Annotated in this window: 64 protein-coding genes, 5 tRNA genes and 2 pseudogenes (2 of these 71 running past the window's edge); 1 reads left to right on the top strand and 70 read right to left on the bottom strand. The window is 56.3% G+C overall.

Annotation, left to right across the window (positions count from 1 at the left end; translation table 11 throughout):
* Positions 1-687: the 3' portion of a DUF362 domain-containing protein gene (locus GF1_RS11335; RefSeq protein ID WP_267926666.1), read on the top strand. It extends 171 nt beyond the left edge of the window; 687 of the gene's 858 nt are visible here — the last part of the coding sequence; the start codon falls outside the window, past its left edge; its stop codon occupies positions 685-687.
* A gap of 85 nt (positions 688-772) precedes the next feature.
* Here the strand turns inward: GF1_RS11335 and GF1_RS11340 are convergent, their stop codons facing one another.
* From GF1_RS11340 to aprA, 70 genes and pseudogenes are all read right to left on the bottom strand, one after another.
* Entirely contained in the window at positions 773-928 is a 156-nt protein-coding gene (locus GF1_RS11340; protein ID WP_267926667.1) for a hypothetical protein, read from the bottom strand.
* A 17-nt stretch (positions 929-945) separates the two neighbouring features.
* A complete protein-coding gene (gene bamJ, locus GF1_RS11345) occupies positions 946-1,659 on the bottom strand; it encodes a BamJ family beta-barrel-assembly machinery protein (RefSeq protein ID WP_267926668.1) in 714 nt (237 codons plus the stop codon).
* A gap of 143 nt (positions 1,660-1,802) precedes the next feature.
* A complete protein-coding gene (locus GF1_RS11350; RefSeq protein ID WP_267926669.1) occupies positions 1,803-2,255 on the bottom strand; it encodes a Smr/MutS family protein in 453 nt (150 codons plus the stop codon).
* Positions 2,256-2,342: 87 nt separating this feature from the next.
* Entirely contained in the window at positions 2,343-3,524 is a 1,182-nt protein-coding gene (locus tag GF1_RS11355) for a TGS domain-containing protein (protein WP_267926670.1), read from the bottom strand.
* Between the two features lie 3 nt (positions 3,525-3,527).
* A pseudogene (locus GF1_RS11360) lies at positions 3,528-4,504 on the bottom strand (HD domain-containing protein); the annotation flags it as partial.
* 93 nt (positions 4,505-4,597) lie between these two features.
* A complete protein-coding gene (locus GF1_RS11365) occupies positions 4,598-6,319 on the bottom strand; it encodes a proline--tRNA ligase (protein ID WP_267926671.1) in 1,722 nt (573 codons plus the stop codon).
* A 67-nt stretch (positions 6,320-6,386) separates the two neighbouring features.
* Positions 6,387-7,475, bottom strand: a complete 1,089-nt coding sequence (ispG, locus tag GF1_RS11370) for a flavodoxin-dependent (E)-4-hydroxy-3-methylbut-2-enyl-diphosphate synthase (protein WP_267926672.1) — start codon at positions 7,473-7,475, stop codon at positions 6,387-6,389.
* A 65-nt stretch (positions 7,476-7,540) separates the two neighbouring features.
* On the bottom strand, positions 7,541-8,293 hold the full coding sequence (gene tsaB, locus GF1_RS11375; protein ID WP_267926673.1) for a tRNA (adenosine(37)-N6)-threonylcarbamoyltransferase complex dimerization subunit type 1 TsaB: 753 nt from the start codon (positions 8,291-8,293) through the stop codon (positions 7,541-7,543).
* The gene (gene rseP / locus GF1_RS11380) at positions 8,278-9,363 is read right to left on the bottom strand and encodes an RIP metalloprotease RseP (RefSeq protein ID WP_267926674.1); all 1,086 of its coding nucleotides are present in this window, start codon (positions 9,361-9,363) and stop codon (positions 8,278-8,280) included. The genes tsaB and rseP overlap by 16 nt, the downstream gene beginning before the upstream one ends.
* An 81-nt stretch (positions 9,364-9,444) precedes the next feature.
* On the bottom strand, positions 9,445-10,617 hold the full coding sequence (locus tag GF1_RS11385; RefSeq protein ID WP_267926675.1) for a 1-deoxy-D-xylulose-5-phosphate reductoisomerase: 1,173 nt from the start codon (positions 10,615-10,617) through the stop codon (positions 9,445-9,447).
* Entirely contained in the window at positions 10,614-11,411 is a 798-nt protein-coding gene (locus tag GF1_RS11390; RefSeq protein ID WP_267926676.1) for a phosphatidate cytidylyltransferase, read from the bottom strand. The genes GF1_RS11385 and GF1_RS11390 overlap by 4 nt, the downstream gene beginning before the upstream one ends.
* 4 nt (positions 11,412-11,415) lie before the next feature.
* Positions 11,416-12,162 carry an undecaprenyl pyrophosphate synthase gene (uppS, locus tag GF1_RS11395; protein WP_267926677.1) on the bottom strand — a complete coding sequence of 249 codons (747 nt, stop codon included), beginning with the start codon at positions 12,160-12,162 and terminating at the stop codon, positions 11,416-11,418.
* A 14-nt stretch (positions 12,163-12,176) separates the two neighbouring features.
* Positions 12,177-12,698, bottom strand: coding sequence for a ribosome recycling factor (gene frr / locus GF1_RS11400; protein ID WP_435051711.1), 522 nt, complete (start codon positions 12,696-12,698; stop codon positions 12,177-12,179).
* Between the two features lie 151 nt (positions 12,699-12,849).
* Positions 12,850-13,560: a UMP kinase gene (gene pyrH, locus GF1_RS11405; RefSeq protein ID WP_267926679.1), complete on the bottom strand. Its 711-nt coding sequence runs from the start codon at positions 13,558-13,560 to the stop codon at positions 12,850-12,852.
* Between the two features lie 82 nt (positions 13,561-13,642).
* On the bottom strand, positions 13,643-14,236 hold the full coding sequence (gene tsf / locus GF1_RS11410; protein ID WP_267926680.1) for a translation elongation factor Ts: 594 nt from the start codon (positions 14,234-14,236) through the stop codon (positions 13,643-13,645).
* A gap of 131 nt (positions 14,237-14,367) precedes the next feature.
* Positions 14,368-15,168, bottom strand: a complete 801-nt coding sequence (rpsB, locus tag GF1_RS11415; RefSeq protein WP_267926681.1) for a 30S ribosomal protein S2 — start codon at positions 15,166-15,168, stop codon at positions 14,368-14,370.
* A gap of 658 nt (positions 15,169-15,826) precedes the next feature.
* Positions 15,827-16,603 (bottom strand): YkgJ family cysteine cluster protein, encoded by a 777-nt coding sequence (locus GF1_RS11420; RefSeq protein ID WP_267926682.1) that lies wholly within the window; start codon positions 16,601-16,603, stop codon positions 15,827-15,829.
* A gap of 86 nt (positions 16,604-16,689) precedes the next feature.
* A pseudogene (gene rplQ, locus GF1_RS11425) lies at positions 16,690-17,082 on the bottom strand (50S ribosomal protein L17); the annotation flags it as partial.
* 48 nt (positions 17,083-17,130) lie between these two features.
* Entirely contained in the window at positions 17,131-18,174 is a 1,044-nt protein-coding gene (locus tag GF1_RS11430; RefSeq protein ID WP_267926684.1) for a DNA-directed RNA polymerase subunit alpha, read from the bottom strand.
* A gap of 21 nt (positions 18,175-18,195) precedes the next feature.
* Positions 18,196-18,825, bottom strand: a complete 630-nt coding sequence (gene rpsD, locus GF1_RS11435) for a 30S ribosomal protein S4 (RefSeq protein ID WP_267926685.1) — start codon at positions 18,823-18,825, stop codon at positions 18,196-18,198.
* A 92-nt stretch (positions 18,826-18,917) separates the two neighbouring features.
* Positions 18,918-19,316 carry a 30S ribosomal protein S11 gene (gene rpsK, locus GF1_RS11440; RefSeq protein WP_267926686.1) on the bottom strand — a complete coding sequence of 133 codons (399 nt, stop codon included), beginning with the start codon at positions 19,314-19,316 and terminating at the stop codon, positions 18,918-18,920.
* 49 nt (positions 19,317-19,365) lie between these two features.
* The gene (rpsM, locus tag GF1_RS11445) at positions 19,366-19,734 is read right to left on the bottom strand and encodes a 30S ribosomal protein S13 (RefSeq protein ID WP_267926688.1); all 369 of its coding nucleotides are present in this window, start codon (positions 19,732-19,734) and stop codon (positions 19,366-19,368) included.
* Positions 19,735-19,773: 39 nt separating this feature from the next.
* The gene (gene rpmJ, locus GF1_RS11450; protein WP_267926689.1) at positions 19,774-19,887 is read right to left on the bottom strand and encodes a 50S ribosomal protein L36; all 114 of its coding nucleotides are present in this window, start codon (positions 19,885-19,887) and stop codon (positions 19,774-19,776) included.
* 27 nt (positions 19,888-19,914) lie between these two features.
* Complete coding sequence (infA, locus tag GF1_RS11455) at positions 19,915-20,151, bottom strand: translation initiation factor IF-1 (protein WP_267926690.1); 237 nt, start codon at positions 20,149-20,151, stop codon at positions 19,915-19,917.
* 111 nt (positions 20,152-20,262) lie between these two features.
* Complete coding sequence (gene map, locus GF1_RS11460) at positions 20,263-21,051, bottom strand: type I methionyl aminopeptidase (RefSeq protein ID WP_267926691.1); 789 nt, start codon at positions 21,049-21,051, stop codon at positions 20,263-20,265.
* Between the two features lie 6 nt (positions 21,052-21,057).
* Positions 21,058-22,362, bottom strand: a complete 1,305-nt coding sequence (secY, locus tag GF1_RS11465; protein WP_267926693.1) for a preprotein translocase subunit SecY — start codon at positions 22,360-22,362, stop codon at positions 21,058-21,060.
* A complete protein-coding gene (gene rplO / locus GF1_RS11470) occupies positions 22,363-22,806 on the bottom strand; it encodes a 50S ribosomal protein L15 (RefSeq protein WP_267926695.1) in 444 nt (147 codons plus the stop codon).
* Positions 22,807-22,809: 3 nt separating this feature from the next.
* The gene (gene rpmD, locus GF1_RS11475) at positions 22,810-22,989 is read right to left on the bottom strand and encodes a 50S ribosomal protein L30 (protein WP_267926696.1); all 180 of its coding nucleotides are present in this window, start codon (positions 22,987-22,989) and stop codon (positions 22,810-22,812) included.
* A gap of 107 nt (positions 22,990-23,096) precedes the next feature.
* Positions 23,097-23,609 (bottom strand): 30S ribosomal protein S5, encoded by a 513-nt coding sequence (rpsE, locus tag GF1_RS11480; RefSeq protein WP_267926697.1) that lies wholly within the window; start codon positions 23,607-23,609, stop codon positions 23,097-23,099.
* A 54-nt stretch (positions 23,610-23,663) separates the two neighbouring features.
* Complete coding sequence (rplR, locus tag GF1_RS11485; RefSeq protein WP_267926698.1) at positions 23,664-24,029, bottom strand: 50S ribosomal protein L18; 366 nt, start codon at positions 24,027-24,029, stop codon at positions 23,664-23,666.
* 17 nt (positions 24,030-24,046) lie between these two features.
* Positions 24,047-24,589, bottom strand: coding sequence for a 50S ribosomal protein L6 (gene rplF / locus GF1_RS11490; RefSeq protein ID WP_267926699.1), 543 nt, complete (start codon positions 24,587-24,589; stop codon positions 24,047-24,049).
* 30 nt (positions 24,590-24,619) lie between these two features.
* Positions 24,620-25,018 (bottom strand): 30S ribosomal protein S8, encoded by a 399-nt coding sequence (gene rpsH, locus GF1_RS11495; protein WP_267926700.1) that lies wholly within the window; start codon positions 25,016-25,018, stop codon positions 24,620-24,622.
* Between the two features lie 157 nt (positions 25,019-25,175).
* Positions 25,176-25,361, bottom strand: a complete 186-nt coding sequence (locus GF1_RS11500; RefSeq protein WP_267926701.1) for a type Z 30S ribosomal protein S14 — start codon at positions 25,359-25,361, stop codon at positions 25,176-25,178.
* Between the two features lie 53 nt (positions 25,362-25,414).
* Positions 25,415-25,957, bottom strand: a complete 543-nt coding sequence (gene rplE / locus GF1_RS11505; protein WP_267926702.1) for a 50S ribosomal protein L5 — start codon at positions 25,955-25,957, stop codon at positions 25,415-25,417.
* A gap of 26 nt (positions 25,958-25,983) precedes the next feature.
* On the bottom strand, positions 25,984-26,322 hold the full coding sequence (gene rplX / locus GF1_RS11510; protein WP_267926703.1) for a 50S ribosomal protein L24: 339 nt from the start codon (positions 26,320-26,322) through the stop codon (positions 25,984-25,986).
* Between the two features lie 55 nt (positions 26,323-26,377).
* The gene (gene rplN / locus GF1_RS11515; protein ID WP_267926704.1) at positions 26,378-26,746 is read right to left on the bottom strand and encodes a 50S ribosomal protein L14; all 369 of its coding nucleotides are present in this window, start codon (positions 26,744-26,746) and stop codon (positions 26,378-26,380) included.
* Between the two features lie 57 nt (positions 26,747-26,803).
* On the bottom strand, positions 26,804-27,064 hold the full coding sequence (gene rpsQ / locus GF1_RS11520) for a 30S ribosomal protein S17 (protein WP_267926705.1): 261 nt from the start codon (positions 27,062-27,064) through the stop codon (positions 26,804-26,806).
* Positions 27,065-27,104: 40 nt separating this feature from the next.
* A complete protein-coding gene (gene rpmC / locus GF1_RS11525; protein ID WP_267926706.1) occupies positions 27,105-27,296 on the bottom strand; it encodes a 50S ribosomal protein L29 in 192 nt (63 codons plus the stop codon).
* Positions 27,293-27,709, bottom strand: a complete 417-nt coding sequence (gene rplP / locus GF1_RS11530) for a 50S ribosomal protein L16 (RefSeq protein WP_267926707.1) — start codon at positions 27,707-27,709, stop codon at positions 27,293-27,295. Before rplP ends, rpmC begins: the two co-directional genes overlap by 4 nt.
* A gap of 64 nt (positions 27,710-27,773) precedes the next feature.
* On the bottom strand, positions 27,774-28,427 hold the full coding sequence (rpsC, locus tag GF1_RS11535; protein ID WP_267926708.1) for a 30S ribosomal protein S3: 654 nt from the start codon (positions 28,425-28,427) through the stop codon (positions 27,774-27,776).
* A gap of 57 nt (positions 28,428-28,484) precedes the next feature.
* Positions 28,485-28,817 carry a 50S ribosomal protein L22 gene (gene rplV / locus GF1_RS11540; RefSeq protein WP_267926709.1) on the bottom strand — a complete coding sequence of 111 codons (333 nt, stop codon included), beginning with the start codon at positions 28,815-28,817 and terminating at the stop codon, positions 28,485-28,487.
* Between the two features lie 116 nt (positions 28,818-28,933).
* Complete coding sequence (gene rpsS / locus GF1_RS11545; protein WP_267926710.1) at positions 28,934-29,212, bottom strand: 30S ribosomal protein S19; 279 nt, start codon at positions 29,210-29,212, stop codon at positions 28,934-28,936.
* A 99-nt stretch (positions 29,213-29,311) separates the two neighbouring features.
* A complete protein-coding gene (rplB, locus tag GF1_RS11550; protein ID WP_267926711.1) occupies positions 29,312-30,133 on the bottom strand; it encodes a 50S ribosomal protein L2 in 822 nt (273 codons plus the stop codon).
* Positions 30,134-30,206: 73 nt separating this feature from the next.
* A complete protein-coding gene (locus GF1_RS11555; RefSeq protein WP_267926712.1) occupies positions 30,207-30,497 on the bottom strand; it encodes a 50S ribosomal protein L23 in 291 nt (96 codons plus the stop codon).
* Positions 30,494-31,117 (bottom strand): 50S ribosomal protein L4, encoded by a 624-nt coding sequence (gene rplD / locus GF1_RS11560; RefSeq protein WP_267926713.1) that lies wholly within the window; start codon positions 31,115-31,117, stop codon positions 30,494-30,496. The genes GF1_RS11555 and rplD overlap by 4 nt, the downstream gene beginning before the upstream one ends.
* A 29-nt stretch (positions 31,118-31,146) precedes the next feature.
* Positions 31,147-31,779 (bottom strand): 50S ribosomal protein L3, encoded by a 633-nt coding sequence (rplC, locus tag GF1_RS11565; RefSeq protein WP_267926714.1) that lies wholly within the window; start codon positions 31,777-31,779, stop codon positions 31,147-31,149.
* 67 nt (positions 31,780-31,846) lie between these two features.
* The gene (rpsJ, locus tag GF1_RS11570; protein ID WP_326491630.1) at positions 31,847-32,158 is read right to left on the bottom strand and encodes a 30S ribosomal protein S10; all 312 of its coding nucleotides are present in this window, start codon (positions 32,156-32,158) and stop codon (positions 31,847-31,849) included.
* A gap of 13 nt (positions 32,159-32,171) precedes the next feature.
* Positions 32,172-33,362, bottom strand: a complete 1,191-nt coding sequence (tuf, locus tag GF1_RS11575) for an elongation factor Tu (RefSeq protein WP_267926716.1) — start codon at positions 33,360-33,362, stop codon at positions 32,172-32,174.
* A 103-nt stretch (positions 33,363-33,465) separates the two neighbouring features.
* The gene (fusA, locus tag GF1_RS11580) at positions 33,466-35,544 is read right to left on the bottom strand and encodes an elongation factor G (protein WP_267926717.1); all 2,079 of its coding nucleotides are present in this window, start codon (positions 35,542-35,544) and stop codon (positions 33,466-33,468) included.
* Positions 35,545-35,680: 136 nt separating this feature from the next.
* Positions 35,681-36,154 (bottom strand): 30S ribosomal protein S7, encoded by a 474-nt coding sequence (rpsG, locus tag GF1_RS11585; protein ID WP_267926718.1) that lies wholly within the window; start codon positions 36,152-36,154, stop codon positions 35,681-35,683.
* Positions 36,155-36,196: 42 nt separating this feature from the next.
* A complete protein-coding gene (rpsL, locus tag GF1_RS11590; protein WP_267926719.1) occupies positions 36,197-36,568 on the bottom strand; it encodes a 30S ribosomal protein S12 in 372 nt (123 codons plus the stop codon).
* Positions 36,569-36,757: 189 nt separating this feature from the next.
* Positions 36,758-40,828 carry a DNA-directed RNA polymerase subunit beta' gene (rpoC, locus tag GF1_RS11595; RefSeq protein WP_267926720.1) on the bottom strand — a complete coding sequence of 1,357 codons (4,071 nt, stop codon included), beginning with the start codon at positions 40,826-40,828 and terminating at the stop codon, positions 36,758-36,760.
* A gap of 132 nt (positions 40,829-40,960) precedes the next feature.
* On the bottom strand, positions 40,961-45,034 hold the full coding sequence (gene rpoB / locus GF1_RS11600) for a DNA-directed RNA polymerase subunit beta (protein WP_267926721.1): 4,074 nt from the start codon (positions 45,032-45,034) through the stop codon (positions 40,961-40,963).
* Between the two features lie 209 nt (positions 45,035-45,243).
* Entirely contained in the window at positions 45,244-45,633 is a 390-nt protein-coding gene (rplL, locus tag GF1_RS11605; RefSeq protein ID WP_267926722.1) for a 50S ribosomal protein L7/L12, read from the bottom strand.
* 34 nt (positions 45,634-45,667) lie between these two features.
* Positions 45,668-46,186, bottom strand: coding sequence for a 50S ribosomal protein L10 (rplJ, locus tag GF1_RS11610; RefSeq protein WP_267926723.1), 519 nt, complete (start codon positions 46,184-46,186; stop codon positions 45,668-45,670).
* Positions 46,187-46,430: 244 nt separating this feature from the next.
* Positions 46,431-47,141, bottom strand: coding sequence for a 50S ribosomal protein L1 (gene rplA, locus GF1_RS11615; RefSeq protein WP_267926724.1), 711 nt, complete (start codon positions 47,139-47,141; stop codon positions 46,431-46,433).
* Between the two features lie 73 nt (positions 47,142-47,214).
* Positions 47,215-47,640 carry a 50S ribosomal protein L11 gene (rplK, locus tag GF1_RS11620; RefSeq protein WP_267926725.1) on the bottom strand — a complete coding sequence of 142 codons (426 nt, stop codon included), beginning with the start codon at positions 47,638-47,640 and terminating at the stop codon, positions 47,215-47,217.
* Positions 47,641-47,672: 32 nt separating this feature from the next.
* Positions 47,673-48,203: a transcription termination/antitermination protein NusG gene (nusG, locus tag GF1_RS11625; protein WP_267926726.1), complete on the bottom strand. Its 531-nt coding sequence runs from the start codon at positions 48,201-48,203 to the stop codon at positions 47,673-47,675.
* Positions 48,204-48,229: 26 nt separating this feature from the next.
* On the bottom strand, positions 48,230-48,433 hold the full coding sequence (secE, locus tag GF1_RS11630) for a preprotein translocase subunit SecE (protein WP_267926727.1): 204 nt from the start codon (positions 48,431-48,433) through the stop codon (positions 48,230-48,232).
* 114 nt (positions 48,434-48,547) lie between these two features.
* Positions 48,548-48,624, bottom strand: a tRNA-Trp gene (locus tag GF1_RS11635).
* Between the two features lie 109 nt (positions 48,625-48,733).
* Entirely contained in the window at positions 48,734-48,883 is a 150-nt protein-coding gene (rpmG, locus tag GF1_RS11640; protein ID WP_267926728.1) for a 50S ribosomal protein L33, read from the bottom strand.
* Between the two features lie 100 nt (positions 48,884-48,983).
* Positions 48,984-50,174, bottom strand: coding sequence for an elongation factor Tu (gene tuf / locus GF1_RS11645; RefSeq protein WP_267926716.1), 1,191 nt, complete (start codon positions 50,172-50,174; stop codon positions 48,984-48,986).
* A 67-nt stretch (positions 50,175-50,241) separates the two neighbouring features.
* Positions 50,242-50,316 (bottom strand) — tRNA-Thr (locus tag GF1_RS11650).
* A 53-nt stretch (positions 50,317-50,369) separates the two neighbouring features.
* Positions 50,370-50,445 (bottom strand) — tRNA-Gly (locus tag GF1_RS11655).
* 64 nt (positions 50,446-50,509) lie between these two features.
* Positions 50,510-50,593 (bottom strand) — tRNA-Tyr (locus tag GF1_RS11660).
* Between the two features lie 20 nt (positions 50,594-50,613).
* Positions 50,614-50,689 (bottom strand) — tRNA-Thr (locus GF1_RS11665).
* Positions 50,690-50,932: 243 nt separating this feature from the next.
* The gene (gene qmoC, locus GF1_RS11670) at positions 50,933-52,138 is read right to left on the bottom strand and encodes a quinone-interacting membrane-bound oxidoreductase complex subunit QmoC (RefSeq protein WP_267926729.1); all 1,206 of its coding nucleotides are present in this window, start codon (positions 52,136-52,138) and stop codon (positions 50,933-50,935) included.
* 135 nt (positions 52,139-52,273) lie between these two features.
* Positions 52,274-54,535 carry a hydrogenase iron-sulfur subunit gene (locus GF1_RS11675; RefSeq protein WP_267926730.1) on the bottom strand — a complete coding sequence of 754 codons (2,262 nt, stop codon included), beginning with the start codon at positions 54,533-54,535 and terminating at the stop codon, positions 52,274-52,276.
* An 11-nt stretch (positions 54,536-54,546) separates the two neighbouring features.
* Entirely contained in the window at positions 54,547-55,800 is a 1,254-nt protein-coding gene (locus tag GF1_RS11680) for a CoB--CoM heterodisulfide reductase iron-sulfur subunit A family protein (RefSeq protein WP_267926731.1), read from the bottom strand.
* Positions 55,801-55,969: 169 nt separating this feature from the next.
* Positions 55,970-56,942: the 3' end of an adenylyl-sulfate reductase subunit alpha gene (gene aprA, locus GF1_RS11685; protein WP_267926732.1), read on the bottom strand. 1,043 nt of this gene lie beyond the right edge of the window; only the last 973 of its 2,016 coding nucleotides appear in the window; its start codon lies beyond the right edge, outside the window — the gene reads right to left on this strand; it ends in the stop codon at positions 55,970-55,972.

Consider the following 56,942-nt stretch of genomic DNA (forward strand, 5'->3'; position numbering starts at 1 on the left):
GTCACCACCCCGGTTGGTCTGGTAGCCGCCCTGATCGATTTCCTGCGCCAGGTAACAGACAGGGATATCATCATCGCTGAAGGGACCGGCTCGCTCCACTACGATACCTTCCACTGTTTCAGTGAACTTGGCTACACCCGGCTGGCCAGGGAGAAAAACATCCCCCTGCTCGACCTCAACAGGGAAGAGCCGGTCCGTCTCGCCAATCCCCGCTGCCGCCGCTGGCCGGAGATGTACCTGCCGGCCATTGCCCTTGAAAGTTACCTGATCTCGGTTCCGGTACTCAAGGCCCATAGCCTGGCCGGTGTCACCCTGACCATGAAGAACATGATGGGCCTGGCTCCGCCCGACCGCTACTGCCAAGGCGGTTCCTGGAAGAAATCCGCCTTCCATGAGGGTATCCAGGAGGCTATTGCCGACCTGAACCGATACCGGACCCCGGATTTCACCATCCTCGACGCCACCGTCGGCATGTGCGAGGCCCATCTCTGGGGCCGGCACTGCGAACCACCACCCAACCTGCTGGCCGGTGGATATGATCCGGTGGCCCTGGACAGTTTCGGTGCCGGCCTGCTTGAGCGCCACTGGCAGGACATAGGTCATATCCGGGCAGTGGACCGCGAACTCGGTCTGGCCGCCCCCCTGGAGTGTGTGGAGGTGGTGCCCAGGCAGCAGGAGACGGGCTGACACCAAAAAAAAAAGGCGCTCCCCGAAGGGAACGCCTTTTCTCATCCACTTTCCCGGCCGTCATACCGGCCCGGCGGAAAGCTGATTATTTTTTCTTCTTTTTCTTCGTATCCTTGTTTTTCTTTTTCTTGTTCTTCTTTTTCTTCTTTTTCAGAAAAACAGGGCAGTGCTTGCAGTGCTTACCTTTCTTGATAAACTTGCCGCAGCATTTCTTTTTGCTCTTTTTGCCTTTGGTACCCACGCTACAGTCCTTAGCCGTTATTTGTTGTCGGGAGCCGGATTTTCGATGCCCAGGAGCTCAACCTGGAAGATCAGCAGCGAACCAGGCTCAATCACCGGAGGCGCGCCCTGGTCACCATAGGCCAGGTCAGGCGGCAGATAGACCTCATAGGTGGATCCCACATTCATCAGCCCCAGGGCTTCCTGCCAGCCGGGGATAACCTGGTTGAGCTGAAAGACCATGGGCTCGTTGCGCTTGTAGGAACTGTCGAACTCGGAGCCGTTGAGCAGACTGCCACGGTAATGGACCTTGACGGTATCGGTGGATTTGGGCCGAGGACCGGTACCTTTTTTGATCACCTTGTACTGCAGGCCGGAGCTGGTGGTTTGAATGCCTTCTTTCTTTTTGTTTTCCGCCAGAAATTTTTCCGCTGCCGCCCGATTTTTCTTAGCCATTTCCATAACAAGCTTCACCTGCTTTTCCCGCTGCCTGGCCGCAAACTGATCCTGAATGGCGGCGATTTCCTCGGCGGTGAGCAGGGGTTTGTTGCCATTGAAGGCATCCTCAAGTCCCTTTTTCACAAACTCCAGCCGCAGGTCCTCACCCAGGCTCTTGAAATAGGAGCCCAACTCCAGCCCCATGGAATAACTCAACTTCTCACTGTCGCTCTTGAGTTCAACCTTTTTCTCTCCAGCCACAGCCACTCCGGCTGTCAGCAGGAGGGCAACAAGGCCATACACTATGTATTTCATCTGTACTGCTCCTCTGGCAATGCAAAAATAAAAAAAATGACCCCTGTTGTTCCATCGGGGCCATCACCTGTGAGCCAATACTGTATCCTATTTTCAAAAAAAGAAAAGCGGAAAGCGGCCCGGGCACATTGTTGGACCGGGAATCAGAGAACCACCAGGGTAATCCCGGGATTGGACCGCCCGAGATCACGGTGGCGAGCGAGGGAGGGAAACCGGCGAAGGAGCTGGCTGCCCGGCCCGGTCCGCCGGCTGAACTCCTCCCCTTCCAGAAGATCGTTGATGGCTCCCCGGATCTTGAGATACCGCAGCCGCTGACGGACCTCCTCGCGGATGACACCTCCCTGACCGCTGGAACCATATCCATGGATCAGGGTCAGAACCCGGATCCCCTGCAACCTTGCTGCCTCGAGTTCCCGCTCCATCCGCAACAGGGCCTCTCTGGCGGGCGGCCTGCCCCGTTCCAGATTGACGATGCGGTGAACCGGAGCCTGCGCGCCGGGGGGAAGCGAGATGCAGGCCGCTCCACAGTAGGGACAGCGCGACCCGTAACCATCATGCTCATTGCCGCATACTTCGCAGACCAGGGAAGGCTCCATGAATCAGAATCCTGCCAGAAGTAGTCAGTTACTGGCCCTCAAAAAGAATTGTGCTGAGCTGGAACCGGAGCCCCGGACCATCCCACTCTACCGGCGCCGGACCTCGATAACCACCGGCATCTGCTGCAGATGCTGTTGCAGGGTCTGGAGATGGTTCAGGTCGCTAACCTGGACCACTACCTCCATTTCCACCAGGTTCTCCGAGGTGATCCGCGAGTTGAGCTCGACGATTTCGGCATCATCGGCATTGATGGTGGAGGAAATTTCGACCAGGAGGTTTTTCTGGTTTTCGGCCCGGATCAGGAGGGCGGACCGATGGGTGGCTTTCGGGCTTCCCGACCACCGCACCGCGATCCAGCGCCGGGGATCGGTGGTCCTCAGATTGGGACAATCCGCCTTGTGGACAGAGATACCCCGACCGGTGGTGATGAAACCGACAATCTCGTCCCCGGGAACCGGCTTGCAGCACTGACTCACCCGGACAAGCATGTCATCGAGGCCGTCGATGTCGACAATCTCACTGTCGGCGGCCGTCCCCTTGCCGGATTCCGCCTTTTTATTCTTTTCCAGCAGTTCCTGTCGGGCACGCTGTTCTTTTTCCTCCCTGGTTTCAGGCGGTTCCAGGACCTCGGTCAGGTGAGCCACGGTAATGGCCCCGGAGCCCACCTTGACAAGCATGTCATCGAGCGAGTTGCAGCGCAGCTTTTTCAAAAGCATCTTGATATGGCCGCTCTTGATCAGCTTTTTCAAGGCCACATCATGTTTGCGCAGTTCCCGCTCGCAGATCTCCCGGCCCAGGCGCAGAGCCTTTTCCTTTTCCTCGCGCCGCAGGTACTGGCGGATGCAGGTCCGGGCCCGGCTGGTCTTGACATACTGGAGCCAGGCCCGCCGGGGATGCTGGTTCTTGGAGGTGATGATCTCGACGATATCGCCGTTCTGCAGCTCATGCCTGAGTGGTACGATCTGGCCGTTGACCCGGGCTCCGCTGCACTTATCACCCACCGCACTGTGGATGGAATAGGCAAAATCGATCGGCGTCGAGCCGCGGGGCAGTTCCCGGACCTCGCCGGTGGGGGTCAGGACATAGATATCCGGATCATAGAGCTCGCCCCGGACCGACTCGAGAAATTCACTGGGATCCTCGACCTCCTGCAGAGTCTGGACCAGTTTCTTGAGCTCCTTGAACAGCCGGGCATCGGACTGGCTGATGTTCTGGCCTTCCTTGTAAGCCCAGTGGGCGGCGATACCCTCCTGGGCGATCCGGTCCATCTCTTCGGTACGGATCTGAATCTCGATGAAATGCCCCGGGGACCAATGACCGTGGTGTGCAGGGACTGATAGTTATTGGACTTGGGAGCGGAAATAAAATCCTTGATCCTCCCCGGCACCGGCGGCCAGTCGCCGTGTACCGTGCCCAGAGCCTCGTAACATTCCTTGACCGACGAGACGATGATCCGGAAGGCCACCTTGTCGTAGACCCGCTCCAGGGGGATATTCTGGGCCACCAGCTTCTTGTAGATGGAATAGAGATGCTTGGGGCGACCGATGATCCGAATGGGCCGGATATTGTTTTTATGCAGTTTCTTGTACAGGGTGTGGATAACCTCTTCCACATACTCCTGCCGCTGGGCCAGGGTACTCTCCAGCCGCCGGGTCAGATCGGCGAACTCGGTGGGGAAGAGATACTGAAACGAAAGATCCTCCAGCTCCCGCTTCATCCAGTCGATACCCAGCCGGCTGGCCAGGGGCGCATAGAGATCCATGGTTTCCCGGGCCACCCGTCGGCGGCGCTCAGGATCGGCTGAACCCAGGGTGATCATATCCTGGAGCCGATCGGCCAGCTTGACCAGCAGAACCCGGATATCGGCCCCCATGGCCAGGAAGAGCTTGCGGATATTTTCGGCCTGGTGGGCAAGCCGTGAACTGTAGTGAACGTTGGTTATCCGGGTGGTGCCGTCAACGATGTTGGCCACGTCACGACCAAAGCGTTTTTCCAGTTCCTTGAAGGTGGCCACCTCTTCCTTGAGCACCCCGTGCAGCAGACCGGCGACAATGGTATCCAGGTCCAGTTTCATCGTGGCCAGGGTTGTGGCCACCTCCAGCAGATGCTGAATGTACGGCTCACCGGAGATGTGGGTGTGATCACTGTGCCGCTCACAGACAAATTCGTATGCCCGGGTGAGCGGTTCCAGATCCACATCGTGCAGGTAGCTCGATGCTATGGCGATAAGACCCTGAATATCAGACATGGTCAGCGTATTGTGGTGTTCAGTTGAAGATAACGGCAAACCCCCGGGTGTTCCGCATATCCCTTCGCCACGGCCCGGGCAACAGCCCGCCGGTTACCGGAGGCGGCTCAGTTCGTCCTCGATGAGGGAGGCAACATGGTCGGCGGCCCCGTCATAGTCGATGGTAGTGGTTTCCCCGTCCCGGCGGCGCCTCAGTTCCACCCGGCCCTCCTTCTCATAGGTCTTGCCCACGGTGATCCGGTAGGGGATGCCGATCAGATCCGCATCCTTGAACTTGGAGCCTGGGCGCTCGTCCCGATCATCGTAGAGGACCTCGATACCCCGGGCCTGGAGATCCTCATAAAGGCCCTCCGCAGCCCGGGTGGTCTCCTCGTTGTTCAACCCCAGGTTGAGGAGGATCACCTGGAACGGGGCCAGGGGCAGGGGAAAGATAATCCCGTTTTTGTCATGGTTCTGCTCGATGGCCGCCGCCACCACCCGGCTGACGCCGATGCCATAGCAGCCCATGACAAAAGGCTTTTCACCACCCTCCCGATCCTGGAAGGTGGCGTTCATGGCCTGGGAATAGCTGGTGCCGAGCTTGAAGATATGGCCCACCTCGATTCCGCGGGTGAGCTCCAGCTGGCCACCGCAGGAAGGACAGGGATCCTCGGTAGTAATCTGGCGCAGATCGCCCACCAGGTCGGGGGTGAAATCCCGGCCCGGATTGACCCCGGTGAGGTGATACCCCTTTTCATTGGCGCCGGTGACCGCGTTGACCATGCGCATCACCTCCTGGTCGGCAACGGTCCTGATCGGGATCTCCCGGGGACCGATATAGCCCACCGGCAGCCTGGTCAGCTTCCAGACCGTATCGTCATCGGCCAGCTCCACCTCGGTGGCGCCGAGGATGTTCCCCAGTTTCACATCCTGGACTTCACGGTCGCCACGCACCAGAACAGCCACCGGCTCGCCGTCGGCCAGGTAGACCATGGTCTTGATGATATCGGCCGGGCTTACCCCGAGAAACTCTGCCACCCGGTCCACCTTTTTCATCCCCGGCGTCTCCACCCGGGTCAGCTCGGCCGGCTCCTTCTGCACCGGGGTCTTCTCCGGAAGCACCACGGCCGCCTTTTCCACGTTGGCCGCATAGGAGCACGCCTTGCATATCACCAGGGTGTCCTCACCGGTATCGGCCAGGACCATGAACTCGTGAGAAAAGCTGCCGCCGATGGAGCCGGTGTCCGCCTCCACGGCCCGAAATTCCAGGCCACAGCGGGCGAATATCCGCTGATAGGCGTCATACATCTTCTGGTACGACTCGCTGGCAGCCTCGTCGCTGACATCAAAGGAATAGGCATCTTTCATGATGAATTCCCGCCCACGCATGAGGCCGAACCGGGGGCGGATCTCGTCCCGGAACTTGGTCTGGATCTGGTACAGGTTTACCGGCAGCTGCCGATAGGACTGCAGTTCCCGCCGGGCAAGGTCGGTGATGACCTCCTCATGGGTGGGTCCCAGGCAGTAATCGCGGTCGTGGCGGTCCTTGAAGCGGAGCAGCTCGGCCCCGTATTTCTGCCAGCGGCCGGTTTCCCGCCACAGATCCCCGGGCTGGACCATGGGCATGAGCAGTTCCTGGGCCCCGGCCCGGTTCATCTCCTCCCGGACGATCTGGGAGACCTTCTGCAGGGCCATGAATCCCAGGGGCAGGTAAGTGTAGAGGCCCGAGGTCAGCTTGCGGATAAAACCGGCCCGCAGCAGCAGTTGATGGCTTATTACTTCGGCCTCGGCCGGAGTTTCCTTTGTGGTCGGCAATAATAGTTTTGAATAGCGCATGGATATCTGTAAAAAAAATAAATGGTAGAGGTGAATAACGGAAAAAGACCGGCGGCGGGATGGATGATCAGTCCCTGTTCTCCCGCCGCTCCCGCTCCATCTTGTTGAGCTCGTCGAGAAAGACCGGCAGTAGTTCCTCCTCGGGCAGTTTTTTAAAGATCTCGCCCTTTTTGAAGATGATCCCCACCCCGTGGCCCCCGGCAATACCGATATCGGCCTCCCGGGCCTCGCCCGGACCATTGACCACACAGCCCATGACCGCCACCTTGAGGTTGGTCTCCATGGTCTGCAGATGTTTTTCCACGGCCTCGGCCAGGGGAAAGAGATCGATCCGGGTCCGGCCGCAGGTGGGACAGGATATCATCTCCGGCCCCCGCTGGCGGATACGCAGCGAACGCAGGAGCTCAAACCCCACCCGAATCTCCTCTTCCGGGTCGCGGGTGAGCGAAATACGGAAGGTATCGCCGATGCCCTCGAACAAAAGAATCCCCAAAGCCACACTGGACTTCACAGTGCCGGCGATCAGGCCGCCGGCTTCGGTCACCCCGATATGGAGGGGGTAGTCTGTCTTTTCGGACAGCTCCCGATAGCCGGAGATGGTGGTGAGGGTATCCGAGGACTTGATGGAAATTTTTATCTCGTAAAACGAGAGTTTCTCCAGCAGGGCCACGTTGCGCAGCGCGCTTTCGATGAGCGCGGTGGGCCTGTCCGGGGTCGGATAACCATATTTTTTCAAGAGATCTTTCTCAATGGATCCGGAGTTGACCCCAACGCGGATGGGAACCCGATGCTGCCGGGCCGCATCCACCACCCTGGCCAGCTTATCCTCACCACCCAGGTTGCCCGGGTTGATGCGGATGGCCTGGGCACCGTGTTCCATGGCCGCCACGGCCAGACGGGAGTCGAAATGGATATCAGCGATCAGGGGAATGGTGATCCGCTCACGGATACCACGAATGGCCACCGCAGCCTCCATGTCCGGAACCGCCACCCGGATCAGTTCACAGCCCGCCTTTTCCAGCCGCCGGATCTGGGCCACAGTGGCCTCTATATCCCGGGTATCGGTATTGGTCATGGACTGGACCGAAATCGGGGCTCCGCCGCCAATGGCCACCGGGCCTATATGGATCTGTCGTGTCTTTCTGCGCTTGATCATTGTCCCATGGAGTGACTAACTGTCCCGGCACCGAAGTTGACGGTGGGGGAAGAAACAGATGTTTATTACCGGCCCGACCGGGGCTCGGTGTTACCGGCCGATGGTTGCCGCCTGGCCTTGAAATTCAGTTCCGCATCAGAAGCCCGGATATAGAGAGGGGCTGCCGCAGCCGGCTCAAGCACGTCCCCCAGGGCCAGCATCCGGCCACCCAGCAGACCGACAAAGGCCGCCCTGGGCTGACAGAGGGGAGGAGGCAGAATCTCGATCAGCCTGGACCCGGCAAATATCTCATGAAAGGCGGCGACTCCGGGTCCGGCGAACACCGTGGGCCCGGTAAGCTTTGCCACCAGTTGTTCCGGACCGATAACCACGGGGTCCTGACTCCGAACCGGCAACCCATCGTCTCCTGACCGGTAGAGGGCCGCATACACCTCGTTTTTCCGGGCATCGAGCAGGCAGCACAGCTCTTTTTCTCTGGCCACCCCCAGGGCCGTGCAGGCCAGGGCATCCAGGGTTGGCACACCCAGCAGCGGTACCCCGGCCGCCATGGCAAGTCCCTTGGCCGCCGCCATGCCGATGCGCAACCCGGTGAAGGACCCGGGCCCCAGACTGACCGCGATTCCGTCCAGCTGCTCCCAACTCACCCCGCCGGCCCCAAGGACCCACTCCACGCTGCCGAGCAGTCGCCGGGCGTGGGTCACCCTGGGCTGGGCCGTGGCCTCGGCCAGGAGAGCGCCGGAAAGCGGATCGCCGCTGGTCAGGGCCACGCTGCCGCAGCCGGTGGCGGTTTCAATGGCAAGAATCAGGGGCTGGTCCACCGCTGGATAATCCTGAGTATATCATTATAGAAGACAAAAAGCATGAGGGTGCCGAGCAGCATGATACCGATCTTCTGGCTCCACTCCATGGCCTGCTCGCTGAGCGGCCGGCGGCGGATCCCTTCCAGGGTGAGAAAGACCAGATGGCCGCCGTCCAGCACCGGCACCGGCAGCAGGTTGAGGACACCCAGATTCACACTGAGAAGCCCCATGAAGTAGAGCAGGTTCATCCAGCCCGCCTCCAGCTGCTGACCGGCGATCTCGGCGATACGGATGGGCCCGCCGAGCTCGGTGGCCGGCACCACCCGCTGAAAGATCTTGATGATGCCCAGAACTGTTAGATAGATGAGATTCCAGGTCTGAATAAAGGCCGCCTTGATCGATTCGGCCAGGCCGGACTTCTTGTAGACCAGCTGGTCATCCCGGGTGATACCGAGCATATAGCGCTCCCCCACCTCTTCGCCGAACAGGTTTTTCACCTTTTCCATGGCCGGAGTGGCGGTGATGGTCAGCTCCTCGCTGCCCCGCTTGATCCGCAGCACCACCTTTCTGCCGCCACTTTCACGGATGAGCCGGGAAACATCCTGCCAGGAGGTGGTCTGCTGACCATTGATGGCAAGGACCTCGTCACCGGGCTGAATCCCTGCCCGCTCGGCAGCCGAGCCGGGCGCCACCTGACCGATCCTGGTGGTATCCACCGGTTCGGGCAGACCCACGGCCAGAAACATGGCGGCAAAGAGCAGGACGGCAAAGAGCAGATTGAAAAGCGGGCCGCCAAAGACTATGCCGAAGCGCTGCCACACAGGCTTGTGGGAAAAAGAGCGGGCGCGGTCCTCCGGTGGAATCTCTTCCCCGGGCTGTTCACCATACATCTTGACATAGCCGCCCAGGGGAAAGGCGGAGATCAGGTATTCGGTCTCGCCCCATTTTTTCCCTATGACCTTGTTACCGAAACCAAGGGAAAACTTGAGAACCCGCACCCCGAAGAGTTTGGCAAAGAGAAAATGACCCAGTTCATGGACAAAGATAAGGACACCAAGAACCAGTATAAAGGAAATCAGGGAATTCATAGGTATTGGACGTAACGGTTAACGGTTGACAGGAACCTCCATGGCCCCGTAGCAGAATATCCCTTCCGGGCCGGCGATGGCTTATGCCGAACCGGCGCCGGTCAGGCACACCTCTTCTTCGGCCACAATCCGGGCCTGTCGGTCCGCTTCCAGTATGGCGTCCAGATCACGGTCATCGCCATGTTCCACCTTGCGGGTTGTCCGGGCCACCACGCGGGAAATATCGGTAAAACCGATACGCCCGTCCAGGAAGGCATCGACGGCTATCTCATTGGCAGCATTAAGAACCGCCGGCCATGTCCCCCCCTGTTCGAGACAGTCAAAGGCCAGGCGCAGGGCCGGAAAACGATCATAATCGGGTTTTTCAAAATCCAGCCGGCCGCACTCGGAAAGGCTCAGGCGGGACAGGCCAAGCCCGAGCCTTTCGGGATAGGAAAGCGCGTAGGCAATGGGAATACGCATGTCTGGAATACCGAGCTGAGCCACCACCGAGCCATCGACATATTCCACCAGGGAATGGACCACGGACTGGGGATGGACCACCACCCCGATCTGCTCGCTGGAGACATCAAAAAGCCAGCGTGCCTCGATTACTTCCAGTCCCTTGTTCATCAGCGTGGCGGAATCAATGGATATCTTGCGGCCCATGTCCCAGTTGGGATGGGCCAGGGCCTGGGCCGGGGTGACCCGAACCAGCTCTTCGGGCGCCATGGCCCGGAAGGGCCCGCCAGAGGCGGTGAGGATGATCCGTCCCACGTCCTGGCGCCGACCGGCCTCCAGGGCCTGAAAGATGGCCGAATGTTCTGAATCGATGGGCAGCAGCCGTACCCGGTGTTCCCGTACCGCTTCCATGATCAGCCGACCGGCCATGACCAGGGTTTCCTTGTTGGCCAGGCCGATATCCTTGCCGGCCATGATGGCGTCCAGGGTGGGTAATAAACCCACGGCGCCAACCACGGCCGAAACAACCATCTGGGCCTGGACCATGGTGGCGATACGGCGATTGCCCTCGGTGCCGCAGAAAATGCGGCGGTGATAGCTGTCCGGCAGCAGAGCGGCCAGTTCATCGACCAGCTCGGGCCGGCCGATGGAGACCAGTTGTGGCTCAAATTCAAGCACCTGCCTTGCCAGCTCCCGGACATTGGACCCTGCTGACAGGCCGACGATGCGGAACCGGTCGCTGAACTGGCGCACCACGGCCAGGACATTCTGGCCGATGGAGCCGGTGGAGCCAAGCAGACTGATGCACTTCATGCCAGCACACCGCAGGTGAGAAGGAGGTAAAAGACCGGCGCGGTCAACAGCAGGCTGTCGATCCGATCCAGCAGGCCGCCGTGTCCGGCCAGGATGGTACCGGAATCCTTGACCCCCGAGCTTCGTTTGATCACCGACTCGATCAGGTCTCCCATGATACCCACCACCACCAGGAGAGGCCCGAAAAGAGCCATCCGGACCAGGGATCCTTCGGGGAGAATCACGCTCCCCACCAGTACCGCGGCCAGGGATCCGGCCAGGATACCTCCCAGGGCCCCGACAACGGTCTTACCGGGACTGATGGAGGGACAGAGTTTCCGGCGACCGAAGGCCCGACCGGCATAATAGGCCCCGGTATCGGAACCGGCGGTGATAGCGACCAGGAGCAGCAGCCAGCCGGCTCCGTTATCCAGAAATCGGATCAGGACCAGGTGGGCACCGCAAAATGAAATATAGGCAAGACCCAGGACGGACAGGCTGAAAAAAGCCAGTACGTCGTCGAGGCGGGAATAACGGCGCAGCACCAGGAGAACCGTCCCGAGGAGACCACCGGCCAGGCCGCCAAGGAGGGCGGCCGGGGTGGCGATGATCGTGGTCAGGACCGGCAGACCGGCCACTGCCAGGGAACCCAGAAGCTCGCCCCTGGTCTGGCCGGGCAGGACCATGCGAAAGTATTCATACAGGCCGGTGAAAACCAGGGCCACCATCACAAGATAGAAGAGGGGCCCGGGCACGCCAAAAAGCAGCAGAACCCAGACAACCAGCATACCGAGGCCGGGAAGGACTCGCCCCATGGCCTTACTCCTGTCGCAGCTGGGCCCCGGTACGGCCGAAACGGCGCTGGCGGGTCCCATAGGTGGCAATGGCTTCAAGAAACTGTTCTTTGCGGAAGTCGGGCCATTTGATTTCGGTGAAGTAGAGTTCAGAGTAGGACAGCTGCCAGAGAAGAAAATTGGACAACCGCTGCTCGCCGCCGGTACGGATCAACAGATCGGGATCCGGCTGACCGGCGGTGTAGAGGACATTGCTCATCTGCTCCTCATCCAGATCCCGCCAGTCAAAGCCCTCTTCCACACAGCGCCTGGCCAGCTCCCGTACGCCCTGCATTATTTCACTGCGGCTGCCATAGGAAAGGGCCAGGTTGAGGTACATGGTCTCGCAGCGGGCGGTTTCCTCCATCACCTCGGCCAGGACATCCTGGACATCCTGGGGAAGCCGATGCTGCTGACCGAAGCAGGAGAGCCGAATATCGTTTTCCAGCATGCTGGACAACTCGGCCCGGAGATAGTTTTTAAGGAGCCCCATCAGCCCCTTGACCTCAAAGGAGGGGCGACGCCAGTTTTCCGTGGAAAAGGCGTACAGGGTCAGGTGGCGGACCCCGATCTCCCGGGCAGCCCGGACCACAATCCGGACCGAGTCAACCCCGGCCTTGTGACCGAAGAGGCGTGGCCGATGCTGATTTTCGGCCCACCGGCCATTTCCATCCATGATAATGGCCACATGGCGGGGAACCTGCAGAATTTCGGATGATTGCGAAGAAGGCATGGCATCGGAGGCGATCAGACCTCCATGACCTCTTTTTCTTTACCGGCAGCGATCTCGTCGATCTGCTTGATGAAGGCATCGGTGGCCTTCTGCGCTTCTTCCTGGAGGCGGAACATCTCGTCCTCGGAGATCTCCTTGTCCTTTTTCATCTTTTTGAAAGTGTCGTTGGCCTCACGACGGACATTGCGGATGGCCACCCGGAACTCCTCGGCCACTTTCTTGACCTGCTTGACAAGCTCCCGGCGCCGCTCCTCGGTGAGCTGCGGGATATTGAGGCGGATAACCTTGCCGTCATTGACCGGGGTCAGTCCCAGGTCCGAGGCCATGATCGCCTTTTCGATATGGGGCAGCATCTGCGGATCCCATGGCTGGATCACGATCTGCCGGCTCTCAGGAATGGTGATGGTCCCCACCTGGTTGAGCGGCAGGGTGGAACCGTAGGCATCCACCTTGACATCATCCAGCAGAGACAGGGAGGCGCGTCCGGTGCGAATTTTTGTCAGTTCCCGCTTAAAGGCCTCAACACTGGATTCCATCTTTGCATTGAGTTGCTCGATAACCTCCATCTCTCCCTCCTGACCGCCGGTGGCGGAATCTTTTTTTTGAAACCAAATAACTTCAGTGCATCTCCAACCAGAAAAAAATCCCTGCGGGACCGACAGTCTTGGCTGCAGACGTGACGGCCGGTTATTGCCGGGTAATCAGGGTGCCGATATTCTCTCCGGCGGCCGCGCGAACAATGTTGCCCTGTTTTTTCATGTTGAAGACAAAAACAGGCAGGTTGCTGTCGCGGGCCAGGGATATGCCGGCCGCATCCATGACCCTGAGGTTCTCCTGCAGTACCCTGGTATAACTCAGGGTGTCGAAGCGCACGGCCTGGGGATCCTTTTCCGGATCCCGGTCATAGACACCATCCACCCTGGTTGCCTTCATGATCACGTCGGCATTGATTTCAAGTGCCCGCAGGACCGCAGCGGTATCGGTGGTAAAATAGGGATTGCCGGTTCCGGCGGCAAAGATCACCACCCGGCCCTTTTCAAGATGCCTCAGGGCCCGGCGGCGGATATAGGGTTCACAGACCGTCTGCATGGGAATGGCCGACATGACCCGGGCCGGCACCAGCTGCTGCTCCAGACCATCCTGCATGGCCAGGGCATTCATCACCGTGGCCAGCATGCCCATGTTATCGGCATTGGCCCGGTCCATGCCCGAGGCCGCACCGGCCATACCGCGGAAAATGTTGCCGGCGCCAATAACCAGGCCAAGCTGAACTCCCTGGGAGTGAACCTGCTTGATTTCCGAAGCCACGAACTGAATCATTTCCGGTGAAATGCCGAAGCAGTCTTCACCCATGAGAGCCTCGCCGCTGATCTTCAACAGGATACGGTTGTATTTCATCCTGAATGCCTCCGAAATGTACAGGAACCCCGTGGGAATAGTCCCGGACTGTCCGGGAGACAGTCCGGGCAGAGAAAAAAAATCAGGCGCCGATCTGGAACCGGGCAAAGCGCTTGATGGAGATGTTCTCCCCAAGCTTGGCAATAACTTCGTTGAGCAGATCCTGGATGGAAAGATCCGGGTTCTTGACGAACTTCTGATCCATCAGGCAGATCTCGGAGATGTACTTCTCGATCTTGCCGGAGACAATCTTCTCGACGATGTTCTCGGGCTTGCCGGACTCCAGGGCCTGCTTGGTGTAGATTTCTTTCTCGCGCTCGATGAGCTCGGCGGGAATCTCCTCCCGGCGCACTGCCACGGGATTGACCGCCGCGATGTGCATGGCGATATCCTTGGCAAAGTCTTTGAAATCATCGGTCTTGGCCACGAAATCGGTTTCGCAGCCCACCTCGACCATGACGCCGAGTTTACCGCCACCATGGATGTAGCATTCAATAACCCCTTCGGAGGTGGCCCTGTCAGCCCGTTTGGCAGCCACGGCCAGGCCTTTTTGACGCAGCAGGTCAACGGCCTTGTCCATGTCACCCTCTGTTTCGGCGAGGGCCCGCTTGCAGTCCATCATGCCGGCATTGGTCTTGTCACGCAGTTCCTTGACCATCTGGCTTGTAATCTTCACGGCTTGTTCTCCTCTATATCAAAACTTTTCCAGACCCTGTATCAGGTCCGGGTGTTCAAGATGTCTGGTCATCCATCATGGAAGAAGGGGACAACAGGTCCCCTTCATGCCAATGAATAAAAGTCGATTCGTTACTGGGCAGCAGGCGTGGAGTCTGTTGCTGACTCAGCGGCCGGCTCGGCTGCGGCTTCGGTCATTGCCGCTTCCATGCCTTCGACATTGCCTTCACTGACCTCGGCTTCCTCACCCCGGCGGGCCTTACCTTCGAGTACCGCATCTGCCATCAGCGAGGTGATCAACCGGATGGCGCGGATGGCGTCATCGTTACCGGGAATGACATAATCGATGGGATCGGGATCACAGTTGGTATCGGTGAGGGCTACCACCGGAATCTCCAGTTTCTTGGCCTCGGAAACCGCGATCTCCTCTTTCTTGGGATCAATCACAAAAAGGACATCGGGCAGGGTACGCATATTCTTGATGCCGCCAAGGTTCCGGGTCAGCTTGACCCGCTCCTTCTCCATCTTGAGAATCTCTTTCTTGGGGAAGCGGTTGATGGTCCCGTCTTCCTGCATGGCCTCGATCTTCTTCAGCCGGTCCACCGAACGCTTGATGGTCTGAAAGTTGGTCATCATCCCACCAAGCCAGCGATGATCGACATAGTACATGCCACAGCGCGAGGCCTCCTCGGCGATGATATCCTGGGCCTGGCGCTTGGTGCCCACGAACATGACCGACCCTCCATCGGCGACTACATCGACCAGATAGGCATACGCCTTGCGAAACAGCTTCATGGTCGCATCGAGATTGATGATGTAGATGCCGTTACGCGGACCGTAGATGTAGGGTTTCATCTTGGGGTTCCAGCGCCGGGTCTGGTGGCCGAAGTGGAGCCCTGCTTCCAGCATCTGTCGCATGGTTACCTTAGTCATAATTCCTCCAGTACATTCAGGTTTAACCTCCATCCCATGTCTCATCCGCCCGGAGGCGGACACCTGAAGACCTGTGCGGGATGTGTGTGATACTGGACCGGTTCATTCCGGGCCAGCTGCAAACTAAGAACCTCTTTTGTTACCATGAACGAACCATATTTTCAAGATTTTATATCCTGAAACGCAGCAGGTCCCTGCTCATGATTTATAACGGTAAAACAGTAGGATTACCTGTGCCTGAATCCGTGAAGCTGGAATTTCGCCGCATCCGCCAGGTAAGCGAAGACTCCGGGAAGAGGCCCATTGATTAGAGTGACGCTCTATCAATCGTTGATGACGCAGCGGATGTGGTGAAAGTCCAGCTACCGAAGGGCGACTCCATTACAAAGAGCGAAGTGGAAAACCCAATATCATCTTTTCATTTTCTGATTACCATCAATCTTCAGCATTGAAACCGGTGTCGGCCTCACTTGTTTCACGGGTGTCTGTGGCCTGGATGGCCACAGTCAAGCCCCCAGGGACGGGTTTATGGCGTCCCGTGCAACAAGTGAGGTCGACACCTTCGGGCATCGGTGGCTGAATTTCAGTGGTAATCAGATTTCATTTTGATTGAAATTCAAGACAGATAGCCAAAAACAATAATCTTCCCGTCACGGATTCAGGTGGGAGTCAATGTATTTCTGCCCCCGAGAACCGCAGGCAGCCACTGAAAACCGAATTTAAGCAGTTCAGCGTCGTCGCGCTCGATGCGCCGCCGCCGGTCACGATCGATGCGATACCGGTCAAGAAGATGGTGGCGCGACGCATAGTCACGAAAGCCGTCAATGTCGTAGCAGACCATGAACGCCAGCTGCTGCCGGGGACCGGCGGCCCCCTCCCCTTCCCATGGGTTAGTGGCAAAAAAAGCGTCCAACTCCGCCCACAGATCGTTCATCAAATTGTATTCGAGAAGTTTCTGATCCCGCTCCCACTGTTTAACCGTATAGGTACCCTCTTCGTCATGCCCCTTGCAGTAGGGATGCCGGACCAGGAAATAATGGGTCTTGAGCCGCCCACGCCGACCGCACTTCTCCACGCCCCGCTCCAGGGGATAGGTACGGCAGGCCGAGGGACGGTCCGGGTAGACCGAACAGCCCTCCCTGGTCAGAAAAGGACAGGGATAGTCTTCCTGCTCGGCCATGTTGAGCATGAGCGAGGGGAAATAGGGATGACTGCCTTCACCAATGCGGCAGTGGGTGTGGATGAACTCTGCCGAATGCATGCCCAGACAGTTTTTGAGCCTGAGCACATCGTAGGGAAAGAGATAGATCTCCACCTTGTGACAGCAGGCCAGATAACAGGAGATGTCTGGATGACACCGGAAACGGAAGGTATCTCCGCCGTTGAGGGCTATCCGTTGCCCGGTTGCAGGTGATGGAGTTTTGTTTTCTTTCATGGGATACACAAAAAAAAAGCTGATATGACGAGCATATCAGCTTTAACGAATCTCTTAGCCCGTGGCCACCTGCCGATTTATTCTTCCTCGGCAGCCTCAACCTCGGCTTCTTCGTAGGATTCTTCGAAATCAACCAGTTCAAGAATGGCCATGGGTGCGGCATCGCCGTTCCTGGTCCCGGTGCGGATGATCCGGGTATAGCCGCCCTTGCGATCCTGGTACTGGACACTGATCTCCTCAAAGAGCTTGGCAACGATATCCTTGCTGCGGATATAGGCCAGAGCCTGACGCCTGGCATGCAGATCGCCACGCTTGCCAAGGGTAATCATTTTTTCAGCCATTCTCCGGGCCTCTTTGGCCTTGGGAACAGTTGTAACGATACGCTCATGCTCCAGAAGCGAGGTCACCATATTGCGCAGCATGGCCTTACGATGAGCGGTTGTGCGGCCAAGTTTTCTGCCAGCTTTTCTATGTCTCATTGTCCTGTCCTTTTATCGTGATCGTGCTGACACCGTGCCGGCGGGAGCTTATTTTTCCTCGCCGCCCTCTTCGCGTTCATCCGGAGGAACCCAACCTTCGAGTTTCATCCCGAGGGTCAGATTGTGTTCGGCAAGCAGTGTCTTGATTTCATTGAGGGACTTGCGTCCAAAGTTCTTGGTCTTGAGCATCTCGGCGTCTGTGCGCTGCACCAGCTGGCCGATATACTGTATCTTGGCATTTTTAAGACAGTTGGCCGACCGTACCGAAAGCTCCAGGTCCTCAACGTTCTTGTCGAGGAACGGGTGAAACTCCGTTACGTCGCTATCCCCTTCAGGAGCCTCAGGCGCCTTGGCGGCCTCTTCATCGAAATTGACGAAGATGGTCATCTGTTCCTTGAGAATCTTGGCTGCATAGGCCAAGGCATCCTCGGGACGAACCGAACCGTCTGTTTCGATCTCAATGGTCAGCTTGTCATAATCCGTCTGCTGGCCGACCCGGGCCTGGCTGACCACAAACTGACTCCGCCGAATCGGAGAGAAAGCGGCGTCAATGGGAATGACCCCGATTGGCTGATCATCTCTCTTGTTCCGTTCAGCCGGAACGTAGCCCTTACCCCAGCACACCTCGAGTTCCGCCCTGAAGGTTGTATCGCTGGTAATGGTACAGATGGGCGCCTCGGGATTCATCACATCGACATATCCCTGGCCGTTGATATCCCCAGCCGTTACCGTCGCCGGCCCCTTCTTCTCGATGGTGACCGTGCGCGAGTCAGGACCGTTGAGCTTCAAACGGACCTGCTTGAGATTGAGGATAATATCGGCAACGTCCTCATGAATGCCGTCGATGGTAGTGAACTCGTGCTGGGCACCATCGATCCTGACCGAAGTAATGGCAGCACCCCTGATCGACGAGAGCAGGATCCGGCGCAGTGAATTACCGATGGTGGTCGCGAAACCACGCTCAAACGGCTGGCATTCGAACTTGCCGTACCGGTCTGTATGGGTCTCTGACCTGACTTCCAGACGATCGGGAGTAATAAGATCGTGCCAATTTTTGTAAAAGGGATTGTCGTCCCTGATTTCCTGTGCCATGCAATACCTGACTTCTTAAATTTACTTGGAGTACAGCTCGACGATAAGCTGTTCCTGGATCGGCATGGTAATCTCGTCCCGGCTTGGCAGCGCCTTCACCGTACCCTTGAAGTTCGCCTGATCCAACTCAAGCCAGCTTGGGATTCCCCGGCGTGCTGCACCCTCGATGTTGTCGGTAATCATCTCGTTCTTGCGGCTCTTCTCACGCAGAGAGATCTCATCACCCACAGAGACCTGGAAAGAAGGGATGTTGACCTTCTTGCCATTGACGAGGAAATGATTGTGACGGATCAGCTGCCGGGCCTGATCGCGCGAACAGGCAAATCCCAGCCGATAGACGGTATTGTCGAGCCTACGCTCAAGCATCACCAGCAGGTTCTCGCCAGTGACGCCCTTGGCCCGGTCTGCCATGTAGAAATACCGGCGAAACTGGCCTTCCAGCATGCCGTACATATGCTTGACCTTCTGCTTCTCGCGCAGCTGAATCGCGTAGTTGGACTGCTTACGAAACCTTGCCTGACCATGCTGACCCGGCGCGTAAGAACGGCGCTCGAACGAACATTTGTCCGAATAACACCGGTCTCCTTTCAGAAACATTTTCAGGTTCTCACGCCTGCACATCCTGCAGGAAGCTCCTGTATATCTGGCCACCTTAAACCTCCATGAAATATACTTACGGCCTGCCACCCCGGGCGCTCACCCGGGAAGACAAACCGTTTACCTCCACGCCTTAGCGGGAAAAATCAGACCCTTCTGCGCTTGGGCGGCTTGCAGCCGTTATGCGGAATGGGTGTTACATCGCTGATCTTGCTGACATCCAGATCTGCGGTTGTCAGAGCACGAAGGGCAGCCTCACGACCAGGTCCCGGACCTTTCACCCGAACCTCGACCTTACGGATGCCATGTTCCTTGGCCTTCTTTACGGCATCGCTGAGCGCATTCTGGGCTGCAAAGGGCGTCGACTTACGAGACCCCTTGAAACCGATGACACCGGCACTGGACCAGGAAATGACATTGCCCTGGCGGTCTGAAATAGTTATGATCGTATTGTTGAACGTGGAGTAGATAAAGACAATTCCCTCGGGAATGTTCTTTTTCTCGCGGCGCTTGCTCCTGGCAGCACCTTTTTTTGCCTTAGCCATGTCTGCTCCGTTTCGTATCATCCGACGCAAGGCCGGATGTCATAAAATCTTATTTTTTCCGAACTGCTGCCCCGCGCCGCGGCCCTTTCCGGGTTCTGGCGTTGGTCTTGGTCCGCTGACCACGACAGGGAAGGCTCATACGATGCCTGCGCCCCCGGTAGCAGCCAATGTCCATTAAGCGCTTGATGTCCATGGACACCTTCCGCCGGCGATCGCCCTCGACCTCGTAGTCGGCCTCGATGATCTTCCTGATCCGGGTAACGTCATCCCCGGAAAGATCATCGGAATTCATCTGGTATGGCAGATCCGCCTTGTCCAGAATCTCCCGTGCCGTGCTGAGACCGATCCCATAAATATAGGTCAGCGCCCGATCCATATGTTTGTTTCGTGGTAAGTCTACACCTGCTATACGTGCCAAGATCCTACTCCTCTCGTGATACCTTTAGCGCGGAAGAACTTAGCCCTGCCGCTGCTTATGCTTCTTGTTCTTGCAGGTTACCCGTACAATTCCATTGCGCTTGATGACCTTACAGTCTGCGCACATCTTTTTAACCGATGCCCGAACCTTCATGCTCAGATCTCCTCTATCAGTACCTGGCTACTTCTTGTTCCTTCCGCCCTTTGAGCGAAAAGTTACCCTGCCCCGGGTCAGATCGTACGGCGAAAGCTCTACGGTTACCCGGTCGCCAGGTAGAATCTTGATGTAATGCATCCGCATTTTACCCGAAATGTGGGCAAGTACCTTGTGACCGTTATCCAGTTCCACTCGAAACATGGCGTTGGGCAACGGTTCAATGATGGTTCCTTCTACTTCAATGGCGTCTTCTTTGGCCATACTACCTTCCTGTGATTAAAATAATCAGCGCAAAAAACTGTATTATATATCGGACTCTCTGTTTTTTTACAAGATATTTTCACAGGTCTTGCAAAAAGGTCCCAATTAATATTATTTTTTTGCTTTTTCCCGTGCGCTGAGCACCAGGGGACCTTCTTTTGTCGCAGCTACCGAATGCTCGAAGTGGGCCGAAGGTTTCCGGTCCGCGGTCACCACCGTCCACCGGTCGGCAAGGACCTTGACCTTGTGGGTACCGGCATTGACCATGGGCTCTATGGCCACGACCATGCCTTCCAGGATTCGTGGCGACGGCTGTTTCTGCACGTAGTTTGGAACTTCCGGACCTTCATGCAGGCTGGTACCAATACCGTGGCCGACAAAATGGCGAACCACGGAGAATCCATGTTGTTCTGCATGCGTCTGGACTGCCCGGGAGATATCGGCTATCCGGTTGCCGACCTTGACCTGGGCAATGGCCTTTTCAAGGGATTCCCTGGTCACCTCGAGCAGTCTCCGCTTAAGCGGGCTGATCTCACCTACCGGGATGGTTATGGCTGAATCACCATAAAATCCCTGGTACCGGACCCCAAAATCCACAGAGACAATATCTCCCTCCCGGATAACAACCTTCTTGGAAGGTATACCGTGGACAACCTGCTCGTTGATGGAGACACAGAGGCTGCCCGGAAAACCGCGATACCCTTTGAAAGCCGGTTCGGATCCGTGATCGCGACAGTACTCTTCGGCCCAGCGGTCAAGCTTGAGCGTGGTCAGTCCCGGCCGGATACGCTCCTCAAGCAGGCTCAGTACCCCGGCGACAATCTGATTCGCCCGGTACATGATCTCGATCTCTTCGGGCGTCTTGACGATAATCGTCTTGCTCTGATCCGACTCACTCACAGCTTGTTAACGGCGTCCCTTGATTCGGCCGGCCTTCATGAAGCCTTCATAGTTTCGCATGACCAGATGTGACTCGATCTGCGAAATGGTATCAATGGAGACACCGACCACGATGAGCAATGCCGTGCCGCCGAAGAAGAACGGTACATTGAACTTGTTGATCAACAGGGTCGGCATGACGCACACCGCGCTGAGGTAAATGGCTCCGATCACGGTCAGTCGTGTCAAGACCTTGTCGATGAACTCAGCCGTCTTCCTGCCGGGCCGGATACCCGGAATAAAACCGCCGTTCTTCTTGAGATTTTCCGCCACATCGTCGGGATTGAAGGTGACCGCGGTGTAAAAAAAGCAGAAAAAGACAATCATGCCAATGTACATGAGATAGTACCAGACAGTTCCAGGAGCCAGAGCTGCCGAAACCTGCTGGACCCAGTCGATCTTGACAAAACTCCCTATGGTGGCTGGGAACATCATGATCGACGAGGCAAAAATCGGCGGAATGACGCCGGATATATTAATTTTCAGCGGCAGATGAGATGCCTGGCCACCGTACACACGTCGTCCGACCACCCGCTTGGCATACTGAATGGGAATTCGACGCTGGGCAGTCTCCACGAAGATGATGAAGGCTACAACCGCCACCATCAGCACGATGAGGAACGGAATAAAGATGACCTGCAGCTCTCCTGCCTTGACCAGCTGAATGGTATTTCCGGCTGCAGCAGGCATCCTGGCAACAATACCGGCGAAAATGATCAGCGAAATTCCGTTGCCGATCCCGCGCTCGGTCATCTGCTCACCAAGCCACATGATAAAGGCGGTTCCCGAGGTCAGGGTCAGGATGGTCATCAGCTTGAAGCCCCAGCCAGGATCCATGACAATGGCCTCGCCTCCCGGTCCAGCCATGCCTTCAAGGCCGGTGGCGATAAACAGACTCTGGATGAGCGACAGGGCCACGGTACCGTAACGGGTGTACTGAGTGATCTTGCGCCGCCCGGCTTCGCCTTCTTTGGAGAGCGCTTCAAGCTGGGGAATGACCACAGTCAGCAGCTGGATAATGATGGAGGCACTGATGTAGGGCATGATTCCCAGGGCAAAGATGGAAAAATTCTCCAGTGCACCACCGGAAAACATGTTGAACATGCCAAAGAGTGTGGAGGCATTCTTGGCAAAGAATGCGGCAAGTGCCTCGCCATTGATCCCCGGCGTGGGAATCTGTACGCCCATCCTGTATACCAGGAGCATGAGCAGCGTAAAGACAATCCGCCGTCTCAACTCCGGTATGTTCGCTGCACTGGCCAGTCCGCTCATCTAGTCAACCTTTACCGTGCCACCGGCAGCTTCGATTTTGGCCCGGGCAGAACCACTGATCTTGTCCACTTCCAGGGTGATGGCCCTGGTGATCTCACCATTGGCCAGAACCTTGATCAGTGTGTCCTTTTTCTTGATCACGCCGGCATCCAGCAGAGCCTGACGGTCGACCACACTGCCGGCATCGAAACGGTCCAGGTCGGACAGCGATACCAGAGTATATTCCTTTTTGAATATGTTGGTGAAGCCACGCTTGGGCAACCGCCGATGCAGAGGCATCTGGCCACCCTCGAATCCGGGCTTGGCAGTGTATCCTGAACGGGACTTTGCTCCCTTGTGTCCACGACCGGCGGTCTTACCAAGACCGGAGCCCTGGCCACGACCAACACGCTTTTTGTTTTTCCTGGCTCCCTCACTGGGGGAGAGCGTATTGAGCTTCAGCATCGTCTATTCCTCCACCCGGACCAGATGGCGCACCTTGTTAACCATGCCACGGATCTCTGGTGTGTTCTTTCTGGTTACAGTCTTGTACATCTTTGTCAGTCCCAGACCAACCAGGGTGGCCCGGATCTTTCTGGTCGAGCCGATCTCGCTTTTTATCTGGGTAATGGTAATGGTATCACTCATCTCTACAGCCCCTCGTTAACACATTTCTTTCAAGCAGATCCTGCGTAACGAATAATGAAAGGTTCGCTCCAGCCCGCAGTTGGGCAGCAGCGCTACTCTAAGTAAAATCAGGCGACCATGTCTTCGACTTTCAGGCCCCGCAGTCTGGCGATCTGCTCGGCACTGCGGAGTCTGACCAGCCCGTCAATGGTAGCCTTGACCAGGTTGTGCGGATTGTTGGACCCCAGACACTTGGTCAGGATATTCTGTACCCCGGCTGCTTCCAGAACCGCGCGTACCGCGCCACCGGCAATAACACCGGTACCGTCGGAGGCAGGCTTGAGCATGACCGAGCCGGATTTGAACTTGCCGTAAATCTCATGCGGGATCGACACGTCGGTCAGAGCAACGGTCCGCATGTCCTTGCGCGCCCGCTCAATACCCTTGCGGATTGCTTCCGGTACCTGGTTGGCCTTACCCAGACCGTATCCGACCTTGCCTTTTCCGTCGCCGACAACGACAATGGCGGAAAAGCTGAAGCGCCGGCCACCCTTGACAACCTTGGCAACCCTGTTGATATAGACGATCTTTTCTATGAGCTCTTCCTGGTTGCCGTCTTTAGCCCGTTTATAATCAGCCAAGAAACACCCCCGTAGCTAAATGTATTTCCACGTTACCTGTTGTGGTACGTATCATTAGAATTCCAAACCGCCCTCGCGGGCACCTTCAGACAAAGCCTTGACCCGGCCATGGTACAGATTGCCGCCCCGGTCAAAAACGACCTTGGTAATCCCGGCGTTTCTGGCCCGCTCGGCAACCAGTTCACCGACCCTTTTTGCCTGGGCGCATTTGCCCTTGAGGTCCTCGGCATTAAATTCCTTGTCCTTGGTGGACATGGCGACAATGGTCGCATGCCTGGTGTCATCAATAATCTGCACATAAATGTGTTTGTTACTGCGGTACACCCGCATCCGCGGCTTTTCGGCTGTGCCGAATACCCGTTTCCTGATACGGCGGATCCGTTTCTTACGTGCAGTAAGTTTCTGACTTGTCTTTGCCATAATGCTACCCGTTTGTATTAGCTCACACCGCCGGCCTTACCGACCTTGCGAACAATATGCTCGTCGAAATAACGTATTCCCTTACCCTTGTACGGCTCCGGCTTGCGCACCGCCCTGATCCTGGCAGCGGTCAGGCCGACCAGTTCCTTGTCAATACCTTCCAGGGTAATGGAATTATCCTTGCCGACCTCTGCCTTGACCCCTTCGGGCAGCTGGAACTCAACCGGATTGGAGTATCCGACGTTGAGGGTCAGTACGGAACCGCTCACACTGGCCCGGTACCCGACACCTTCGACAATCAATTTCTTCTGGAATCCCTTGTCCACTCCGACAACCATGTTGTTGACCAGTGAGCGGAACAGACCCCAGAATGCCAGGACCCTTTTGGACCGGCCTTTGGGAGTAACGATGATATGATCACCGTCCATCTTCAGCTCGATCTCCGGACGGATATCCCTCTCCAGCGTACCCCTGGGACCACTCACCATGACGTGGGTTCCCTTTATCTCAACCTTTACCCCGCTTGGCACAGGAATCGGTTCTTTGCCAATTCTGGACATACTTACCTCCTCTCCTCAGACCGATACCGGTTACCAGACTTCACACAGAAGCTCGCCACCGATGTTCCGCCTGCGGGCCTCACGATCGGTAATGATTCCCTGGGACGTAGTAAGAATACCAACACCCAGACCACTCATGACCTTGGGAATACGGTCCGCTTTTTTGTACTGCCGCAATCCAGGTTTGGAAACTCGGCGCAGTCCGGTGATAATTTTCTCATTGTTTGGCCCGTACTTCAGGTCGATCCTCAGGGTGCCCTGCACATCAGCTTCAATGATGTGATAGTCCCTGATGTATCCTTCTTCCTTCAGTACCCTGGCAACACCGACCTTGAGTTTTGACAGCGGCATATCGACTGAATCGAAACCGGCCATGTTGCCGTTTCTGATTCTGGTCAGCATATCCGCCAGCGGATCACTCATAGACATCGAATTCTTCCTCTTTGTAATAGACAAAGTGACGGGTCGCGTCTGGCGCAGGCCCTTCATCTTTTATTTGGTGACCGCGGTATCCCCTCCAGGGGACGCACCATCTCCAGAGTAGTTCAGCCGGAGTATACCGTACTGAACTAATGTACAGCACTTTCTACCAGCTCGACTTGGTTACACCGGTAATCTCACCCTGAGAGGCAAGTTTCCGAAAGCAGAGCCTGCAACAGCCAAATTTCCTGAAAAAGGCTCTGGGCCGTCCGCAGAGCGGACAGCGGTTGTAGGCACGAACCTTGAACTTAGGTTTCCGTTTTGCTTTGGCAATGAGTGATTTTTTTGCCACTGCGTCCTCCTGATAATCAGTTCGAAATACTTGACCACTGATGTGGCAAGAAATTATTTCTTTTTAAACGGCATGCCCAGGTTCTTGAGCAGTGCCCGACCTTCGTCATCACTTTCAGCAGTGGTGACGATGGTAATATTAAGTCCCCGGATCTTGTCGATCTTGTCGTAATCGATCTCAGGGAAGATAATGTGTTCCCTGATCCCCAGCGAGTAGTTACCACGGCCATCAAATCCCTTGGGCGATACACCCCGGAAGTCACGCACCCGCGGGAGAGCCACATTGATCAGCTTGGAAAGAAAATCGTACATCTTATCCTTGCGCAGGGTGACCCTGGCGCCAATGGGCATTCCTTCACGGAGCTTGAATCCGGCAATGGACTTCTTGGCCCTGGTGACCACAGCCTTCTGGCCGGCGATCAGGGTAAGCTCCTGCGCCGCCTTCTCGATGATCTTCGGATTCTGCACAGCTTCCCCGAGGCCCATGTTCAGGACGACCTTCTCAATGCGGGGAATCTCCATCACATTCTTATAATCGAACTCTTTCTGGAGCTGCGGCCTGCACTCGCGCTCATATAGTTCTTTCAGCGTTCCCATTCTGTACTCCTAAAGTCCAGACAGTACTACTTCTTCTGGTTTTCTATGGTGGCACCGCAGCTCTTGCAGACCCGAACCTTGGTTCCATCTTCAAGAATCTTCTTTCCAATACGCACGGTCTTGGCACATTCCGGGCAAACCAGCATGAGATTGGAAATGTGAATAGGTGCTTCCCGTTCGATTATCTGACCTGGTTGGGTGGCGTCCACCGGTTTCTGGTGTTTCTTGATCATATTGATCCGTTCCACCACAGCCCGATTTTTCTTCCTGTCAATTTTAAGGATCTTGCCGACCCGGCCCTTGTCCTTGCCGGCGATTACCTCAACCTGATCGTTTGTCCGCAGACTTGTTGTTCCCTGCCGCATTATTCTGTCCTCGTATCGCTCTTTGGTCTGTAGTCCTCACTGCCGGGGGCAATGGCTACAGAACCTCCGGTGCGAGAGATATAATCTTCATGAAACCAAGGGAGCGCAACTCCCGGGCCACAGGCCCGAAGATACGCGTACCGATAGGTTCACCGGAGTTGGCCAGGAGCACAGCAGCATTCTCGTCAAACCGCACCGTGGTATCCTCGGGGCGCTTGATCTCCTTGGCCGTCCGGACGACAACAGCATCGAGCACGTCGCCCTTCTTCACCTTGGCGTGAGGAATGGCCTCCTTGACCGTTACAACGATAACATCACCGATGGAAGCGTAACGGCGCCTGGTGCCGCCAAGTACCCTGATACAGAGTACCTTCTTGGCGCCGGAATTATCGGCAACATTGAGTATAGTTTCAGTTTGTATCATGGTCTCACCTGATATATTTGCCTGTTTTCGACCCGCTGGTCAGCCGCCTGGCAGCTGCTAGACAGCCCGCTCAACAATGGAGCGTACCCGCCAGCGTTTGTTTTTCGACAGCGGCCGACACTCCTCTATGAGCACGGTGTCACCAATGTTGCAGGCATTTTCCGGATCGTGGGCCATATATTTCACCCGGCGCCGGATATACTTGCCATACAGCTTATGGCGAACTTTCCGCTCCACAAGGACAACAATGCTCTTATCCATCTTATTGGAAATAACAGAACCCTGTTGTGTCTTTCTGGTCTTGTTCGTATCACTCATTCTTACAGTCCAGTGCAATTTGTAATTTCGCCGAGCTCTATCAGCTCCGGGCCATCTCGTTCATCACGGTTTTCACTCTCGCAATATCCTTGCGGAGCTGAGCTAACCGGTCCGGATTTTCAAGCCGGCGGATACCGTGCTGGAATTGCAGCTTGAAGAGATCTTCCCGAAGGTCCTTTTCCTTCTTCCGAAGATCTTCCAGGCTCATATCACGAAGTTCTTTCGCCTTCATATCGTTGTGCTCCTGGTGATCACCTTGGTCGGGAACGGTAACTTGTAGCCGGCAAGTTTAAGCGCCTCAACAGCGAGCTCTTCGGGTACTCCGGAAAGCTCATAGAGGACCTTGCCGGGCTTTATGGTGGCTACCCAGTATTCCGGAGAACCTTTACCCTTACCCATCCTGGTTTCCGCAGGTTTCTTGGTGATGGGCTTGTCAGGGAAGACCCGGATCCACATCTTACCACCACGCTTGATCTTACGGTTGATGGTAATACGTGCAGCCTCAATCTGCTGCGCAGTCATACGCCCACAGCCTACAGCCTTGAGCGCATAGTCACCAAAGCTGATGGACGATCCGCGGTAGGCGGTTCCCTTCATCCGGCCCTTGTGCTGTTTCCTGTGCTTAACCTTGCGTGGACTTAACATTGTACTAACTCCTGCTCACGACTGTATATTGAAAGGCCCGTGGGCACATTCAACGTGTTTATCCTTACTGAGCGGCAACGGCCATATCGGATTCCTGAAGAACTTCGCCTTTGAAGATCCAGACTTTGACTCCGATAATACCATAGGTTGTTTTAGCCTCAGCAGTACCATAATCAATATCGGCTCTCAGGGTATGCAGCGGCACACGTCCTTCCTTGAACCATTCGGTCCGCGACATCTCCGCCCCGCCAAGACGGCCGGCGCAGGAGATCTTGATACCCTTGACGCCAAAACGGAGGGCAGAATTGATCGCCTTCTTCATGGCCCGCCGAAAGGCGATCCGGCGCTCAAGCTGCATGGCGATATTTTCTGCTACCAGCTGGGCATCAGCTTCGGGCCGACGCACTTCCTGAATATCAATCAGACAGGAATGACCGAACTTCTTCTCCAGGTCCTTTTTCAGGACCTCGATCTCGGATCCCTTCTTGCCGATGACAATCCCCGGACGGGCTGTGTACAGCTTGATCCTGATCTTCGCACCGGTCCGTTCGATAACAATACGGGAAATACCTGCGTGATACAGACGTTTCTTCAGATACTTCCGAATTTCCTGATCCTCATGCAGGTTGCGGGCATATTCCTTATCCGCATACCAGATTGATTCCCATGTGCGGGTTATACCCAGCCGCAGTCCTATGGGATTAACTTTCTGCCCCAAGGTTATCCTCCGTTGCCTCTTGAACTGTTAATTAGGGGATACGACCAGACCTTCAGTTCAGGCCTCGTCTACAACCACAGTAATGTGGCTTGTCCGTTTTAAAATTCTGGTTGCCCGACCCATGGCCCTGGGGCGATATCTTTTCAGCATCGGCCCGCCATTGATCTCAATCGACTTGATGTACAGCGTATCCACATCAATGGTGTCGGTCTGCTCGGCATTGGCCACAGCAGACTCTATTACCTTGCGAAGAATGCGCGCTGCCTTCTTGGGCATGAACTTCAGAGTGGTAATGGCTGTTTCCACATCCTTACCCCTGACCACGTCAGCAACCAGTCGCGCCTTCTGCGGCGAGATACGAATATATTTTGCGACGGCTTTCGTTTCCATCTTTTAACTCCTATCGCGTGTCACCCAGGCGGTATTTTTATAAAAGTCTCGTCCCGCCTCTCAAAGAACGTAACTTCTATGATTCGTTATGCAGAACCAGCCATCCTGCAATTGTGTTAGCGCTTCTTACCTTTTTTGTCAGCGGCGTGACCATAGTAGGTCCGGGTGGGTGAAAACTCACCAAGCTTGTGACCAACCATGTTCTCCGTGACATAGACCGGGATAAACTTTTTTCCGTTATGCACGGCAAAGGTCAGACCTACCATTTCAGGAATGATATCGGATCGGCGCGACCAGGTTTTTATTACCCTGCGATCGCCGGATTCCTGGGCCCTGATCACCTTTTTCATCAGATGATCATCGACAAAAGGACCCTTTTTGACAGAACGAGCCATATCAAAATACTCCAGATTGTTCTTTGAAAGTCATGCCTCAGTTACACTGAAACCGGCTTTGCATCATTTCCCGGCAGGCCTACATGTCCTGCCCGGATCTTACTTACGTTTGGTTACGATATCTCGATCAGAGGCTTTCCGCTTCCGGGTCTTGTACCCCTTGGTCGGTACGCCCCAGGGAGTACAGGGATGCCTACCACCGGAGCTCTTGCCCTCACCACCACCCATGGGATGATCGATGGGGTTCATGGCAACACCGCGAACATGGGGCCTGCGACCTTTCCAGCGGTTCCGTCCTGCCTTGCCAAGCTTTTCGCTGCCGTGCTCGGTGTTACCAACCTGGCCAATGCAGGCCCGGCAGAGCTTGTTGAATTTACGAACCTCACCGGATGGCAGTTTGACCAGTACATAGTTCCCTTCCTTGGCCATCAGCTGCGCTGCAGCGCCGGCAGAGCGAACCATCTGCGCACCCTTGCCTATCTTCATCTCCACATTGTGGATGATGGTACCCAAGGGTATCTTGACCATGGGCAGGCAGTTACCGGGCTTGATATCCACGTCGTCACCAGCCATGACCACATCACCGACCGATATGCCGTTGGGAGCAAGAATGTAACTCTTCTCGCCATCGGTATAGACAATCAGCGCGATGTTTGCGGAACGGTTGGGATCATATTCAATGGCCACTACCTTTGCTGCCACCCCGGTTTTGTTCCTTTTCCAATCGATAATACGGTATTTGCGTTTATGTCCACCGCCCCGGTGCCGTGACGTAATTCTACCGTATGCGTTGCGTCCACCGCTCTTCTTGAGCGGCCGTAGCAAACTCTTTTCGGGGGCTTTATCTGAAAGCTCGGGCTGCAGAACAGATACCTGATGCCGCTTACCCGGTGATGTCGGTTTATGGGTCTTTATTGCCATTGCTCTTCCTGCTACTTAAGCCTTAGGATACTTTCTTCCTCTGCCAGTGCCTGTGTCAGATCAATCGCCAAGCCTACAGCTCGTCAAGGAAATTGATCTCACCCTCTGACAAGGTAATATAGGCCTTTTTCCAGTCACTGGTCCGCCCGACGGACTTGATGCCGACCCGCTTCTTCTTGCCGCGCATCCGCGCTGTTCTGACACTTGATACCTTGACGTCAAACAGCTCCTCGACAGCACGCTTGATCTCGATCTTGTTGGCCTCGGGATGGACCTTGAAGACCACCTTACCATGCAGCTCCTGAGCGAGGCTTGCTTTCTCGGTCAGGCAGGGGCTCTTGATTACATCATAGAGAACCTTCATACCATCAACCTCTCTTCAAGCTGCGCCAGGGTGGACTGCACCAGCATCAGCTTGGAATATTTCAGTATATCATAGACGTTGAGTCCGGCCACGGGGAGCACCTTGTAGCCGACGGCGTTGCGGGCCGAAAGCTTGACATTGGTATTCTCCTCCTGGGCGACGATGAGACAATCATCAAACTTGAAGTTGTTCATCACCTTGACAAACTCCCTGGTCTTGGGCACTTCCATATTGAAGTCATCCACAACGACCAGGTTGCCCTCGCTCAGCCTGGCACTCAGTGCCATACGCAGGGCAAGCCGGCGGACCTTTTTCGGGAGTTTATAACTGTAATCCCGTGGCTTGGGACCGAACGTGGTTCCACCTCCCCGCCAGATCGGTGACCGCCTTGATCCGGCACGGGCACGGCCTGTGCCCTTCTGCCGCCAGGGCTTGGCCCCTCCACCGCGCACCTCTCCACGGGTTTTGGTACATGCAGTACCAGCCCGCCTGTTGGCACGCTGCATACAGACGACCTCGTGCAGGACCCCTGGATTGACCTCGACGCCGAACAGTTTGTCGCTCAGCTCGACTTCTCCGACTTTTTCACCGGAGGTATTGACAACATCACAAACTGCCATGAGTTTCTCCTATAAAGCAGCCCAGACGCTTACTCTGTAGTAAAGATACTGATCAGACCATTTTTCGCCCCGGGCACAGCGCCCTTGAGCAAAACAACATTCTCGTCTTCGCGAATGTCCACGACGGTCAGATTCTTCATCGTAACTTTATTAGTTCCCATATGCCCGGGCAGTTTTTTCCCCTTGATGACACGGCTTGGCCAGGCACTGCAGCCAATGGACCCTGGTGCACGGTGAAACATGGAACCGTGAGTGGCGCGACCACCTGAAAATCCGTGTCTCTTCATAACACCCTGGAAGCCGCGTCCCTTGCTTCTTCCTGTAACATGAACAGTGTCGCCAATCTTCAGAATCTCACTCACGGAGATATTCTGTCCGAGCTCAAAGGCCTCGGGATCAGCAACTCGGAATTCACGGATATGGTAGAATCCCTTGCCGCCGGAACGCTTGAAATGTCCGCTCAGTGGCTTGTTGATCCGTGATTCCTTTTTCTCAAGAAACCCGACCTGGATGGCATTGTATCCATCACGGTCCTCGGTTTTCTTCTGCAGTACCGTACAGGGGCCCGCCTCGATGACGGTCACAGGAATGGAACGACCATGTTCGTTGTACACCCTGGTCATTCCGATTTTCCGTCCCAGTATTCCCATTGTTTTCGGCATTTCTCTACCTGTCAGGTGTCTTAGTCTAATATATGAACCAAACCGTCAGAACTTATCTGATCCGTGCCTAGGGAAGCTTGATTTCGACATCCACACCGGCCGAAAGTTCCAGCTTCATCAACGAGTCAATGGTCTGCTGGGTTGGCTCAAGGATGTCAAGCAACCGACGATGGGTCCGCATTTCAAACTGCTCCCGCGACTTCTTGTCCACATGGGGTGAACGGAGCACCGTATACTTGTTGATTGAGGTCGGCAGCGGGATCGGGCCCGCAACCGTGGCGCCAGTCCGACGCGCCGTCTCAACTATCTCACGGGTAGACTGATCAAGCAGTTTGTGGTCGTATCCCTTAAGGCGGATACGAATCTTGTCTGTCGGGATCATTGTATTCCTCTTACTCGATAATTTCGCTGACCACGCCGGCACCTACGGTACGACCACCCTCACGGATTGCAAAACGAAGTCCCTCTTCCATTGCAATCGGGGTGATCAGCTCCGCTGTAATGTGCACGTTGTCACCGGGCATAACCATCTCAACTCCGTCCTCAAGCGTTACCACACCGGTTACATCCGTGGTCCGGAAGTAGAACTGCGGGCGATAGCCGTTGAAGAACGGGGTGTGACGACCACCCTCTTCCTTGGTCAGAATGTAGGCCTCAGCCTTGAATTTCTTGTGCGGAGTGATCGAGCCCGGGGCGGCAAGTACCTGGCCGCGCTCAACCTCGTCACGCTTCACACCACGCAGCAGGGCGCCGATGTTATCACCTGCCTGACCCTCGTCAAGCAGCTTCCGGAACATCTCCACACCGGTTACCGTGGTCTTCTGGGTCGGACGAATTCCGACAATCTCCACCTCGTCGCCAACATGGATCACTCCACGCTCGACACGACCGGTGGCCACTGTACCACGACCGGAGATGGAGAAAACGTCCTCCACAGGCATAAGGAAGGGCTTGTCAACGTCACGCTCCGGTTCCGGCACGTAGTTGTCAATGGCCTCCATCAGCTCCCAGATGCACTTGGACTTCTCGGGATCTTCCGGATTCTCCAGAGCCTGCAGAGCGGATCCATGGATGATCGGAATGTCGTCGCCAGGGAAGTCATACTTGTCCAGCAGCTCGCGCAGCTCCATCTCGACCAGCTCGATAAGCTCCTCGTCGTCAACCATGTCGCACTTGTTCAGAAAGACGACAATGGCAGGAACACCTACCTGGCGCGCCAGCAGGATGTGCTCACGGGTCTGGGGCATGGGACCGTCGTCGGCTCCAACCACCAGGATGGCGCCGTCCATCTGCGCCGCACCGGTGATCATATTCTTGATATAGTCGGCATGGCCCGGGCAGTCCACATGGGCATAATGCCGCTTGTCGGTCTCATACTCGACATGGGCGGTCGCAATGGTGATACCACGCTCTTTCTCTTCGGGCGCCTTGTCGATCTCACCAAAATCGGTGAACTCTGCCTGACCCTTGGTGGCGAGCACGCGGGTGATTGCAGCGGTCAGGGTTGTCTTGCCGTGATCGATGTGACCGATCGTGCCCACGTTGACATGCGGCTTTGTCCGCTCAAATTTTTCCTTAGCCATCTGCGTACCTCTTACAACTTTTTATAAAAGTCCTTTCAGAAATTTTCTCTGTCCATACTTCCAGCGGTCAGTACAGCCGGCCGCCGGCCAATGGGTACGGGCCTTAGACGCCTCGTATTTTATGTATAATCGCCTCAGCCTGCCTGGGCGGCACTTCGGCGAACTCTGCAAACTGCATGGTAAACGTCGCCCGGCCCTGGGTTGCCGACCGCAGGGATGTTGAATACCCGAACATCTCTGCCAGCGGTGCCATGGCCTTGACAACCTGACGTCCGCGCTCCGCTTCAACCCCGGCTATCTGGGCACGCTTGCGGTTGAGATCGTTTATCACCTCACCAAGATATTCCTCGGGAGTGATGACCTCGATGGCCATGATAGGTTCCAGCAGTACCGGCTCCCCTTCCTGGGCAGCCTTCCGGCATGCCATGGTTGAGGCAACACCAAAAGCCATTTCAGTGGAGGTCTCCTCATCGTAGGAACCTCCGACCAGCACCACCTTCACATCCACCAGCGGATAACCGATGAGCGGTCCGGCATCCAGGGAATCCCTCGCCCCCCTCTCGATGGCCTCAATGAATTCAGCGGGTACCTGCTCCCCGTCAACCCGGCTTTCAAACTGAACCCCTGATCCCCGTTCCCCTGGCACCAGCTCCAGGACAACATGACCATACTGGTCCCGACCGGTCCCGTGCTGCTCAAAGCGTCCTTCAGCCCTGGCTGTTCTGGTCAGAGCCTCTTTATAGGCAACCTGGGGTTGCCCCACGTTGGCTGAAACCTTGAACTCCCGGATCAACCGATCGACCACAATCTCCAGATGAAGCTCACCCATACCGGAAATAATGGTCTGGCCGGTATCCTCATTGACTGACACCCGAAAACTGGGATCCTCGCGAACTATCCTCTCCAGGCTCTCAGCCAGTTTACCCTCATCCGCCTTTGACCGGGGTTCAATGGCCACACCGATCACGGGCTCCGGAAAGTCCATGGTCTCAAGGACTATCCAGTCACCCGAGGCGCACAGCGTATCGCCGGTGGTGGTGAACTTCAAACCGACCACTGCGCCGATATCTCCGGCACCGATACTACCCACTTCTTCACGCTTGTTTGCATGAAGCTTGAGCAGTTTGGAGATCTTTTCCTTCTTCCGCTTGAGCGGATTGAAGACCTTGTCTCCAAGCTTCAGTTCACCAGAGTACACCCTGATGAATGCCAGGTTACCAACATAGGCGTCGGTCTGGAGTTTAAACACCAGTCCGCAGAATTTCTCACTCCTCGAGGCCTTACGGGTGACTATATTTCCACCCTTATCCTCGCCCTCCACCGGTGGAATATCCAGCGGCGAAGGAAGGTACCTGATGACCGCATCCAGCAGTGGCTGCACCCCTTTATTCTTAAAGGCGGAACCACAGAGGACCGGGACCAGATCCAGCGACAGAGTCGCCTTACGAAGAGCCCTGTAGATCTCTTCAGGAGTGACCTCTTGATCTTCTAAATATTTTTCCATGACCCCCTCATCGAAGTCGGCCAACTTCTCGAGGAGCGTCATCCGGGCGGCCGATGATTTGCTCTGTAAATCGTCGGGGATCGCCTCTTCGGTAATCCTCAGGCCCTGAGTGGCCTCATCGAAACGGAGCATCCGCATGGTGATGAGGTCAATGATTCCCGAAAAGGTATCTTCACTGCCCACGGGCAGTGTCACTGCTACCGGCCTGGCACCCAGCCGTTCGGCTATCTCTTCCACGCACTTGTCAAAATCAGCACCAATTCGGTCCATCTTGTTGACAAACGCTATGCGCGGAATCTGATACCGATCTGCCTGACGCCAGACGGTCTCGGATTGGGGCTCGACACCTCCAACCGCACAGAAAACGGCTATTACACCGTCTAACACCCTCAGGCACCGTTCCACCTCGACGGTGAAGTCCACGTGCCCCGGCGTGTCGATTATATTGATCTGATGATCTTTCCAGAAGCAGGTTGTCGCAGCCGAGGTGATTGTGATCCCCCGCTCCTGCTCCTGCTCCATCCAGTCCATGACCGCGGTGCCGTCATGGACCTCGCCGATCTTATGCGACCGGCCTGTATAATAAAGGATACGTTCTGTCGTGGTGGTTTTCCCCGCGTCGATATGGGCCATGATGCCGATATTGCGCAGGTTGGACAACGATCCCTGACCAGCCACTGTACCTTCCCGTATTCCTGTTTGTCACGTTCAATTCCTGCTGCCAAAAGAAAAATGTTGGCTCTCTACAGCAGTATCAGTTCTTTGTCAATGGTTTTTCCATCGACGGAATTACTCTTTTTTCAATCGCCGAAGCCTACCAGCGATAATGGGCAAAAGCCTTGTTGGCCTCGGCCATCCGATGGGTATCTTCACGCTTCTTCACTGCGGCACCCCGTTTATTGTAGGCATCCAGCAGTTCAGCAGCCAGCTTCTCGGACATGGACTGCCCGGAACGACTCTTGGCAAAACTGATGATCCAGCGGATCGCCAGGGCATTGCGGCGCTCCGGCCGAACCTCAACCGGCACCTGATAGGTTGCCCCACCCACCCGGCGGCTCTTGACCTCGACCCGGGGACGAACATTTTCCATCGCCGCCTCGAACACGGCCAGCGGCTCCTCATCACCCACCCTCTTCTCGATAATATCCATGGCATCATAGAAGAGCCGACGGGCAAGAGACTTCTTGCCGTCCTGCATCAGCCCATTGGTGAATTTGGTCACCAGGACCGAGTTGTAGCGGGGATCGGGCTCGACGGTCCGTTTTTCCAGTAATTTCTTTCTCGGCATTTTATCTCAACTCCAGTCAGATCAACACGAACCGATAGGTATTTATTTGGGCCGCTTGGCTCCGTACTTGGAACGCCCCTGCTTCCGGTCATTCACACCAAGGGTATCCAGCGTACCACGAACAATGTGATACCGAACACCGGGCAGATCCTTAACACGACCACCACGGATCAGCACAACCGAATGCTCCTGCAGATTATGACCGATACCGGGAATGTAGGACGTGACCTCGATGCCATTGGTCAGCCGAACCCTGGCAACCTTCCGCAGAGCCGAGTTAGGCTTCTTAGGTGTCGTAGTGTACACACGCACACAGACACCCCGCTTCTGCGGGCAGTTCTGCAGAGCCGGAGTATTGGACCGCTTGGTCACTTTTTTCCGTCTTTTTCTGACAAGCTGATTGATTGTCGGCATTCCAACCACTCCTCTTTAACTTCCATGCAGGCATGCTTCCCGCATATCGAATACCGAAAGACGCAACCCTTTTAACCAGGGGACATCTTTCACAAATTTATAACGCAGCGTGCCCGCCCCCTTCATGGAGCAGGCACGAGAACAAGGGATAATATCGTAACTTCCCGACCGTGTCAAGCAGAAAGTTCGTTACTTCTTTCCTTCCTTGCGCAGCCTGTACCTTTCCAGGCCGGTACCGGCGGAAATCAGCCGACCCATGATCACGTTCTCCTTGAGCCCGGTCAGGTAATCGACCTTGCCGGCCATGGCTGCATTGGTCAGCACCTTGGTTGTCTCCTGGAACGAGGCAGCCGAGATGAAGGAATCGGTGGACAACGAGGCCCTGGTGACGCCGAGAAGCAGCGGTTCGGCCGAGGCCGGCTGTCTTCCTTCGGCCATGAGCCGCTCGTTTTCCTCCCGGAACTTCCACCACTCCACCTGCTCGTCGAGCATGAACCTGGAGTCACCGGGGTCGGTGATCTTTACCCGCTTGAGCATCTGCCGGACAATGACCTCGATATGCTTGTCATTGATCCGGACACCCTGGAGCCGGTAGACCTCCTGGATCTCGTTGACCAGAAAGCGGGCCAGGGCCTCGGCCCCCAGAACCCGGAGAATATCGTTGGGCAGGATGGAGCCTTCCATGAGCGGCTCACCAGCCTTGACATAGTCTCCCTCATGGACGGTGATGTGCTTGCCCTTGGGGATGAGATACTCCTTGGGTTCACCGGTTTCCGGGGTGACGATGACCCGACGCTTACCCTTGAGGTCCTTGCCGAAGCTGACCCGACCGTCGATCTCGGTGATGATGGCCTGTTCCTTGGGCTTACGGACCTCGAACAGCTCGGCGACCCGGGGAAGACCACCGGTGATGTCCTTGGTCTTGGTGGTTTCCCGTGGGATCTTGGCAACAATGGTACCCGGGGTGATCTCCACCCCTTCGTCAACCGTGATGATCGACCCCACCGGCAGGGAATAACGGGCCGGGAGATCGCCACCGGGCAGCTTCTTGGTCCGGCCGCGCTCATCCTTGATGGTGATCCGCGGATTGAGCTGGCGCGAGGATGTGGCCGAAGTGATCACCTTGGAGGCCTTGCCCGTGACCTGGTCAACCCGCTCCTGCATGGTCTCGCCCTCGATCACGTCCCCGTACTTGATCTTGCCGCCAACCTCGGCGACAATGGGAATGGCAAAGGCATCCCAGTCGGCAATAACCGCTCCAGGCTCCACCGTGGCCCCGTCCTTGACCTTGAGCTCGGCGCCGTAAGGCACCGGAAAACGTTCACGGTCCACACCCTTGTCGTCAAGGACAGTGATCTCCGCATTGCGATTCATCACTACATCAAGGCCTTCGGCATTGGTGACCGTGTGCAGGTTCTTGTACTTGACCGTGCCACCCCGCTGGGTGCGAACCTCGGCCTGCTCCACCGACCGGCTGGCGGTACCACCGATATGGAAGGTCCGCATGGTCAGCTGGGTTCCGGGCTCACCGATGGACTGGGCGGCGATGATACCCACGGCCTCGCCAATATTGACCATATGGCCACGCCCCAGATCCCGACCGTAGCACATGGCGCAGACCCCGCGCTTGGATTCACAGGTCAGAACCGAACGGATCATCACCTGGTCCACACCGGCGGCCTCGATCTTCTCCACCTTTTCCTCGGTGATCTCTTCATCGGCAGCGACCAGGATCTCCCCTGAATAGGGATCCACCACATCTTCCAGGGCCACCCGGCCGAGGATACGATCGCCAATGCGGACGATGACCTCGCCACCCTCTATGAGTGGTTCGGCCAGCATACCGCGCATGGTACCGCAGTCCTTCTCAACGATGGTGGAATCCTGGGCCACATCCACCAACCGCCTGGTAAGGTACCCGGAGTTAGCAGTCTTGAGCGCCGTGTCGGCCAGACCTTTCCGGGCTCCGTGGGTAGAGATGAAGTACTCCAGGACATTAAGACCTTCCCGGAAGTTGGCCTTGATCGGGGTCTCGATGATCTCGCCGGAAGGCTTGGCCATCAGACCACGCATACCGGCCAGCTGGCGAATCTGGTCCTTGGAACCACGGGCACCGGAATCAGCCATGATGAAGACCGAGTTGAAACTCTTGATCTCCCGGACCTTGCCCTCGGAATCCTGGACATATTCCACCGCCATCTCATCCATCATCTCCTTGGTGATCCTGTCGGTGGCCTTGGACCAGATATCGACGATCTTGTTGTACTTCTCACCGTCGGTGATCAGACCATCGGAGTACTGCTGCTCGACCTCGGCCGCGGCCCGCTCGGACTCTTCGACAAAATCTTCCTTCTTGACCGGAATCTTCATGTCGTTGATGCAGATGGAGATACCGGCCCGGGTGGCGTATTCGTAGCCAAGATCCTTGAGCCGGTCTGCGAGGATAACCGTGTCCTTGGTACCGGCGTGACGGTAGGTGTAGTCGATGAGGAAGGCCAGCTCCTTTTTCGACAGCTCCTTGTTGACCAGGGAAAAGGGGATCGACTCAGGCAGCAGTTCGCTGACCAGGATACGACCGATGGTGGTGTCCACCATCTTGCCGTCGATCCGGACCTTCACCCTGGCCTGGAGATCGGCCGCCCCATGATCGTAGGCCATGCGGGCCTCGGCTACCGAGCCGAACATGGAGCCCTCGCCGACAACGCCGTAGCGTTCCCGGGTCATGTAATAGAGACCAAGAACGATATCCTGGGTCGGAATAATGATGGGACCGCCGTTGGCGGGCGAGAGGATGTTGTTGGTGGACATCATCAGGACCCGCGACTCCACCTGGGCCTCGACGGAAAGCGGCACATGGACGGCCATCTGGTCGCCGTCAAAGTCGGCATTGAAGGCTACGCAGACCAGCGGATGGAGCTGGATGGCCTTACCCTCCACCAGCACAACCTCAAAGGCCTGCATACCGAGGCGATGAAGGGTAGGAGCCCGGTTGAGAATGACCGGATATTCGCGGACGATCTCATCGAGAACATCCCATACTTCCTTGGACCCCTTTTCCACCATCTTCCGGGCACTCTTAATGGTGGTGACGTATCCCAGGGTTTCAAGCTTGTTATAGATAAAGGGCTTGAACAGCTCCAGCGCCATCTTCTTCGGCAATCCGCACTGGTGCAATCGCAGATGTGGGCCGACGACGATGACCGAACGACCCGAGTAATCGACCCGCTTACCGAGCAGATTCTGCCGGAAGCGGCCCTGCTTGCCCTTGAGCATGTCGGAGAGCGATTTCAGCGGACGCTTGTTGGGACCGGTGATGGTCCGGCCGCGCCGGCCGTTGTCAAAGAGGACATCCACCGCTTCCTGGAGCATCCGTTTTTCATTGCGGATGATGATATCCGGAGCATCCAGCTCCAGCAGACGCTTGAGCCGGTTGTTGCGGTTGATAACCCGGCGGTAGAGATCGTTGAGATCCGAGGTGGCAAACCGGCCACCCTCCAGGGGTACCAGCGGACGCAGGTCCGGCGGCAGCACCGGAATAACCTCCAGGATCATCCACTCGGGACGGTTGCCCGAATCGCGGAAGGCCTCGACCACATGGAGCCGTTTGCCAAGCTTGGTCCGCTTGGTGGCGGAGCCTGTGGTCTTCATCTCCTCTCGCAGTTCCTCGGAGAGCTTCTGCAGATCGAGCGCCGCCAGCATCTCGCGGATAGCCTCGGCCCCGATACCGACCCGGAACTGGCCCGGATACTCTTCAAGAAAAGCCCGGTATTTTTCCTCGTTGAGCAACTGGCCCACCGAGAGCGCCTCGACCTTGGACTCCACCACCGCATAGGATTCGAAATAGAGAATCCGCTCCAGCTGCTTCAGGGTCATATCCAGGATCGCCCCGATCTTGGATGGCAGGCTTTTCAAGAACCATATATGGGCCACAGGAGCAGCCAGTTCGATGTGACCGAGCCGTTCCCGGCGCACCTTGGACTGGATGACTTCAACACCGCACTTCTCGCAGACCACGCCGCGGTGCTTCATCCGCTTGTACTTGCCGCAGTTACACTCGTAATCCTTGACCGGTCCGAAGATCTTGGCACAGAACAGGCCGTCGCGTTCCGGTTTGAAGGTACGGTAGTTGATGGTCTCTGGTTTCTTGACTTCGCCATGGGACCACTCGCGGATCTTCTCCGGCGAGGCAAGCGAGATCTTGACCTTGTTGAAGCTGACGGGACCTTTTGGCTTTTGAAAAAAACTGAACAGATCTTCCACTAATATCACCCTTAAAAGAGTTGCAAGCTGAATACCTTCACCCCTGGTTCCCCGGTGAATGGCTCCAGCCTGACGAAATGCTGACTTGCTTTCGCCTGTCTCCTACCACCTGTACGACACAGGACCTGCGACCTACTCGAGCAGTTCCACATCCAGACAGAGCCCCTTGAGCTCCTTGACCAGGACGTGGAACGATTCAGGCAGACCGGTCTCAAGGAAGTTGTTGCCCTTGACAATCTTTTCGTACATGGTTGTCCGGCCCTCGACATCATCGGACTTGACGGTGAGGAATTCCTTGAGGGTGTAGGCGGCGCCGTAGGCCTCCATGGCCCAGACCTCCATCTCACCGAGACGCTGGCCACCGAACTGTGCCTTACCACCGAGCGGCTGCTGGGTGACCAGGGAATAGGGTCCGGTGGACCGGGCATGGATCTTGTTATCGACCAGATGATGCAGTTTGAGCATATACATGGTGCCGACCGTAACCTTGTTGGCAAAAGGCTCACCGGTCAGGCCGTCATAGAGCACGGACTGGCCCACCTCGTCCACTCCGGCCTCTACCAGATAGTTACGAATGGCCTCCTCGGAGGCACCGTCGAACACCGGGGTGGCCACATGGATCCCGTGACCATATTTCCGGGCCTTGTCCAGGAGCTCCTCGTCGCTCAGTCCGTCGGTGAGCTGACGGTATTCCTCTTCCGAGTAGACCTTCCTGAGCCGTTCCTTGACCGCGTCGACCTCAGCCTTCTGCGCCAACTCGGCAATCTGCTCGCCAAGCTTCTTGGCCGCAAAGCCGAGATGACATTCCAGAACCTGGCCCACATTCATACGGGAGGGTACACCCAGGGGGTTGAGAACGATGTCCACCGTGGTGCCATCGGCGAAAAACGGCATGTCCTCCTCTGGCAGCAGCCGGGAGACAACACCCTTGTTACCGTGTCGACCGGCCATCTTGTCGCCCACGGCGAGCTTGCGCTTGGTGGCCACGTAGATTTTGACCATCTTGACCACACCAGGAGGCAGGTCGTCGCCTTTTTCCATGCGCTCGACTATGCCCTGGTACCGCTCACGGACCAGCTTGGCCTGGGTGTTGTACCGGCTGAAGACCGCAGCGATCTCATCCTCGTATTTACTGCGCTCGGAAAAGTCCAGAGTGGCAAGCTTGGCGAATTCGATCTGCTCGATCACCTTGGGGGTCAGTTTCTTGCCAAGCTTGAGGATAACCCGCCCCTTCCTGTCTTTGATGTCGGTCTTGACGGTCCGGCCGGTGAGGATCTCTTCCAGGGCTTTGCGCACGCCTTTTTTCAGACTCTTGAGCTCATCTTCCATGTCGCGGTTAAGGTTTTCGATCTCGCGCTCCTCGATCATCAGCGTCCGCTCATCCTTGTCCACTCCCTTGCGGGAAAAAACCTTGGCGTCGATCACTACGCCTTCCACCCCGGGCGGCACCCGGAGGGAGGAGTCCTTGACGTCCCCGGCCTTTTCACCAAAAATGGCCCGCAGGAGCTTTTCCTCGGGCGAAAGCATGGTCTCACCCTTGGGGGTCACCTTGCCCACCAGCATGTCGCCGGCCTTTACTTCGGCACCGATGCGAATGATACCGGAATCATCAAGATTACGCAGGGCCTCCTCGCCGACGTTGGGGATATCGCGGGTGATCTCCTCTTTGCCCAGCTTGGTGTCCCGGGCCATGGTCTCAAAAATCTCGATATGGACCGAAGTAAAGGTATCTTCCTTGAGAAGCCGCTCGTTGATGAGAATGGAGTCCTCAAAGTTGTAGCCGCGCCAGGGCATGAAAGCGATGGTCACGTTCTTTCCGAGCGCAAGCTCTCCCTGCTCGGTGGACGGTCCATCCGCAAGCACCGTCCCGCGGGTCACCCGCTGGCCGGGCATGACCAGGGGCTTCTGGTTGAAACAGGTGTTCTGGTTGGACTTCTTGTACTTGGACAGCCGATACACCGCCACTCCGGTCTCGAAGCCTCCGGTGCCAGGCTCGTCGTAGCGGACCACGACCCGGGTGGCGTCGACCTCTTCCACCACCCCATCGCCCTCGGCCAGCAGACAGGCTCCGGAATCCTGGGCCACGTGCCGCTCCATGCCGGTCCCCACCAGGGGGGCGGCCGGTTTCAGCAGAGGCACGGCCTGGCGCTGCATGTTTGAGCCCATGAGCGCCCGGTTGGCGTCATCGTTTTCGAGAAAGGGGATAAGGGAGGCGGCCACCGAAACCAGCTGGTTCGGAGCCACATCCATCTTGGTCACCTGATCGGCCGAGACCATGACCACCTCACCTTCCTGACGGGCAATCAGCGAGTCCTCGACCAGAGTATCGTTCTCTATGGTAACCCGGGCCGGGGCGATGACCTCATCCTGTTCCTGCAAAGCCGAGAGATATTTGACCTCGTTGGTGACCTTGCGCTCGGTCACGTTCCGGTACGGCGTCTCTATGAACCCGTACGGGTTGACCCGGGCATAGGTTGCCAGGGAAACAATCAGGCCGATGTTCGGTCCTTCAGGGGTCTCAACCGGGCAGATACGACCGTAATGGGTCGGATGAACGTCGCGGACCTCGAAACCGGCCCGCTCCCGGGAGAGACCACCGGGTCCAAGAGCGGACAAACGGCGCTTGTGGGTGACCTCGGAGAGTGGATTGGTCTGATCCATGAACTGGGAGAGCTGGGAGGTGCCGAAGAACTCCTTGATGGCCGAGGTGACCGGCTTGGGATTCACCAGGTCGTGCGGCATCAGGGTTTCCACCTCCTGGAGAGTCATCCGTTCGCGAATGGCCCGCTCCATGCGCACCAGGCCCATGCGATACTGGTTCTCCACCAGTTCACCCACGGTCCGGACCCTCCGGTTGCCGAGATGATCGATGTCATCCCCCTCCTTGAGCTCGTCCTTGATCCGGACCAGGTGCTTGACACTCTTGACAATGTCTTCCCGGGTCAGGGTCCGGGTCTCGATTGGGGTGTCGAGGCCGAGCTTGGAGTTGATCTTGTACCGACCCACCTCGGACAGATCATAGGTGGACGGATTGAAAAAGAGGTTTTCAAAAAAGGTGGCCGCTACCTCGGGGGTCGGCGGACTGGAAGGCCGCAGTCGACGATAAATCTCAATCTGGGCCTGCTCGGTGTCCTGGACCTTGTCCATGGCCAGGGTCTTGCGGAACGACTCGGTTACCTTGACACCGTCAATGAACAGAAGTTCGAAACTCTTGATACCGGCCTTCTCGATGGCCTCGAGCATGGACTCGGTCACTTCGTCATTGCAGCGACCGATGAGATCCCCGGTTTTCGGATCAGCGATGTCGGCAACCAGGTAGCGGCCGAGGAGATCCTCGGGATCGATCTCGATGGTCTCGATGCCCGCCTTGGCAATACGTTTAGCCAGAGCCTTGGAGATCTTGCGACCTTTCTTGCCCATAACCTCGCCGGTTTCCGGATCGACAAGATCCCGGTTGAGCCGCTGACCGATGAAGGTTTCCGGCTTGAAGACCAGGGCATATTTTCCCTGTTCGACCAGGACGGTGTCGACATCATAAAACTCACGCAGGAGCTGCTCCGAGGTGTAGCCCAGGGCCTTGAGCAGGGTGGTGACAGGGAGCTTGCGCCGCCGGTCGATCCGGACGTAAAGGACATCCTTGATGTCAAACTCGAAGTCGAGCCAGGATCCGCGCACCGGGATGATCCGGGCCGAGTAGAGCCGCTTGCCGGAGCTGTGCGACTTGCCGTTGTCATGGGTATAGAACAGGCCCGGAGACCGCTGGAGCTGGTTGACAACCACACGCTCGGTACCGTTGACCACAAACACGCCGTCCTTGGTCATGAGCGGCAGGGAGCCGAGGAAAACCTCCTGCTCCTTGATGTCGCGCACCGACTGGACCCCGGTTTCCTCATCCACATCAAAGGTGATCAGCCGAACGGTGATCTTAACCGGCACTTCATATGTCATGCCGCGCTCAATACATTCCTCGACCGTATACTTGGCTTCTCCGAAACTGTACCGGACAAACTCAAGCGAACAGAGCCCGTTGAAATCGGTGATCGGGAAAATGTTCTTGAAAATTGCCTGCAGCCCGAAATCTTCCCGCTCATCGGGATGGATATCCCGCTGCAGAAAACGCTCGTACGAGTGTCTCTGCATGGCAATCAGATGCGGGGGCTCCATTATCTGCCGTGTCTTGGCAAAACTTTTTCGTACTCTGTCCATGGTCTCCCTCGAAACAATCCGCGAAATTCAGAAGATGTCACATACATAAAACACACAAATTCAGCCTGATATATGACACCATCCAACCTGTTGACTTCTCCCTGCCCACAAACGCAGGAACGCTACAAGGGTTTACCCCCGTAGCGTTACCTTGTTTATGTCGTATAGCCAGCCCGGCGAAGCCGGGCTTACAACGGCATGGAGCTGTGCTATTTGATCTCCACGGAACCGCCGACAGCCTCGATCTTTTCCTTGATCTCTTCGGCTTCTTCTTTGGTTACACCCTCTTTGATCGGTGCCGGTGCACCCTCAACCAGGGCCTTGGCCTCTTTCAGGCCAAGCGAAGTGATAGCACGGACCTCTTTGATAACCTTGATCTTCTGATCGCCGGCAGCGGTCAGAATGGCATCAAACTCGGTCTTTTCCTCTGCGGCTCCTCCGTCTCCACCAGCATCACCAGCAGCGCCTACGGCAGCTACGGCAACAGGGGCGGCGGCGGATACGCCGAACTTGTCCTCAAGCTCCTTGATCAGCTCGGAGAGCTCGAGAACGGACATATTGGAAATAAACTCGATTACGTCTTCTTTGGTTACAGCCATTGGTATTCCTCCTGATAGGATTGGACTTCAATTATCAGTTTTCTTTCTGCTCTTTAATTGCCTGCAGGGCATAAACAAGCTTCTGCGGTACGCCATTGAGTACACGGACAAAGCCGGTGGGCACTGCGGCCATGGTTCCAAGCAGCATGGCGCGGAGTTCGTCCTTGCCTGGCAGTTTGGACAGGGCCAGTACATCCTCGGCGTTCAGAACGCTGCCTTCGAGGGCAGCGGACCGGATCTTGAGGTTATCGTACTCCTTGGCGAATTCCGTCAGGGCCTTGGCAGACCCGACCGGATCTTCGAAGGCGACAGCAACTGCCGTGGTACCGGTAAAGAACTCGGTGAGTCCTTCATACTCGGTCCCCTTGACAGCAATCCGCAGCAGCGTGTTTTTCGACACCCTGATCTGGGCATTCTGCTCCCGCAATGCGCGACGCAGCTTTTCCAGTTCCGTGACTTTAAGTCCGCGGTAATCAGTCACCACCGCGAACTTGGCCTTGCTAAAGGTCTCCTGAAGCTCGCTGACCTTTGTGGCCTTTTTATCGCGATTCAACTGTTACACCTCCTTGGATTGTCGCGGGACGATACAGTAGAGCAGGGTTGAGGAATGAAGACGTATTCCGAAACAAAAAGGTGCGCGTTCCGGTATTCGGTCTCGGCAGGTTATCCGGTGGGCTGGATAATTAAACGCTCGTGCCTGCTGTCTCTGACCTTCCCAGGTTAATGAATAATTTGATTAAGCTATGGTAAAATCCTCAGCAGATACAATGGGACATCGTGATCCGAACTGGATCGGATCATGCCTTTTTGAGCAGGGACCTGACCTGGAGAGGATCCACCTTGATACCTGGACCCATGGTGGTCGATACGGCAATACTCTTCAGATAGATACCCTTGCTGGAGGATGGTTTGAGCTGAATAATCTTGTCGATGAATGCGACAATATTATCTACTAACTTGTCGACCCCGAAAGAGGCCTTGCCCATGGGAGCATGTACGACGCCGGCCTTGTCGACCCGGAAGTCAACCTTACCCTTCTTGACCTCCTGGACAACCCGGGCCACATCAAAGGTGACCGTGCCGAGCTTGGCGTTGGGCATCAGGTTCCGCGGTCCGAGAATCCGGCCTATTTTTCCCACTTCCCCCATCATGTCTGGGGTGGCAATGGTTTTGTCAAATTCGAGCCAGCCTTCCTTGATCTTGGCAACCAGATCATCGGAGCCGGCGTAATCGGCTCCGGCTTCCCGGGCCTCGATTTCTTTTTCCCCTTTGGCAAACACCAGGACACGCACCTCCTTACCAGTACCGTGGGGCAGCATGACACTGGAACGCACCATCTGATCGGCATGCCGGGGATCGACCCCGAGCCGGACAGCAATATCCAGGGATTCATCAAAATTGGCAAACTTGGTCTTGAGAGCGAGATCCAGGGCCTCGGCCAGCTCATACAGCCTGGTCGAGTCGATCTGCTCTACGGCTTTTCTATATTTCTTTCCGTGTTTCGGCATTTTTTCACCCTTCTCGGTTCTCCCTGGCCGTCCGGGTACAACGGCAGGTGTTAACGAAGTGACCGACGGCCTGTCAGTCGATTACAGTAATTCCGCAGGAACGCGCTGTGCCCTCGATAATGCGCATGGCATGCTCGATGTCATAGGCATTGAGATCCGGCATCTTGGTCTCGGCAATCTCGCGAATGGCATCGCGACCAAGCTCGGCCACACGATCCTTTTTCGGATTGGACGAGCCCTTGCTCACGCCAGCCGCCTTGAGCAACAGGACGGAGGCGGGCGGGGTTTTGGTTATGAAACTGAAGGACCGGTCGTTGTAGACTGTAATAACAACCGGAACGATGGTATCGCCCATGGACTGTGTCTTGGCATTGAATGCCTTGCAGAAGTCCATGATATTGACACCATGCTGGCCAAGAGCAGGTCCTACGGGCGGAGACGGATTGGCCTTGCCGGCGGGAATCTGCAGTTTGATATAGGATTGAACTTTTTTTGCCATTGGTTACTCCTCCAAGCAAACAGGGCTGGAGCCTAATTTTTGCTGACTTGTATATATTCGAGCTCAACCGGAGTTTCGCGGCCAAAGATGGAAACCATGACCCTGACCCGTCCCTTGTCCGGATAAACCTCGTCGATAACGCCCTGGAAGTTGGCAAAGGGCCCGTCGGTGACCCGGATCACGTCGCCCACCTCGAAAACAACCTTGGGCTTGGGCTTGGTGGCCCCTTCCTTGATGCGTCCGATGATCTTGTTGGCCTCTTCTTCCATCAGAGGCATTGGGTTCAGATTGTCGCCAACAAAACCGGAGATGCGCGGTGTATCGTGAACGATGTGCCAGGTCTGGTCATTGAGTTCCATCTGCACCAGGATATAACCCGGAAAGAACTTTCTTGACGATGTCTTGCGGGCACCCTTGACCATTTCGACCACCTGCTCGGTGGGGACCAGAATCTCGCCGAAATACTCTTCAAGACCGGCCGAGCGAATACGCTCCTCCAGGGTGGCCTTGACCTTGTCTTCATACCCCGTATGGGTATGAACTATGTACCAGTGTTTTGCCATTGAATCAGCCTGTGCGATACGGCAGCCTATCGAAGAACCATGGAGACAAGCTTACCAAGAAGAAGGTCCACGGAACCAAGATACATGGATATGACGATAACCAGAACAATGACAAAGCCGGTCAGACCAGCGGTGACCTTTTTATCAGGCCAGACAACCTTCTTGAACTCGGCCTGCACCTCAAGGAGAAATTCCCTGACAGCCGCCGGCGAGAAAGAGGTTTTTTTCATTTCAGCAGATTCAGCCTGAACCACCTGTCGGCTTTTATTGCTGCGACCTTTTTTCTTGCTTGCCATAATAATCCGATTTCCTGGCTGCACCTTCCAGGCAGTTAAAAAAAAAGATGGCAGGCCAGGAGGGACTCGAACCCCCAGCCCTCGGATTTGGAGTCCGATGCTCTACCAATTAGAGCTACTGGCCTGCGCAAATATGTATCAAGTATTACGGGCGTCGCATCGCTGCCGGCGCTGACAGGGCAGCACACCTTGCGCCCTGCCCTGTCAGCGCCGCCAAAGGCAGCCCTGAAGAAACTACTTGGTTTCCCTGTGCAGTGTATGCGAACGACAGAACGGACAGTACTTCTTCAACTCCAGCTTATGGGGAATGGTACGCTTGTTCTTGGTCGTGGAATAGTTGCGCCGCTTGCACTCCGTGCAGGCAAGCGTGATAATATCTCTCATTGCTCTGGCCCCGATATATAATACTCAGCAGGCCGGAGCCTGCTGAGTATTCTTTAAAAACCGCTCATACCTGGTGGCGGACAGTTGCCGCTGTCAGGAATTACTCGATAATTTCGCTGACCACGCCGGCACCTACGGTACGACCACCTTCACGGATTGCAAAACGAAGTCCCTCTTCCATTGCAATCGGGGTGATCAGCTCCGCTGTAATGTGCACGTTGTCACCGGGCATAACCATCTCAACTCCGTCCTCAAGCGTTACAACACCGGTTACATCCGTGGTCCGGAAGTAGAACTGCGGGCGATAGCCGTTGAAGAACGGGGTGTGACGACCACCCTCTTCCTTGGTCAGAATGTAGGCCTCAGCCTTGAATTTCTTGTGCGGAGTGATCGAGCCCGGGGCGGCAAGTACCTGGCCGCGCTCAACCTCGTCACGCTTCACACCACGCAGCAGGGCGCCGATGTTATCACCTGCCTGACCCTCGTCAAGCAGCTTCCGGAACATCTCCACACCGGTTACCGTGGTCTTCTGGGTCGGACGAATTCCGACAATCTCCACCTCGTCGCCAACATGGATCACTCCACGCTCGACACGACCGGTGGCCACTGTACCACGACCGGAGATGGAGAAAACGTCCTCCACAGGCATAAGGAAGGGCTTGTCAACGTCACGCTCCGGTTCCGGCACGTAGTTGTCAATGGCCTCCATCAGCTCCCAGATACACTTGGACTTCTCGGGATCTTCCGGATTCTCCAGAGCCTGCAGAGCGGATCCATGGATGATCGGAATGTCGTCGCCAGGGAAGTCATACTTGTCCAGCAGCTCGCGCAGCTCCATCTCGACCAGCTCGATAAGCTCCTCGTCGTCAACCATGTCGCACTTGTTCAGAAAGACGACAATGGCAGGAACACCTACCTGGCGCGCCAGCAGGATGTGCTCACGGGTCTGGGGCATGGGACCGTCGTCGGCTCCAACCACCAGGATGGCGCCGTCCATCTGCGCCGCACCGGTGATCATGTTCTTGATATAATCGGCATGGCCCGGGCAGTCCACATGGGCATAATGCCGCTTGTCGGTCTCATACTCGACATGGGCGGTCGCAATGGTGATACCACGCTCTTTCTCTTCGGGCGCCTTGTCGATCTCACCAAAATCGGTGAACTCTGCCTGACCCTTGGTGGCGAGCACGCGGGTGATTGCAGCGGTCAGGGTTGTCTTGCCGTGATCGATGTGACCGATCGTGCCCACGTTGACATGCGGCTTTGTCCGCTCAAATTTTTCCTTAGCCATCTCAGTGTCTCCTCAGACAAATGTTCGATGTCACAGCCGATAGCAGCAAAACAAACCGGCTGAAAGCTGGAGCCCACGACCGGACTTGAACCGGTGACTTCCTCCTTACCAAGGAGGTACTCTACCACTGAGTTACGTGGGCTCGCCTACAGATTTTACAAATACAACAAAGCCCCGTCGTTATCCGGAGATAAATGGAGCGGGAAACGAGTCTCGAACTCGCAACCCTCAGCTTGGAAGGCTGATGCTCTACCAATTGAGCTATTCCCGCCCGAAACTTGCGAATAACGTGGAGCGATATATTCAGACAGACCCGAGGGCTGTCAACACCATCATGGTGGAGGGGGAGGATTCGAACCTCCGAAGGCTTCGCCGACAGATTTACAGTCTGTTCCCTTTGGCCGCTCGGGAACCCCTCCACATATCGTCTTCTACTATCTGGAGCTGGCGATGGGACTCGAACCCGCAACCTGCTGATTACAAATCAGCTGCTCTGCCAATTGAGCTACGCCAGCGTTGAACCCTGCAAATATACCCTCTCTTTTCTGAAAAGCAATCTTTTTTTTCATTCAAAGTGTTTTTTTTACCACCTGAATCTCTGGTACCGGGACTCCGGGTTCAGGACCTTGTCCAGGTGAGTCAGGAGGAGTTCATCCAGCCATGGGCCTGGAACTGCGCCAATGGACATCCTGCTCTGGAAACAGAAAAGCCGGAGGCAGAGGCCCCCGGCTTTTCAGCAATCCTGTGCAGCCGACTTCTCAGTCGTCGTTCAGTGGATTCTTCACATAGGCCGATTCGCGATAGCGCTCAAAAGCCATGGCAAAGGTCCGGTAAACCAGATGGGCGAACTTGGTATAGGGCATGTACATGAACAGCATCATGACAGATACCAGGTGCAGGTAGTAGGTCACATAACCGATGGATGCCAGCCCGATCAGCCGGAAAATTTCAGCAGCCAGGCCGGTAACGCCCACACCCATGATCATCCAGATCAGGAACCAGTCATAGAAGGTCCGGGAAGCCTGCCCATCGGCTTCCATCTGGCTCCGGTTGCCCCACAGGATACCGATACCGACGATGAGAGCGATGGCGGCGACATTGGCCAGGATCTTGACCGGATTCCACATGGACATGGGACCATGCAGCTGCGGCCAGATTATGCCAAGCACGTCCTGAACAAAGGCGGAGTAGGCCGTGACAAAGAACAGGGCCAGGAAGGAGAGCAGGAGCGGCAGATGGCCGCGAACCCGGTCATAGTTGGCCTTGCACTCACGGAAACGGTTGTGCTGGATGATCTCCTGAACCGAAGGCCAGAGGAATTCCTTGATAAACTGCGGTACGGACGGACGGTACAGGGCCTCACCGACACCGGAATACTCTTCCATCTTTTTCCACATGTTGGTCACACCCTTGTACGAAGCATACAGGGCCAGACCGGCGGCAGGAAGCATGATCAGGTCAATGAAGAGAACATTCTTTGCCAGGTAGCGCCATTCCCAGTGACCGAAGAAATGTCCGTAGCCGGCATGGGCGAACTGTTCGGCAGACGGGATGTGCATGCCGCCGGAGATGAGCCACATGACGAAGACGACCACGGCCGGAATGCCGATGAGAATGGGCAGATTCTTGCCGGAGCTTGCCAGCTTCGCCAGCCCGGACGGCCAGCCGAAATACTTGTACATATAGGCCCGGATGGCACCGAGCACGTCACCGGGCTTGGCACCCCGCGGACAATAGGCGGTACAGTCACCACACTGATGGCAGAGCAGGACGTTGGGATCGCCAATGAGCTTGTCTTTCAGACCCCACTGGGCAAATACCATTTCACGCCTGGGAAAGGGATTGTCATCGGAAGAGAGCGGGCAGACAACAGAGCAGGTTGCGCACTGGAAACACTTTTTCAAAGTGTCACCACCCGCACTCTTCATGTCCTTGATAAAATCGAGATCGGGTTGCACGTTCATAGACATTTTCTCCTCCTGTCATGAAAACTGTTACTTGTATAGCGCAACAAAGGTTCTATACCAGAAAATTCCAAACGTTGCCATCCGGTACCATGAATTGGCCCGGATGGCAACCGGTTCTACACGACAGTGAGGTTAGAAGCCCTTGAACGGGTTCGGACCAAGCTCCATGATCTCCTCAACAAACTCCTCCAGGAGTTCGGGGAGCTTGTCGTAATCGGAAATGGCAATCTGCCGTACCGCACAACGCTCTGGCTCGAGACCAAGGGTTCCAAGGGTTTCACCGATGTTTTCCATCCGGCGGTTGGCAATCTCAGAGCCCTTGACGAAGTGGCACTGGTAATCATCGCCCCACTTGCAGCCAAGGAGAATGGCACCGTCCATACCGGAGGACAGGGCGTCCTTGATCCAGGCCATGTTGACCGAACCGAGGCAGCGAACCGGGATGAAGCGGATAAGCCGGTTGAGCTTGTTGCGATGCATGCCCGACATATCGAGGGCCGGGTACGCATCGTTCTCGCAGACAAAGGCGATGATACGCAGTTTGTCGTCATCGTCTTCCGGAACCTCGACCGCCTTGACCATGGATCCGATGAGATCGATGTTGTAGTCGGCAAAGCCGATGATACGCTCGGGACACGCGCCCATACAGGTACCGCAGCGACGGCAGCGGGTCGGGTTGGGCAGCGGGGTACCCTTCTCATCATCGTCCAGGGCACCGAACGGACACTCCTCAGTGCACCGCTTACACTGGGTACAGCGCTGGAAGAAAAAGTCCGGATAGGTCTTGTCACCGGACCGGGGATGAACGGCAACACCACGGTCCGCGCACTCGATAGCCTGGATGGCCTTGAGCGCGGCGCCGGTGGCGTCGTCGATGGTCTCTTCCATGGTTTCAGCCTTACGCACGCCACCGCAGGTGTAGATACCGGTCCGGCGGGTCTCGTAAGGGAAGCAGATGAAGTGTGAATCGGCATAGCCGTCAAAGAGCTCCAGATCCAGGAAGGCCGGACCCTGACGATAGGCCAGGTTGATGGTGGGCTCGTCCACGGTTGTGGGAACCATACCGGCAGCCAGAACGACCATGTCCACCTCGAGATCCAGATCCTCGCCCAGCAGGGTATCCTGAGCCTTGACCACCAGCCCGTTGTTGCCTTCTTCCACCTGGGTGACAGCTGCCTTGGTCAGGAAAATTCCGTCATCCTGCTGCATGTTCTTGTAGAACAGCTCGGTATGGCCCGGAGTCCGCATGTGCTGATACAGGATAAAAGCCTGTCCGTCAGGATTGTCCTCGCGAACATACTTTGCCTGCTTCAATGCAACCATGGATGTTACAGAGTTACAGTACGGAAAATCCTTGTCATTATCAGCCCCGCCAGGGCTCTGAATGAAGGCAACCCTGGCCGGGACCTTGCCCTGCTTGGCCAGTTTTTCAAACTCGGCATTGGTGACCACGTTGCTGAGTTTTCCGTAGCCGAGATGCTCATACTCGGAGACATCTGCCGGACGCCATCCTGTCGCCAGGATAACCGCACCAAAGGTCTCGCCGTCGGGATTCCTCTCGGTATACGGTTTGAGCCCGGCGTTAGGATCTTCCATCTCACCCTTGTCGATCAGGTCCTGCTCATCCACACCGACCTTGGCAGGGGCATCCCACTCGGTCTTGGTACCGGCGGGCTTGAGGGTGACGTTGAAATCCCCGGGAGCGCCACCTATACGGGCGACCTCGGTGGAGGTCTTGACAGTAATATTGGGATCCGCTTCCACTGCAGCAATCAGCTGGTCAATGGTGGGATTCTCAAGTTCACTGTAGGGGTACGCGGTGGGGAACTGCTTCCGCCAGCCACGAGCCTTGCCACCAAGCTCTGCCTCTTTCTCGACGATGGTGGCCTCGTAGCCCATCTTGGAAGCTTCCAGGGCAGCGGTCAGACCAGCGATACCACCACCCATTACCAGAACCTTTTTTACCAGGGTTTCAGGTTTGTACGGTTCAGGCAACTCGGTTTTCTGGGCCCGGGTGACGGCCATGCGGACATAGTCCTCACCCATTTCCTGCAGAAACTCGTCTACTCCTTCTGCAGCCTCTTCACCTTCTTCGGGCTCACCGGCGGTCCAGGCCACCTGCTCACGCAGGTTGGCACGAACGGTAATGATTTCATCACCGAAAGTGAACTCCTTCTGCATGACCCGGGGCGAACAGGCACAGACAACAACGGTGTTCACGCCCTTGTCGGCAATATCCTTCTCGATCAGTGCCCGACCTTCGGCGCCGCACAGACAGCCATGGTCGACCATCTCGATACCTGTCTCAGAGGCCGCCTCCTTGAGTCCGTCGACGTCAAGGACATCGCCGATACCACAACCTGTACAGAGATATGCTCCATATACTTTATCCATTGACCTTCCTCCTACCGTCCGATCTGAATTGCTTTGAGAGCTGCTGCAGTAGATGACTGACCACAGGTGTACACATCAGCAGCTGACTTGGCACAGCCGGCAGCAATCATTCCCTTGTCAGGCTCGGAAACAACAAATCCGTTACCGTCCATGTTGACGCCCAGTGCCTTGCCCTGTTCGCCAAGCGCCGGCTGCATGCCGGTCGCCAGCACACAGAGGTCAACTTTCTGCTGGATCTTGGCACCGCTCACGGCATTTTCAGCCACAACGGTTACGCCACCGTCATCCTCGGGAATGATATCGGCAACCTTGCCCTTGATAAACTGGGCATTTTCATCGGCCATGAGCTTCTCGCGAAACTTCTCATACTTTCCGGGAGTACGGAGATCAATGTAGAACACATAGATCTTGGCTTCGGGATACCGCTCGCGGATATACGTCATCTGCTTGAAGGTAGCCATGCAGCAGATATAGGAGCAATACTCGAGATGGTTCTCATCACGGGAGCCGGCACACTGAACAAAGGCGATGGACTCGGGTTCCTTGTCGTCACCGGGACGAACGATCTTGCCGCCGGTGGGCCCGTTGGGAGCCGCCATCCGCTCCATCATCATGTTGGTGATAATGGCACTGGACTGACCGAACTTGAGGTTGTCCATCTTGGTGGCATCGTAGGGATTCCAGCCAGTTGCCCAGACAATGGAGCCCACGGTGACGGTAAAGGTCTCCGGCTGCATGTCCAGATCAATGGCATTGTACTTACAGGCACCCTTGATCGCCTCAAGACACTCGGGCGAGCAGGCATCCTTGGCCAGGACATAACGGCGCGGAAACGCCATCTCATGAGGCAGGAAGATCGCCTTGGTCTTGTCCATGCCGAAGTTGAAGGCATTGTCGATCTCGTCCGTACACACCTCGGCGCAGTCGCCACAGGCTGTGCAGTTCGAGTTGACGTAACGCGGAGCGGTCTCCAGCGTTACTTCGTAGTTGCCCGGGCCACCGCTGACCGATTTGACTGTGGTCATGGTGTAGGGTTTGATTCTCCGGTTGTCCTTGACCCGCTTGAAGTTGATCTCCAGACCACACGTAGGGGGACAAAGTTTGGGGAAATACTGATTGAGCTGGGCTACACGCCCTCCGAAGTACGGATTCTTATCGATAAGAATAACATCATTACCGACCTCCGCAGCTTCCAGAGCGGCCGTCAGGCCACTTATTCCGCCGCCCACAACCAGTACCGCACCAGTTCCTGCAGTGTCACTCATGCCAATCCTCCATAACTGCTGGTATTGATGAAAGGTGATTTCTGGCTCCATTGACAGGAAGTTTCACTCCTTCCGGCCAACGCAAACAAAAAGCTGCCGCGTATATGAAAAATCTCCAGGCCCAATCGGGCCTGGAGATTCTCTCTAACAGATCAGTATGACTGATTAATTACAGCCACGGATCGGTCTCGATGATGTTGATGCACTCAACCTTCTCGCACTTCCACTCACCGGCCTTGGGATCATAAGTGGAGTTGACGAAGCAACGCCAGTTCTCATCATCGCAGGTCGGGAAGTCGGACCGATAGTAGAAGCCCGGATAACGGGATTCCTCACGGAACTGGATGTGACGGATATGAGCCTCAACACACCAGATACGATGGTAGTTCTCCCAGGCACGCATGAGCTCATGCAGGTCGCCGGCAGCCATCTTCTCTGCGTCCTCACGCAGCATTTCGAGCAGATCCATGCAGATGCCGAGCAGCTTGCCGGAGGTCATGTAGTAGGTAGCTACACCACCACCGTACTCATCGGTGGCCTTCATCAGGCGCATCATGAGGCCGGCAGGCTTGCAGTAGTTCGGGTTGACGTCGGCATGGGTGGAAGCGCCAACGAACTCGTGGTACCGCTTGACCGGTGCGTAAATCTCATCGGCCAGCTCCTGAGCGGTCTGGGCCAGCTCCGGAGTAAAGTCGGCGTTATCGCGGCAGTACTTAACCATCTGCTTGGCAACGATACGACCCTCGGCATGGGAACCGGAGGAGAACTTATGACCGGAAGCGCCAACACCGTCACCGGCGGTGAACAGGCCATTAACCGTGGTCATACGGTTGTAGCCCCACTTGTACTGATGCGAACGCGGACCATCTACATCCGGAACCCAGTCTTCGTTCGGGCCGGAGGTCCAGATGCCGCAGCAGCCGGAATGAGAACCGAGCATGTACGGCTCGGTCGGCATGATCTCGGAACCAACCTTCTCGGGCTCGATGTTCATACCGGCCCACAGACCAGCCTGACCAACGGACATATCGAGGAAGTCTTCCCAGGCCTCGGACTCGAGATGCTTCCAGAGCTTCTTGACTTCCTTCTCGGATTTGCCGGCAGCGCGGGCTTCGTCAAGGAAGGCGTTCAGAGCTACGTCG

This window comes from Desulfolithobacter dissulfuricans, assembly GCF_025998535.1.
Lineage (GTDB): Bacteria > Desulfobacterota > Desulfobulbia > Desulfobulbales > Desulfobulbaceae > Desulfolithobacter > Desulfolithobacter dissulfuricans.

Coding starts and splice junctions, on each gene's coding strand:
- GF1_RS11420 (WP_267926682.1), bottom strand. CDS start 16,603: ATGAAAGAAAACAAAACTCCATCACCTGCAACCGGGCAACGGATAGCC.
- GF1_RS11390 (WP_267926676.1), bottom strand. CDS start 11,411: ATGGGGCGAGTCCTTCCCGGCCTCGGTATGCTGGTTGTCTGGGTTCTG.
- rplE (WP_267926702.1), bottom strand. CDS start 25,957: ATGGGAACGCTGAAAGAACTATATGAGCGCGAGTGCAGGCCGCAGCTC.
- rpmD (WP_267926696.1), bottom strand. CDS start 22,989: ATGAGTGATACCATTACCATTACCCAGATAAAAAGCGAGATCGGCTCG.
- rplL (WP_267926722.1), bottom strand. CDS start 45,633: ATGGCTGTAACCAAAGAAGACGTAATCGAGTTTATTTCCAATATGTCC.
- rpsB (WP_267926681.1), bottom strand. CDS start 15,168: ATGACTAAGGTAACCATGCGACAGATGCTGGAAGCAGGGCTCCACTTC.
- rpsQ (WP_267926705.1), bottom strand. CDS start 27,064: ATGAGTGATACGAACAAGACCAGAAAGACACAACAGGGTTCTGTTATT.
- infA (WP_267926690.1), bottom strand. CDS start 20,151: ATGGCCAAAGAAGACGCCATTGAAGTAGAAGGAACCATCATTGAACCG.
- bamJ (WP_267926668.1), bottom strand. CDS start 1,659: ATGAAATACATAGTGTATGGCCTTGTTGCCCTCCTGCTGACAGCCGGA.
- rseP (WP_267926674.1), bottom strand. CDS start 9,363: ATGAATTCCCTGATTTCCTTTATACTGGTTCTTGGTGTCCTTATCTTT.
- rplK (WP_267926725.1), bottom strand. CDS start 47,640: ATGGCAAAAAAAGTTCAATCCTATATCAAACTGCAGATTCCCGCCGGC.
- rplR (WP_267926698.1), bottom strand. CDS start 24,029: ATGGCAAAGACAAGTCAGAAACTTACTGCACGTAAGAAACGGATCCGC.
- rpmG (WP_267926728.1), bottom strand. CDS start 48,883: ATGAGAGATATTATCACGCTTGCCTGCACGGAGTGCAAGCGGCGCAAC.
- rplV (WP_267926709.1), bottom strand. CDS start 28,817: ATGGAAACGAAAGCCGTCGCAAAATATATTCGTATCTCGCCGCAGAAG.
- rpsG (WP_267926718.1), bottom strand. CDS start 36,154: ATGCCGAGAAAGAAATTACTGGAAAAACGGACCGTCGAGCCCGATCCC.
- rplB (WP_267926711.1), bottom strand. CDS start 30,133: ATGGCAATAAAGACCCATAAACCGACATCACCGGGTAAGCGGCATCAG.
- rplF (WP_267926699.1), bottom strand. CDS start 24,589: ATGTCCAGAATTGGCAAAGAACCGATTCCTGTGCCAAGCGGGGTAAAG.
- rpsS (WP_267926710.1), bottom strand. CDS start 29,212: ATGGCTCGTTCTGTCAAAAAGGGTCCTTTTGTCGATGATCATCTGATG.
- rplX (WP_267926703.1), bottom strand. CDS start 26,322: ATGCGGCAGGGAACAACAAGTCTGCGGACAAACGATCAGGTTGAGGTA.
- GF1_RS11430 (WP_267926684.1), bottom strand. CDS start 18,174: ATGGCACAGGAAATCAGGGACGACAATCCCTTTTACAAAAATTGGCAC.
- GF1_RS11350 (WP_267926669.1), bottom strand. CDS start 2,255: ATGGAGCCTTCCCTGGTCTGCGAAGTATGCGGCAATGAGCATGATGGT.
- nusG (WP_267926726.1), bottom strand. CDS start 48,203: ATGGCAAAACACTGGTACATAGTTCATACCCATACGGGGTATGAAGAC.
- rpsK (WP_267926686.1), bottom strand. CDS start 19,316: ATGGCTAAGGCAAAAAAAGGTGCTGCCAGGAGCAAGCGCCGCGAGAAA.
- rplO (WP_267926695.1), bottom strand. CDS start 22,806: ATGCTGAAGCTCAATACGCTCTCCCCCAGTGAGGGAGCCAGGAAAAAC.
- GF1_RS11675 (WP_267926730.1), bottom strand. CDS start 54,535: ATGGATAAAGTATATGGAGCATATCTCTGTACAGGTTGTGGTATCGGC.
- rplN (WP_267926704.1), bottom strand. CDS start 26,746: ATGATACAAACTGAAACTATACTCAATGTTGCCGATAATTCCGGCGCC.
- rpmC (WP_267926706.1), bottom strand. CDS start 27,296: ATGAAGGCGAAAGAACTTCGTGATATGAGCCTGGAAGATCTTCGGAAG.
- secE (WP_267926727.1), bottom strand. CDS start 48,433: ATGAAAAAAACCTCTTTCTCGCCGGCGGCTGTCAGGGAATTTCTCCTT.
- rpsH (WP_267926700.1), bottom strand. CDS start 25,018: ATGTCTATGAGTGATCCGCTGGCGGATATGCTGACCAGAATCAGAAAC.
- rplC (WP_267926714.1), bottom strand. CDS start 31,779: ATGCCGAAAACAATGGGAATACTGGGACGGAAAATCGGAATGACCAGG.
- rplD (WP_267926713.1), bottom strand. CDS start 31,117: ATGGCAGTTTGTGATGTTGTCAATACCTCCGGTGAAAAAGTCGGAGAA.
- uppS (WP_267926677.1), bottom strand. CDS start 12,162: ATGCCTTCTTCGCAATCATCCGAAATTCTGCAGGTTCCCCGCCATGTG.
- GF1_RS11680 (WP_267926731.1), bottom strand. CDS start 55,800: ATGAGTGACACTGCAGGAACTGGTGCGGTACTGGTTGTGGGCGGCGGA.
- GF1_RS11365 (WP_267926671.1), bottom strand. CDS start 6,319: ATGCGCTATTCAAAACTATTATTGCCGACCACAAAGGAAACTCCGGCC.
- rplA (WP_267926724.1), bottom strand. CDS start 47,141: ATGCCGAAACACGGAAAGAAATATAGAAAAGCCGTAGAGCAGATCGAC.
- pyrH (WP_267926679.1), bottom strand. CDS start 13,560: ATGAAATACAACCGTATCCTGTTGAAGATCAGCGGCGAGGCTCTCATG.
- rpoB (WP_267926721.1), bottom strand. CDS start 45,034: ATGGACAGAGTACGAAAAAGTTTTGCCAAGACACGGCAGATAATGGAG.
- ispG (WP_267926672.1), bottom strand. CDS start 7,475: ATGATCAAGCGCAGAAAGACACGACAGATCCATATAGGCCCGGTGGCC.
- frr (WP_435051711.1), bottom strand. CDS start 12,698: ATGGAATCCAGTGTTGAGGCCTTTAAGCGGGAACTGACAAAAATTCGC.
- tuf (WP_267926716.1), bottom strand. CDS start 50,174: ATGGCTAAGGAAAAATTTGAGCGGACAAAGCCGCATGTCAACGTGGGC.
- rpsL (WP_267926719.1), bottom strand. CDS start 36,568: ATGCCGACAATCAATCAGCTTGTCAGAAAAAGACGGAAAAAAGTGACC.
- qmoC (WP_267926729.1), bottom strand. CDS start 52,138: ATGAACGTGCAACCCGATCTCGATTTTATCAAGGACATGAAGAGTGCG.
- rplP (WP_267926707.1), bottom strand. CDS start 27,709: ATGTTAAGTCCACGCAAGGTTAAGCACAGGAAACAGCACAAGGGCCGG.
- secY (WP_267926693.1), bottom strand. CDS start 22,362: ATGAGCGGACTGGCCAGTGCAGCGAACATACCGGAGTTGAGACGGCGG.
- rpmJ (WP_267926689.1), bottom strand. CDS start 19,887: ATGAAGGTTCGGGCATCGGTTAAAAAGATGTGCGCAGACTGTAAGGTC.
- tuf (WP_267926716.1), bottom strand. CDS start 33,362: ATGGCTAAGGAAAAATTTGAGCGGACAAAGCCGCATGTCAACGTGGGC.
- GF1_RS11385 (WP_267926675.1), bottom strand. CDS start 10,617: ATGAAGTGCATCAGTCTGCTTGGCTCCACCGGCTCCATCGGCCAGAAT.
- GF1_RS11355 (WP_267926670.1), bottom strand. CDS start 3,524: ATGGACCGGATCGCCCAGGAGGGTATCGCCGCCCACTGGGCTTACAAG.
- GF1_RS11555 (WP_267926712.1), bottom strand. CDS start 30,497: ATGAAGGTTCTCTATGATGTAATCAAGAGCCCCTGCCTGACCGAGAAA.